Annotated in this window: 53 protein-coding genes and 1 riboswitch (1 of these 54 running past the window's edge); of the genes, 29 read left to right on the forward strand and 24 right to left on the reverse strand. The window is 54.4% G+C overall.

What is annotated here, in order from left to right:
• The first annotated feature begins 454 nt into the window (after window positions 1–454).
• Together glmS and rbr are read left to right on the forward strand one after the other, a co-directional pair.
• Window positions 455–2,302 carry a glutamine--fructose-6-phosphate transaminase (isomerizing) gene (gene glmS, locus C5O23_RS09760; protein WP_107032758.1) on the forward strand — a complete coding sequence of 616 codons (1,848 nt, stop codon included), beginning with the start codon at window positions 455–457 and terminating at the stop codon, window positions 2,300–2,302.
• A 175-nt stretch (window positions 2,303–2,477) separates the two neighbouring features.
• Window positions 2,478–3,062 (forward strand): rubrerythrin, encoded by a 585-nt coding sequence (gene rbr / locus C5O23_RS09765; protein WP_107032759.1) that lies wholly within the window; start codon window positions 2,478–2,480, stop codon window positions 3,060–3,062.
• Between the two features lie 100 nt (window positions 3,063–3,162).
• Here rbr and C5O23_RS09770 read toward each other — a convergent pair whose 3' ends face one another.
• The 8 genes from C5O23_RS09770 to C5O23_RS09805 form a co-directional block, all read right to left on the reverse strand.
• Entirely contained in the window at window positions 3,163–3,975 is an 813-nt protein-coding gene (locus tag C5O23_RS09770) for an SDR family oxidoreductase (RefSeq protein ID WP_107032760.1), read from the reverse strand.
• 22 nt (window positions 3,976–3,997) lie between these two features.
• Window positions 3,998–5,161, reverse strand: a complete 1,164-nt coding sequence (uxuA, locus tag C5O23_RS09775; protein ID WP_107032761.1) for a mannonate dehydratase — start codon at window positions 5,159–5,161, stop codon at window positions 3,998–4,000.
• A 122-nt stretch (window positions 5,162–5,283) separates the two neighbouring features.
• The gene (locus C5O23_RS09780; protein WP_107032762.1) at window positions 5,284–5,952 is read right to left on the reverse strand and encodes a bifunctional 4-hydroxy-2-oxoglutarate aldolase/2-dehydro-3-deoxy-phosphogluconate aldolase; all 669 of its coding nucleotides are present in this window, start codon (window positions 5,950–5,952) and stop codon (window positions 5,284–5,286) included.
• Between the two features lie 108 nt (window positions 5,953–6,060).
• Window positions 6,061–7,599, reverse strand: a complete 1,539-nt coding sequence (locus C5O23_RS09785) for an alpha-N-arabinofuranosidase (protein WP_107032763.1) — start codon at window positions 7,597–7,599, stop codon at window positions 6,061–6,063.
• A gap of 64 nt (window positions 7,600–7,663) precedes the next feature.
• Entirely contained in the window at window positions 7,664–9,145 is a 1,482-nt protein-coding gene (xylE, locus tag C5O23_RS09790; RefSeq protein ID WP_107032764.1) for a D-xylose transporter XylE, read from the reverse strand.
• A gap of 97 nt (window positions 9,146–9,242) precedes the next feature.
• On the reverse strand, window positions 9,243–10,559 hold the full coding sequence (xylA, locus tag C5O23_RS09795; RefSeq protein WP_107032765.1) for a xylose isomerase: 1,317 nt from the start codon (window positions 10,557–10,559) through the stop codon (window positions 9,243–9,245).
• A 76-nt stretch (window positions 10,560–10,635) separates the two neighbouring features.
• Window positions 10,636–12,120, reverse strand: a complete 1,485-nt coding sequence (locus tag C5O23_RS09800) for a xylulokinase (protein ID WP_107032766.1) — start codon at window positions 12,118–12,120, stop codon at window positions 10,636–10,638.
• A gap of 80 nt (window positions 12,121–12,200) precedes the next feature.
• Window positions 12,201–12,923 carry an NUDIX hydrolase gene (locus C5O23_RS09805; protein WP_107032767.1) on the reverse strand — a complete coding sequence of 241 codons (723 nt, stop codon included), beginning with the start codon at window positions 12,921–12,923 and terminating at the stop codon, window positions 12,201–12,203.
• Between the two features lie 468 nt (window positions 12,924–13,391).
• Between C5O23_RS09805 and C5O23_RS09810 the strand changes: the two genes are divergently transcribed.
• The 3 genes from C5O23_RS09810 to C5O23_RS09820 all read left to right on the forward strand — a co-directional run bounded on the left by C5O23_RS09810 (window position 13,392) and on the right by C5O23_RS09820 (window position 16,241).
• Window positions 13,392–14,516, forward strand: a complete 1,125-nt coding sequence (locus tag C5O23_RS09810) for an OmpA family protein (protein ID WP_107032768.1) — start codon at window positions 13,392–13,394, stop codon at window positions 14,514–14,516.
• A gap of 245 nt (window positions 14,517–14,761) precedes the next feature.
• Window positions 14,762–15,010 (forward strand): hypothetical protein, encoded by a 249-nt coding sequence (locus C5O23_RS09815; RefSeq protein WP_107032769.1) that lies wholly within the window; start codon window positions 14,762–14,764, stop codon window positions 15,008–15,010.
• Between the two features lie 34 nt (window positions 15,011–15,044).
• Window positions 15,045–16,241, forward strand: a complete 1,197-nt coding sequence (locus C5O23_RS09820) for an SU10 major capsid protein (protein WP_107032770.1) — start codon at window positions 15,045–15,047, stop codon at window positions 16,239–16,241.
• 75 nt (window positions 16,242–16,316) lie between these two features.
• Here C5O23_RS09820 and C5O23_RS09825 read toward each other — a convergent pair whose 3' ends face one another.
• The 5 genes from C5O23_RS09825 to C5O23_RS09845 form a co-directional block, all read right to left on the reverse strand.
• Window positions 16,317–17,228 (reverse strand): FKBP-type peptidyl-prolyl cis-trans isomerase, encoded by a 912-nt coding sequence (locus C5O23_RS09825; protein WP_107032771.1) that lies wholly within the window; start codon window positions 17,226–17,228, stop codon window positions 16,317–16,319.
• Between the two features lie 52 nt (window positions 17,229–17,280).
• The gene (locus C5O23_RS09830) at window positions 17,281–18,090 is read right to left on the reverse strand and encodes an FKBP-type peptidyl-prolyl cis-trans isomerase (protein WP_205743442.1); all 810 of its coding nucleotides are present in this window, start codon (window positions 18,088–18,090) and stop codon (window positions 17,281–17,283) included.
• Between the two features lie 58 nt (window positions 18,091–18,148).
• Entirely contained in the window at window positions 18,149–18,775 is a 627-nt protein-coding gene (locus tag C5O23_RS09835) for an FKBP-type peptidyl-prolyl cis-trans isomerase (protein ID WP_107032773.1), read from the reverse strand.
• 203 nt (window positions 18,776–18,978) lie between these two features.
• Window positions 18,979–19,581 carry a riboflavin synthase gene (locus C5O23_RS09840; protein WP_107032774.1) on the reverse strand — a complete coding sequence of 201 codons (603 nt, stop codon included), beginning with the start codon at window positions 19,579–19,581 and terminating at the stop codon, window positions 18,979–18,981.
• A 61-nt stretch (window positions 19,582–19,642) separates the two neighbouring features.
• A complete protein-coding gene (locus C5O23_RS09845) occupies window positions 19,643–19,891 on the reverse strand; it encodes a hypothetical protein (protein ID WP_107032775.1) in 249 nt (82 codons plus the stop codon).
• Between the two features lie 203 nt (window positions 19,892–20,094).
• Between C5O23_RS09845 and C5O23_RS09850 the strand changes: the two genes are divergently transcribed.
• From C5O23_RS09850 to C5O23_RS09860, 4 genes are all read left to right on the forward strand, one after another.
• Entirely contained in the window at window positions 20,095–20,676 is a 582-nt protein-coding gene (locus C5O23_RS09850; protein ID WP_107032776.1) for a cob(I)yrinic acid a,c-diamide adenosyltransferase, read from the forward strand.
• Window positions 20,677–20,738: 62 nt separating this feature from the next.
• Window positions 20,739–20,980: riboswitch (cobalamin riboswitch) on the forward strand.
• Window positions 20,981–21,207: 227 nt separating this feature from the next.
• Window positions 21,208–24,219, forward strand: coding sequence for a T9SS type A sorting domain-containing protein (locus C5O23_RS09855; protein ID WP_107032777.1), 3,012 nt, complete (start codon window positions 21,208–21,210; stop codon window positions 24,217–24,219).
• Window positions 24,220–24,396: 177 nt separating this feature from the next.
• The gene (locus tag C5O23_RS14590; RefSeq protein ID WP_262497265.1) at window positions 24,397–24,531 is read left to right on the forward strand and encodes a hypothetical protein; all 135 of its coding nucleotides are present in this window, start codon (window positions 24,397–24,399) and stop codon (window positions 24,529–24,531) included.
• Window positions 24,510–25,859: an ATP-binding protein gene (locus tag C5O23_RS09860; protein ID WP_107032810.1), complete on the forward strand. Its 1,350-nt coding sequence runs from the start codon at window positions 24,510–24,512 to the stop codon at window positions 25,857–25,859. Before C5O23_RS14590 ends, C5O23_RS09860 begins: the two co-directional genes overlap by 22 nt.
• 98 nt (window positions 25,860–25,957) lie before the next feature.
• On the opposite strand, the gene C5O23_RS09865 is transcribed toward C5O23_RS09860, so the two are convergent.
• Window positions 25,958–26,992: a hypothetical protein gene (locus C5O23_RS09865; RefSeq protein ID WP_107032778.1), complete on the reverse strand. Its 1,035-nt coding sequence runs from the start codon at window positions 26,990–26,992 to the stop codon at window positions 25,958–25,960.
• Window positions 26,993–27,398: 406 nt separating this feature from the next.
• Here C5O23_RS09865 and trpS point away from each other — a divergent pair, with 406 nt between their 5' ends.
• The 4 genes from trpS (at window position 27,399) to queG (ending at window position 33,666) form a co-directional block, all read left to right on the forward strand.
• Window positions 27,399–28,460, forward strand: a complete 1,062-nt coding sequence (trpS, locus tag C5O23_RS09870) for a tryptophan--tRNA ligase (RefSeq protein WP_107032779.1) — start codon at window positions 27,399–27,401, stop codon at window positions 28,458–28,460.
• Between the two features lie 75 nt (window positions 28,461–28,535).
• Window positions 28,536–31,991, forward strand: a complete 3,456-nt coding sequence (locus C5O23_RS09875) for a glycosyltransferase family 117 protein (RefSeq protein WP_107032780.1) — start codon at window positions 28,536–28,538, stop codon at window positions 31,989–31,991.
• Between the two features lie 43 nt (window positions 31,992–32,034).
• Window positions 32,035–32,652 carry a polysaccharide deacetylase family protein gene (locus C5O23_RS09880; protein WP_107032781.1) on the forward strand — a complete coding sequence of 206 codons (618 nt, stop codon included), beginning with the start codon at window positions 32,035–32,037 and terminating at the stop codon, window positions 32,650–32,652.
• Between the two features lie 9 nt (window positions 32,653–32,661).
• Window positions 32,662–33,666 carry a tRNA epoxyqueuosine(34) reductase QueG gene (gene queG / locus C5O23_RS09885; RefSeq protein ID WP_107032782.1) on the forward strand — a complete coding sequence of 335 codons (1,005 nt, stop codon included), beginning with the start codon at window positions 32,662–32,664 and terminating at the stop codon, window positions 33,664–33,666.
• On the opposite strand, the gene C5O23_RS09890 is transcribed toward queG, so the two are convergent.
• The 10 genes from C5O23_RS09890 to C5O23_RS09935 form a co-directional block, all read right to left on the reverse strand.
• Window positions 33,611–34,222 (reverse strand): TatD family hydrolase, encoded by a 612-nt coding sequence (locus C5O23_RS09890; protein ID WP_107032783.1) that lies wholly within the window; start codon window positions 34,220–34,222, stop codon window positions 33,611–33,613. The two genes, queG and C5O23_RS09890, sit on opposite strands and share 56 nt — an antisense overlap.
• Window positions 34,223–34,228: 6 nt before the next feature.
• On the reverse strand, window positions 34,229–34,450 hold the full coding sequence (gene yidD / locus C5O23_RS09895; RefSeq protein WP_205743443.1) for a membrane protein insertion efficiency factor YidD: 222 nt from the start codon (window positions 34,448–34,450) through the stop codon (window positions 34,229–34,231).
• 1 nt (window position 34,451) lies between these two features.
• On the reverse strand, window positions 34,452–34,868 hold the full coding sequence (locus C5O23_RS09900) for a ribonuclease P protein component (RefSeq protein WP_107032785.1): 417 nt from the start codon (window positions 34,866–34,868) through the stop codon (window positions 34,452–34,454).
• A 32-nt stretch (window positions 34,869–34,900) separates the two neighbouring features.
• Entirely contained in the window at window positions 34,901–35,650 is a 750-nt protein-coding gene (locus C5O23_RS09905; protein WP_107032786.1) for a uroporphyrinogen-III synthase, read from the reverse strand.
• A gap of 90 nt (window positions 35,651–35,740) precedes the next feature.
• On the reverse strand, window positions 35,741–36,547 hold the full coding sequence (locus C5O23_RS09910; RefSeq protein WP_107032787.1) for a DUF4271 domain-containing protein: 807 nt from the start codon (window positions 36,545–36,547) through the stop codon (window positions 35,741–35,743).
• On the reverse strand, window positions 36,544–37,116 hold the full coding sequence (locus tag C5O23_RS09915; RefSeq protein ID WP_107032788.1) for an LOG family protein: 573 nt from the start codon (window positions 37,114–37,116) through the stop codon (window positions 36,544–36,546). The genes C5O23_RS09910 and C5O23_RS09915 overlap by 4 nt, the downstream gene beginning before the upstream one ends.
• 72 nt (window positions 37,117–37,188) lie before the next feature.
• Complete coding sequence (locus C5O23_RS09920) at window positions 37,189–37,710, reverse strand: hypothetical protein (RefSeq protein WP_107032789.1); 522 nt, start codon at window positions 37,708–37,710, stop codon at window positions 37,189–37,191.
• Between the two features lie 15 nt (window positions 37,711–37,725).
• A complete protein-coding gene (locus C5O23_RS09925; protein ID WP_107032790.1) occupies window positions 37,726–38,133 on the reverse strand; it encodes a hypothetical protein in 408 nt (135 codons plus the stop codon).
• Window positions 38,134–38,255: 122 nt separating this feature from the next.
• On the reverse strand, window positions 38,256–39,533 hold the full coding sequence (locus C5O23_RS09930) for a portal protein (protein WP_107032791.1): 1,278 nt from the start codon (window positions 39,531–39,533) through the stop codon (window positions 38,256–38,258).
• Window positions 39,530–40,069 carry a hypothetical protein gene (locus C5O23_RS09935; protein ID WP_133166543.1) on the reverse strand — a complete coding sequence of 180 codons (540 nt, stop codon included), beginning with the start codon at window positions 40,067–40,069 and terminating at the stop codon, window positions 39,530–39,532. Before C5O23_RS09935 ends, C5O23_RS09930 begins: the two co-directional genes overlap by 4 nt.
• Window positions 40,070–40,257: 188 nt before the next feature.
• On the opposite strand from C5O23_RS09935, the gene bioB reads away from it, so the two are divergent.
• The 16 genes from bioB to C5O23_RS10015 form a co-directional block, all read left to right on the forward strand.
• The gene (bioB, locus tag C5O23_RS09940; protein WP_161553590.1) at window positions 40,258–41,247 is read left to right on the forward strand and encodes a biotin synthase BioB; all 990 of its coding nucleotides are present in this window, start codon (window positions 40,258–40,260) and stop codon (window positions 41,245–41,247) included.
• The gene (locus C5O23_RS09945) at window positions 41,244–42,020 is read left to right on the forward strand and encodes a HesA/MoeB/ThiF family protein (RefSeq protein WP_107032794.1); all 777 of its coding nucleotides are present in this window, start codon (window positions 41,244–41,246) and stop codon (window positions 42,018–42,020) included. Before bioB ends, C5O23_RS09945 begins: the two co-directional genes overlap by 4 nt.
• A 118-nt stretch (window positions 42,021–42,138) precedes the next feature.
• Window positions 42,139–43,257 carry a uroporphyrinogen decarboxylase/cobalamine-independent methonine synthase family protein gene (locus C5O23_RS09950; protein WP_107032795.1) on the forward strand — a complete coding sequence of 373 codons (1,119 nt, stop codon included), beginning with the start codon at window positions 42,139–42,141 and terminating at the stop codon, window positions 43,255–43,257.
• A 260-nt stretch (window positions 43,258–43,517) separates the two neighbouring features.
• Entirely contained in the window at window positions 43,518–44,306 is a 789-nt protein-coding gene (locus tag C5O23_RS09955; protein ID WP_107032796.1) for a polysaccharide biosynthesis/export family protein, read from the forward strand.
• 43 nt (window positions 44,307–44,349) lie between these two features.
• Complete coding sequence (locus C5O23_RS09960; protein ID WP_107032797.1) at window positions 44,350–46,794, forward strand: GumC family protein; 2,445 nt, start codon at window positions 44,350–44,352, stop codon at window positions 46,792–46,794.
• A gap of 6 nt (window positions 46,795–46,800) precedes the next feature.
• Entirely contained in the window at window positions 46,801–47,973 is a 1,173-nt protein-coding gene (locus tag C5O23_RS09965; protein ID WP_107032798.1) for a glycosyltransferase, read from the forward strand.
• Between the two features lie 45 nt (window positions 47,974–48,018).
• The gene (locus C5O23_RS09970) at window positions 48,019–49,212 is read left to right on the forward strand and encodes a glycosyltransferase (RefSeq protein ID WP_107032799.1); all 1,194 of its coding nucleotides are present in this window, start codon (window positions 48,019–48,021) and stop codon (window positions 49,210–49,212) included.
• Between the two features lie 12 nt (window positions 49,213–49,224).
• Complete coding sequence (locus C5O23_RS09975; protein WP_107032800.1) at window positions 49,225–49,962, forward strand: glycosyltransferase family 32 protein; 738 nt, start codon at window positions 49,225–49,227, stop codon at window positions 49,960–49,962.
• A 2-nt stretch (window positions 49,963–49,964) separates the two neighbouring features.
• The gene (locus C5O23_RS09980) at window positions 49,965–51,071 is read left to right on the forward strand and encodes an EpsG family protein (RefSeq protein ID WP_107032801.1); all 1,107 of its coding nucleotides are present in this window, start codon (window positions 49,965–49,967) and stop codon (window positions 51,069–51,071) included.
• Window positions 51,065–51,970: a glycosyltransferase family 2 protein gene (locus C5O23_RS09985; RefSeq protein ID WP_107032802.1), complete on the forward strand. Its 906-nt coding sequence runs from the start codon at window positions 51,065–51,067 to the stop codon at window positions 51,968–51,970. Before C5O23_RS09980 ends, C5O23_RS09985 begins: the two co-directional genes overlap by 7 nt.
• A 19-nt stretch (window positions 51,971–51,989) precedes the next feature.
• Complete coding sequence (locus C5O23_RS09990) at window positions 51,990–53,078, forward strand: glycosyltransferase (protein WP_107032803.1); 1,089 nt, start codon at window positions 51,990–51,992, stop codon at window positions 53,076–53,078.
• A gap of 203 nt (window positions 53,079–53,281) precedes the next feature.
• Window positions 53,282–54,208, forward strand: coding sequence for a DUF5683 domain-containing protein (locus tag C5O23_RS09995; RefSeq protein ID WP_133166544.1), 927 nt, complete (start codon window positions 53,282–53,284; stop codon window positions 54,206–54,208).
• 15 nt (window positions 54,209–54,223) lie between these two features.
• Entirely contained in the window at window positions 54,224–55,354 is a 1,131-nt protein-coding gene (locus C5O23_RS10000) for a glycosyltransferase family 4 protein (RefSeq protein ID WP_133166545.1), read from the forward strand.
• Entirely contained in the window at window positions 55,351–55,950 is a 600-nt protein-coding gene (locus tag C5O23_RS10005; protein WP_107032806.1) for a GNAT family N-acetyltransferase, read from the forward strand. The genes C5O23_RS10000 and C5O23_RS10005 overlap by 4 nt, the downstream gene beginning before the upstream one ends.
• A gap of 228 nt (window positions 55,951–56,178) precedes the next feature.
• Entirely contained in the window at window positions 56,179–56,859 is a 681-nt protein-coding gene (locus tag C5O23_RS10010; RefSeq protein WP_107032807.1) for a sugar transferase, read from the forward strand.
• A protein-coding gene (locus tag C5O23_RS10015) for a DegT/DnrJ/EryC1/StrS family aminotransferase (protein WP_107032808.1) crosses the window boundary here: on the forward strand, window positions 56,849–57,671 show its 5' portion. 338 nt of this gene lie beyond the right edge of the window; 823 of the gene's 1,161 nt are visible here — the first part of the coding sequence; it begins with the start codon at window positions 56,849–56,851; its stop codon lies off the right edge, out of view. Before C5O23_RS10010 ends, C5O23_RS10015 begins: the two co-directional genes overlap by 11 nt.

Raw genomic sequence — 57,671 nt, forward strand, 5'->3', positions numbered from 1 at the left:
AGATTTGACCGGCGAACCGATCTACCATTTCCAGCGTTATATCTTCTATCAGTCTGCCGCTGCAGGCCTTGCTTCTCAAAAGCGAGTGCAAAGGTAGACATTTCCCTAATTCCCTCCAAATTTTTCACGGCATTTTAACAGAATTTTAACACTTCAGTCAATCTTACATTATATAATAATAAATCAGTTGGAAAATCGGCTTAAATATCCTACCTTTGCAAAATATTTGAGTTAAGTTCGGGTTCAGCATCCTTAGGTATGATTTCTCGATCCGCTGGCATCAGCATTTTTTAACCGTTATGCTCCGGAATACGCTGATTTCATCCCGTTCAGACTTTGGCTTCAATATTAATCATGTTTATAATTTAATTTCTTAATCAGTCAGATTATCACTGTCTCAAAAAGGGGAATTTGTGAAAGACGACACTAAAACACAACTTTTTTTATACAACTTATGTGCGGAATTGTTGGCTATATCGGTTCAAACCGAGCTTATGACATCCTGATTCAAGGTCTCAAGCGTCTTGAGTACCGTGGTTATGACAGCGCCGGCGTGGCTCTGGTGGATTGCGACGGAAAACTGAAGATACATAAATCACAGGGCAAGGTGTCAAATCTTGAGAGCATTGCTTCCGGCGCTAACGTCGAAGGCCATCTCGGCATCGCCCATACCCGCTGGGCCACACACGGCGAACCCAATGACATCAATGCTCACCCCCACATGTCGCAGAGCGGCATGATCGCACTGGTACACAACGGTACGATCGAAAACTACGCCGTGCTGAAGAAGGTGCTCATGGAGCATGGCTATGAATTCAAAAGCGAAACCGACACCGAAGTGCTGGTGCAGCTTATAGAATATATCAAACTCACCTCATCATGCACTCTGCTTGAAGCTGTGCGCGAAGCCCTCCTTCAGGTTGACGGCGCGTATGCGATCGCTGTAGTAGAACAGAACGAGCCCGACACCCTGATAGTGGCCCGCAAAAGTTCTCCCCTGGTAATCGGTGTGGGCGAGGATGAAACATTCATCGCATCTGACGCCACACCCATAGTGGGCTATACAGACCAGGTGATCTATCTCAAGGACAACGAAATCGGCGTGATCCGTCGCGGCGAACCCGTGCAGGTGCTCTCACTGTTCAACAACGAGCCCTCCACAATCAATATCCAGAAGTTAAAACTGTCACTTGCCCAGCTTGAAAAGGGAGGCTATGACACGTTCATGCTTAAAGAAATTTTCGAGCAGCCCTCTACACTGCGCGACTGTCTGCGCGGACGTATCGTGGACAATTGCCGCCGGGTGACCCTCTCAGGAGTCGATCTCAACCAGGAGCGCTTCAAATCAGCCGAACGCATCACTCTCGTGGCCTGCGGAACATCATGGCATGCCGCACTGATCGGCAAGCGTCTGATCCAGGACTTCTGCAAAATGCCTGTCGAAGTGGAATATGCTTCTGAATTCCGCTACGGCAATCCGGTGCTTAACGAAAAAGACATCGTCATCTCCATCAGCCAGTCAGGCGAAACCGCCGACACTCTGGCTGCCATCGAGCTTGCCAAAGCCAAGGGTGCGTTTGTCTATGGCATCTGCAACGTGGTCGGAGCATCCATTCCCCGCACCACCGATTCAGGAACCTACATTCACGTAGGTCCGGAGATCGGCGTCGCATCAACCAAGGCATTCACCGGTCAGGTGACAGTGCTGACGCTGCTCGCTCTTTCCGTGGGCCATCTCCGCGGGGCCATTGATGACGCCACACTCCATGAAGTACTCTCGGCTCTCGACAAAATCCCCGAAACCATCGAGGAGGCTCTTAAGGTGGATACGGAAGTTAAGAAACTCTCACGCATCTTCTCCTATGCCCACAATTTCCTCTATCTCGGCCGCGGCTACAACTACCCCACTGCGCTCGAAGGCGCTCTGAAACTGAAAGAGATTTCCTACATCCACGCCGAGGGCTATCCCGCAGCCGAGATGAAGCACGGCCCGATCGCACTGATCGACCATGACATGCCGAGTGTGATCATCGCTCCGAGCGACTCGCTCTATGACAAGATCATTTCGAATGTGCAGCAGGTGAAATCACGCGGAGGTGCTGTTGTGGCCATCGTTTCGAAGGGCAACAAGGCCATGAATGATATTGCCGACTTCTGCATCGAGATACCCGAAGTTCCCGAATGTCTCACTCCGCTCGTGGCTTCGATACCCTTGCAGCTGCTCGCCTACTACATTGCCGTCAACAAGGGCAAAGATGTAGACCAGCCCCGCAACCTTGCAAAATCAGTAACCGTGGAATAAATCCGGTCTACCACCTAATTATATAAAGAGCAACTGCCGCCGAGCCACCGGGCCGACGGCAGCTGCTCTTTTTTGATCTCCCGACTCAACCTTTCTGTTACCGCGGAGGTTTATATAGGACAAGGAAATTTACAAACAAAACAACACACAACACTCAAAAACATATTATAATACTATGGCTAAAAAAAGTATCAAAGGCACAGAAACCGAAAAAAATCTGGTGATAGCCTATATGGCTGAATCAAGCGCTTACACCCGCTACAACTTCTACGCATCACAGGCCGACAAGGAAAACTATTTTCCGATCGGCGAGATTTTCCGCAATACAGCCGACAATGAGATGCGCCACGGCAAAGTTTTCTTCAAATTTCTTGAGGGCGGAGTTGTCGGCGCGAATATGGATGTGGATGCCGGTGTCATAGGAAGCACCGCTGAAAATCTGGAGATCGCCATCAAGGAAGAACAGAACGAGGGCATCAAGATGTACACCAATGCAGCCAAGGTGGCCGACAAGGAAGGATTTCCGGAAATCGCGGAACATTTCCGTGCTATCGCAGAAATCGAAACCCGCCACAAAGCCCGCTTCGAGGCCTATCTGAAACAGGTCAAGGACGGCACAGTCTGGAAACGCGACCATAAGATCAAATGGCAGTGTCTGGTCTGCGGCTATGTGTTTGAAGGCAAGGAACCGCCCAAAGTATGTCCTGCCTGCGATCATCCCTATCAGCACTACATCGCACTTGACATGGACGAACTCTAAGACCAGAGGCTTCCGGCTATAAATATACCGGCTATAATATAAAAGTCATGGCTATGCCCTATGCGGCACGGCCATGACTTTATAAGATGAAATATGTCCGTTACATGGCAAAGGCGTTGAAGCCGCCGTCGACCACTGCTACAGTTCCAGTGACAAAACTTGCGGCGTCAGAGATGAGATACTGGATGGTTCCACACAATTCTTCCGGCTTGCCGAAGCGCTTGAAGGGAGTCTGGCGAATTACATCGGCACCTCTCTGGGTCAGAGATCCGTCAGGGTTGGTCAGAAGCGCACGGTTCTGGTTGGTGAGGAAGAAGCCGGGAGCGATAGCATTGACGCGGATCGAGGGAGTGAACTTCGTGGCTACCTCATTTGCAAGGAAAGCAGTGAAGTTAGAGATTCCGGCCTTGGCTGCGGCATAGCCGAGTACACGGGTCATCGGGCGGAATGCCGCCATCGACGAGAAGTTGACTATAGAGCCCTTACCGGCCTCTACCATCGGGCGCAGGAAAATCTGGGTGGGAAGCACCGTGCCTGTCAAGTTGAGATTGAGCACAGTCTTGAAGGCCTCGATCTCTACATCGAAGAAATTGCCGGTCGGAGCTATAGTGGCACCCGGCATATTCCCGCCGGCAGCGTTGAGAAGAGCATCGACACGACCATATTTCGCCATGATTTCGTCGCAGTTGGCCTGCAGGACTTCAGCGTTCATGACATCTGTCACAAGAAACATGGCTTCTCCGCCTTTGGCAGCGATTTCAGCTACGATCTCATCGCCCTCTTCCTTACGGCGACCGAGAATCACGACTTTGGCTCCTTCTGTGGCAAGATATTCGGCAATGCAGCGGCCGAGCACACCGGTGCCGCCGGTGATGACCACCACCTGGTCTTTTACTGAAAACAATTCGTTCATTATCTTTTTCTTTATTTCTATGTTAGGTATTCTCTGTGTGGACTGTGGCCATTATGCCTGAAACCATTCCGAGAGCGAGCATACGTCCGTGGAAAGAGTAGCCGGCATTGTAGCCCATCTTTTCATCACCGAGCATAAGCGGAGCGTGGTCAACACGCATCGGGACACCGGGACGCTCACGCTCGAAAGTGCGCACTACGTCGATCAGGCGCTGATCGAGATGGGTCGACTCTTTGAAATCGCCGTTGGGGAGCACGTTGCAGATCCGAGCATGGACAAAATGAGTGCGGGAGGCATATTTGCGGGCCAGAGCGGGGATATCGTTGTGGACACCGGCGCTGAGCGAGCCTGCGCAGAAAGTCAGACCGTTGTGCGAATCAGGCACGGCGTCAAGAAACGCCCGGATGTCTGCATCGCAGGTTACGATTCGCGGCAGGCCGAGAATCGGCCGTGGGGGATCATCGGGATGCACGCACATGTTTATGTCATATTCACAGCAGACCGGCATGATGGCATTCAGGAAGTAGGCCATATTCTCACGGAGTTTGCCGGCGTCGATGCCGTCATAGAGGGCAAGAAGGTCACGGAATTTTTGCACGGGATCAAGATCGTTTTCAGAAATGTTTCCGTTGACAAAGCCCTGGGTTTTGACAATGATGTTGTCAACCAGGCGCTTCTTCCCTTCCGGTGTCATGACTTTGCGGAGTTCGTCGACACGGGCAAGAGTTACTTCATCATAATCGCGGGCAGCATCTTTGCGATGCAGAATATGGATATCGAAATAAGCGAATTCGCCGAGGTTGAAATAGAGATTGGAGGTTCCGTCGGGATTCGGATATTCAAGATCTGTACGCGCCCAGTCGAGGACAGGCATAAAGTTGTAGCAGACGGTCCTGATTCCCGATTTGCCGAGATTGCGCAGCGATTCCTTGTAGTTTTCAATCAGCTGATCGCGGTCTTCACCGCCATATTTTATCGACTCTGAAACCGGAAGACTCTCGACCACGCTCCAGCGTAGACCTGCGGCCTCGATAAAGTCTTTCATCCGATTCACTTCGTCAAGTGACCACACCTCTCCGTTGGGAATATGATGGAGAGCGGTCACGATGCCCTCTACTCCGATCTGACGGAGCATTTCAAGAGTGATCTTGTCATTAGGGCCAAACCAACGCCATGTCTTTTCCATTAAATTACTTGTAAAAATTGTATTTCTATGAAACTCTTAAAAAACCCTGACGGCGTGTTCCGGATCGAAAATCCAACCAGAAACACGCCGTCAGCGATATTGATGTCAGGAGATCATCTGAATTATTTACGGGCTTCAGCCACATAAGAGAGGGCTTCGCGACATTTTTCGGTCACATATGCCCAGTCCTGAGCGGCTACGCGATCTTTCGGGAAGAGCTTGGATCCCATTCCGACACACCATACGCCGGCCTTGATCCAACCTTCGATATTTTCCTTGGTCGGTTCAACGCCACCGGTGACCATGAGCTTGGTCCAGGGCATCGGAGCGAGAAGACCTTTGACAAACTTGGTGCCGAGAACGTCGCCGGGGAAGCACTTGCAGAGGTCACAGCCGGTTTCCTGAGCTGCACCGACTTCACTTACTGTGCCACAGCCGGGGGTGTAGGGAACGAGACGGCGGTTGCAGACGCGCGACACTTCGGGGTTGAAGAGCGGGCCGACAATGAAGCAGGCGCCAAGCTGGATATAGAGAGCGGCAGTGGCGGGATCAACGATAGAGCCTACACCCATTGCCATGTCAGGGCATTCCTTGGCAGCGAATTTAACAACTTCTGCAAAGACCTCGTGAGCAAAGTCGCCTCGGTTAGTGAATTCGAAAGCGCGCACGCCTCCGTCATAGCAGGCTTTCACTACTTGTTTTGCCACTTCAGCATCCTTGTGATAGAACACCGGGACAACACCGGTCTCGCCCATCTTGGCGAGAACTGCGATTTTATCAAATTTAGCCATTTTTGTGATTGAAGGTAATAATTGATTGTACGATTTGGTATAAATTCTTCCAAAGAATAAAACGTAGGCAGGGAGCCTCTTATTGTAGCCTCCCTGCCAAATGATCTGTCAGTTCAGACTCAGAGTGACTATCGAGTGGGCCGGCATTGTCAGAGTGACCTTGCCGTTCTTGATTTTCGCACCAGAGAAAGGCTTCAGAGCCACCTTTTCAGCCTGCCCGAAATCGTTATAGTCATGCACGTCGGCCGCTGTCAGTACTTCGCCGCTGACCTTCGAGGCCTTGATGCCACCGAGATCAATGACTACTTCCTGCGGTTTGTCAAGCAGGACATTGACAAGAGACACAGTGGTCACACCGTCTTTGACCGAAGCCGAAGCCGTCAGCACGGGCACCGTACGGCCTTTTCTTACGGTCATCAGCCCGGCGTCAGTGGTGAGCGGCACCAGACGGGCTCCCTGATGGGCGGCATAGCTCTTGAACACATAGAATGTGGGGGTCTTTACCATGAATTCATCCTTGGTCAGGAGCATGGCCTGAAGCACGTTGGCAAACTGGGCTATGTTGGCCATGCGCACACGGTCAGCGTGAGAGTTGAAGACGTTGAGCGACAGAGCTGCCACGAGCGCGTCGCGCATGGTGTTCTGCTGATAGAGGTGTCCGGGATTTGTTCCGGGTTCCACTTCCCACCATGTGCCCCATTCGTCAACGAGGAGGCCTACACGCTTTTCCGGATCATACTTGTCCATGATCTGCGAGTGGGCTCTGATAAGGGTATCGATATCAAATGCTTTGCCCATGAGCCAATAGTATCCATCCTGATCAAATTCGCGTGCCGCGCCTTTATTGGACCAGTCGTCGACACAATAGTAGTGAAGCGAGATACCGTCCATCATGCGCCCGGCATTCTTCATGCAGACATCTGTCCAGTTGTAGTTATAGGCATCCGCACCACAGCCGATCTTATAGAGCTGGTTGCCGTTGAAATTGCGGCAGTAGGTAGCGTAACGGCGATAGATATCCGAATAATATTCGGGAGTCATGTTGCCGCCGCAGCCCCAGGTTTCGTTGCCGATACCGAGATATTTGAGTTTCCAGGGCTTTTCGCGACCGTTTTCCTTGCGAAGTTTTGCCATAGGGCCGTCATTGGCTGTCATATATTCCACCCATTTGGCAAGTTCCTCGACCGAACCGCTTCCGACATTACCGCTGATATACGGCTCCACGCCGGTGAGTTCACAGAGATCAAGGAACTCATGGGTGCCGAATGAATTGTCCTCCACGGTGCCGCCCCAGTTGGTGTTGACCATTCTCGGACGCTGCTCGCGCGGACCGATTCCGTCCATCCAGTGATATTCATCGGCGAAACATCCGCCGGGCCAGCGCATCACGGGCACCTTGAGCTCACGGATGGCTTCCAGCACATCGTTGCGATAGCCTCTGGTATTGGGAATTTCAGAATCCTCCCCTACCCATATGCCGCCATAGATGCAACGGCCGAGATGTTCGGTGAACTGACCGTAGATTTCTGGTTCGATCACAGGAGCCGAGTCTGTGGGATTCAGGCTGACATTAACTTTTCCGGCCGCAGCGGCAGTCAGCGATAATGCGGCTGTGGCAAATGCTAATGATAATGATTTAATATTCATAATCTTATTTAACTTTAGAAATTGTAACCCGTCAGAAAATTTAGAGGTTGTAAAAAAACTGTTCTTATTTGCCGTCGCGCTTGCGCCAGAGGTTTGTCATATCCTCAAGAGTCTTGCCCTTGGTCTCAGGCACAAGAGAGGCAACAAACCATGCGGCTACGATACAGATCACACCGTAGAGCGCATAGGCGAACATATGGCCGAACTTGTCGCCCATGTCGCCGAGAGTCATGTTGTACATCGGAACGAATGTTGACGACACTATGAAGTTGAAGATCCACTGGAAGGCAACGGCGATAGCCACCGCAGCTGAGCGGATGGTGTTGGGAAAAATTTCGGCGATGAGCACCCAGCAGATCGGGCCCCATGAGAACATAAACGAAGCCGAGTAGACCATGATAGAAACCACGGGCACGAGCGGATTGACTTCCACAAGGTTGGAGGCAGCTACGCCGAACGCACCGACAGCCATGCCGATTGAGCCCCATATGAGCAGAGGCTTGCGGCCGAGTTTCTCGACGGAGAATACAGCGACAAGAGTGAAGGTGATGTTGACAATGCCCATGATGACGGTCTGAACCATCGGGTTACCCATGTTCATCGATTCGAAAATACGCGGAGCATAGTAAAGCACAGCGTTGATACCTACGGCCTGCTGGAACACAGAAAGCATCACGCCGACAAAGATAACCATCACGCCGAAAGAGAAAAGCTTCTCGCTCTTGACCTCGACGGTCTGCTTGATCTGACTGAGAACCTCTTTGGCCTTTTCATAACCGTTGATATGCGAAAGCACCATAAGGGCCTTTTCGTCTTTGCCTACGAGCGCGAGATAGCGGGGCGACTCAGGGACCAGACACACAAGTATGGTGAAGATGCCGGCTACAAAAGCCTCGCTGCCGAACATGTAGCGCCATCCGGTCTGAATGGTCCAGAGGTCTGATTTGTCAGAAACCTGATAGATTGTCTCGCTGATTTTCTCAATGATGGGCTGAGTGTGTTCGCCGAGGATGAGGAAGTTGACAAAATATACTACAAGCTGACCGAAGATGATGGCAAACTGGTTCCACGACACGAGTGTGCCTCGGATATTCGAAGGAGCGACTTCGGCTATATACATCGGGCAGATGGCCGAGGCCAAACCCACGCCGATACCGCCGAGAATACGATAAAAATTAAAAGCGACCAGCAGACTTGCCGAAGGAACGCCATGATCAAAAAGCATGAATTCCGGGTAATAGCTGCCGAGCGCCGAAAGGAAAAAGAACACTCCGGCTATTGCAAGCGAGCGCTTGCGGCCGAAATAAGATGCGAAGAAGCCGGAAATGGCACTGCCTATGATACAGCCCAACAACGCGCTTGACGAAGTGATGCCGTGAATTGTGTCTGTATAAACAAAATCTTTTGCTCCGAGGAAAAATGCCTGAAGACCTTTTTCAGCTCCTGAAATAACGGCTGTGTCATAGCCGAAAAGCAGGCCTCCGAGCACTGCGACAAGTACTATCGAAAAAAGATAAGTCTTGCTTCCATTCTGGGGATAATTCATGGTGTGGTAAGAAGTTTTGGATGAAGAGAATAAGGGAAATGCCCGTGTGGCGTCCTAAAAGCCACACGAACATTCCCTGAAAATCTGGTCGGGCCTATCAGCAGTACATTGCCACGATAGCCTCGTAGAGTTCCTGCTTGCCGGAAGTGCGCTTGGGTTCGCCTACTTCCTTGCCGTAAGCATATACGTCTTCGAGAGTCAGCTTGCCTTCTTCGAAGTCCTTGCCCTTGCCGGCATCGAATGATGCGTAGCGTTCGCGGAGCATATCCTTGTAGGGTGATTCTTCGAGAAGAGCGGCTGCGCTTTCAAGTGCGCGGGCCATAGCATCCATGCCTGCGATGTGGGCGATGAAGATGTCTTCGAGATCGGTAGAGTTGCGACGGGTCTTTGCGTCGAAGTTTGTACCGCCGTTGCCGAGACCGCCGTTGCGGATGATCTGCATCATGGCCTGGATGAGTTCGAAGTTGTCGATGGGGAACTGGTCGGTATCCCAGCCGTTCTGATAGTCGCCGCGGTTTGCGTCGATCGAGCCGAGCATACCGTTGTCCACAGCCACTGCGAGTTCGTGTTCAAATGTGTGGCCGGCGAGAGTTGCGTGGTTAACTTCGATGTTGAGCTTGAAGTCCTTGTCAAGACCGTGCTGCTTGAGGAAGCCGATAACAGTTTCGCTGTCAACGTCATACTGGTGCTTGCTGGGTTCCATAGGCTTGGGCTCGATGAGGAATGTGCCGGTGAAGCCTTTTGAACGGGCATAGTCGCGGGCCAGACGGAGCATGGTTGCGAGGTGTTCCTTTTCACGCTTCTGATCGGTGTTGAGGAGGCTCATGTAACCTTCGCGGCCACCCCAGAACACGTAGTTTGTACCGCCGAGTTCGATAGTGGCATCGATAGCGTTCTTGATCTGGACAGCTGCGCGGGCCACAACGTCGAAGTCAGGGTTGGTAGCTGCACCGTTCATGTAACGGCCGTTGCTGAACACATTTGCAGTACCCCAGAGGTTCTTGATGCCGGTTTCGGCCATCTTGCCCTTGAGATAAGCTACGATTTCCTTCATGTTGTGCTCATATTCCTCTACAGAGCAGCCTTCATCTACGAGGTCTACGTCATGGAAGCAGAAATATTCGATGCCCATCTTCTGCATGAACTCGAAACCTGCGTCAGCCTTCTGCTTTGCGATTGTCAAAGCGTCAGCACCTTCGTTCCAGGGGAATTTCTTTGAAGATCCGCCGAACTGGTCGCCTCCTTCAGCACAGAGAGTGTGCCACCAGGCCATCGCAAACTTGAGCCATTCTTTCATGGGCTTGCCGAGGATCACTTTTTCAGCGTCATAATAACGGTAGGCCATAGGATTCTTTGATTCCTTGCCTTCGAACTTGATTTTTCCGATACCGGGAAAATATTCTTTTACTGCCATAATAATAAGGTAATTGGATGATTTTTATTTATTGATTTCTGTTTTTTGATTTTCAGTCTGAAAGAAGGACGTTTTTTTAAAGCTCACGCATCAGGCGTTCTTTCCAGAGGGCATAAGCCTCGACGTAGGCCTGGCGGTCAGCGGCCACCGGTTCGATGACCTCGATTTTTTCCAGCGAAGCGAAAGCCTCGTTGTTGTCCTTATAGATTCTGGCACCCATTCCGGCGCCCTTTGCGGCGCCTACAGAGCCGTCTGTGTCATAAAGCTCGATTGTGGCTCCGCTGACTCCGGCAAGAGTGTTGCGGAAAAGCGGGCTGAGGAACATGTTGGCGTGTCCGGCGTGGATCTTGTTGATCGGCATGCCCATCTGCTCCATGATCTCCATGCCATACATGAATGAGAACACGATGCCCTCCTGAGCGGCGCGAAGCAGATGCGATTTGTTGTGGGTAAGGAAGTTCACGCCGTGGATCGAGCAGTTGACTTCCTTGTTCTGCAGCACTCGCTCGGCTCCGTTGCCGAAAGGAATCACCGACACACCGGCGGCACCGATAGGAGCCTGGGCGGCTACATCGTTCATCTCGGCATAGCCGATGCCTTCAGGGGCCACAGTGCGCTTGCTCCATGAGTTGAGGATGCCGGTTCCGTTGATGCAGAGCAGCACTCCGAGGCGGGTCCGGTCATTGGTATGGTTGACATGGGCAAAGGTGTTGACGCGGCTCTTCAGGTCGTAGTTAACCTCGCCGAGCACGCCGTAGACTACTCCGGATGTTCCTGCTGTAGAAGCAATTTCACCGGGGTTGAACACGTTGAGCGACAGAGCGTTGTTGGGCTGGTCGCCGGCACGGTAGCTGACGGGGATTCCCTCGGCCAGACCGAGCTCGGCTGCGGCTTCCGCGCTCACAAGGCCCTGGACAGAGAATGTCGGCACTATCTCAGGTATTATGTCGGCGTCATATCCGAAATATTCCAGCAGGAAGTCTGCCACCTTGCCTTCTTTGAAGTCCCAGAGCATCATTTCCGAAAGGCCTGACACAGTGGTGCAGATGCGGTCGGTCAGACGCATGGCCACGTAGTCGCCGGGAAGCATTATCTTATAGATCTTCTCGAAGAGTTCAGGCTCGTTTTCTTTCACCCAGGCCAGTTTTGTGGCTGTGAAGTTGCCCGGAGAGTTGAGTATGTGGCTCAGACATTTTTCTTCGCCGAGTGCTCCGAAGGCCTTTTCGCCATAGGGCACACCGCGCGAGTCACACCAGATGATGGCCGGACGCAGGGGCTGCTTGTCTTTGTCTACGAGCACAAGGCCGTGCATCTGATAGGAAATGCCGATGGCTTTGATTTCTTTGGGGTCGATTCCTGAACTTGCCATGATGCTTGCGGTGGCGTGTTTCAGGCAATCCCACCACTGCTGGGGGCGCTGTTCGGCCCATCCGGCCTTGACGGCTATTATCTCGGCTTCTGTCTTGGGATAGAAATCAGAAGCTACGGTCTTGCCGGTCTCGGCATTGACGAGGCTCGCTTTCACTGACGAGCTGCCTATGTCATATCCTAATAGATACATAATCGTTTCCTGTCTGTGTTTTTTATTAATTGGTGATTTACGTTAAATTTTTCTGTGTCTGAGAAGGCTGCGGCTGGGTTCTATCTCATCACGGTGTAAGCCTTCCGGTCGAAGCGGTAGAAGCGGGCTGCGCGGTGCGAGACTCCCTGCTGCTTTTCGTCAAGAGGCACTATGTAAGGCATCTGGGCTATCTTTTTGTGAAAATTTCTAACATCAAGAGTCTTTCCGTTGATGATCTCCGAGAGTTTGCGCAGCTGCGAGGCCGTGAATTTCTTAGGCAGCAGATCGAAAAGCAGAGCCCTGTTGTTGTCAGCTTCACGGCGTATGGCTTTCCGGGCCTCCTCTATAATAAGGTTATGGTCAAAAGCCAGAGGTCCTATGTCATCGATCCGGCACCACTGTGCCTGGGCGGGGTCCACTGTTTTCTCCAAAGCTTTGTCGAGTTTCACAAGCGCGAAATAGGCTATGGTGACAATCAGCTCCACATGCTCTTTCTGCGCTCTCTCAAGCCAGAGCACATCGCGGGGATTGCTGGTGCGGTCTTTCGAGCCGAAGGCCTTGAACTGCGTCAGGCTCAGATCTTTGATTCCTGTCAGCTCTTCGAGCACACGGCCTGCGGCTTCATCAAGGTCTTCATCACGATAAATAAGACTGCCGGGGAGTTTCATATCATTGTAGTCTCCGCCATCGTCACTTCCACTGCGCTTCACAAGGAGCACACGCAGATCAGTGCCGTCGAATCCGAAAACCACGCAGTCAACAGAGATATGATTGTTTGCCAGAGGAGTTGACATGTTTTCTATAGGCTTTTGATTAGGTTTTTAGCTTACACTGACAAAAGTACAAATTTTCCAACAATAAAATTTCCCGGAAAAATATGTTTTAAAACATTAAAATCTATCCTTTTAGTTTTCTTAACCATGACAATATCCCCGTTCTTCGTGTGCCCGTTACAATAAGACCTGCCGGCCAACACGGCCGCTGCCTCAAAATCACTGTCTGCCGTGCGCTTAGATAGCTTACGCCGCCCGCAGGCTTAGGGTATATTTGACAATAAGCCTCCCGCGGCCTCTGCCCCGCAAGCCGACTGTTAAACTTTGCTAATCCCCGGCCGGATTCAGCCACGTCTATATTTATAGATATAACGAAGTCCATCAAATCAGCCGTCCCTGTCACAACCGGAATTTTCAAACCATCTCACCCCATAGGTTGTTTATAAGATAAAACGACCAAAAAACTCTACTCAACATCAACTAAAAACAGCAAAGGATATGAAAAAATTCTTAGTTGCAACAGCCCTTGCCGGCTGTGTAATGGGAGCCTCGGCACAAAACATTATCGAGCGCCCTACATTCGGTGATAACTGGAATATCGGCATTGACGTCGGTGCGACAACTCCACTGAAGGGTCACTCCTTCTTCCAGAACATGCGTCCTACAGTAGGTCTCCACTTCGGCAAACAGCTCACTCCCCTCTTCGGGGTAGGCGTTGAAGGTATATTCGGGATCAACACCTCATCGGTCAACGGACACCGCCACAGCCACACCGCATTTGACAACTCCTATGTAGGCGGCTACGGAACCTTCAATCTCACAAACGCATTCCTGGGATTCAGCTGTGACCCGCGCCCCTTCGGACTTGAAGCCGTGGCCGGCATCGGATGGAGCCGCGACTACATCGCAAACCACCACGACCCCAACGACATCTCGACCAAGTTCGGCCTCAACTTCAACTTCAATGTTTCCGAAAACGTCTCCATCGCCCTCAAGCCGAGCGTGCTATTCAACCTGACGGGCAACAATTCGGAATACAAAAACATGGGATTCAACGCCCGACGCGCCAACTTCAACATCGCAGTGGGATTCAACTACAACTTCGGCCCCGGCTTCGAATGTGTGGTTCCGGTCGACAACTCTGCTGAAATCGCCGCCCTCAACGACCGAGTCAACACCCTCCGCGCCGATATCGACGGACGTGACGCAGCCCTCGCCGCAGCCAACGCCAAGAACGCCGAACTCACTGCAGCCCTCGCGGCAGCCAATGCAAAACCCGCAAAGGTTGTAAAGGAAAACACCCTTTCGTCCGTGCGCTACGTCTTCTTCAAGATCGGTTCAAGCAAGATCACTGCCGACCAGATGCCTAACGTCGAAATGATCGCCGCTTACCTCAAGAACCACCCGAAAGCAAAAGTCCAGATCCGCGGCTACGCTTCTCCCGACGGTTCACTCGAATTCAACGAACGCCTCGCTGCAGCCCGCGCCGAATCAGTGAAGAATTCTCTTATCAAGAAATACAACATTCCCTCTGACCGCATCGACGCCAAGGGCGAAGGTATCGGCAACATGTTTGCCGAAGAGTCCTGGAACCGTGTATCCATCTGTACTCTCGAAGAATAATCTCTCTGAAATATAGCGAAACACAATCACTGCCCCTCGCACCCGCCAGCCGGATGCGAGGGGATTTTTTTGAAAAAATTTCATCCCTCCCCGCATTATCGCACCAAAACCGCCTCCACCCGGCCTTAACTTTGCATTGTCAACCACACACAGCCCCTCTGACACAACTCCCGACTCCCGCACCCTCCCCCCCAAAAAAAATTCACCCGCATCTCAACTCCACCAAAAAAACCGATCATCAGCTCATGGAAACAACTCAGACACCCCCACCGAACCCCGACACCGCCTCACCTGCTGCAGCCGCCATCTCCGTTCAGCCCGAACCGGCTCCTGCGCCTTTGCCTGACACCGCTCCCTCATCCCCGCCACCCACGCGGCGCCACTACACCCTCTGGGAACTCGTGCGCCACGAGGACCACGACCGTCCCGCCCCACAGTCCGACCCCACAGACTCCGTCCTCGCATCAATGCGTCCGAGCGCATGGCCCGACTGAACCATCCACTTTTTTTCACCTTTAACCCATCTCTATGGAACCCAACATTCTCACCACCACCCTCTCAAATGAGATCTCACCCGAACTCCTGCGCAACGAAATCGACAGCCGCATTGTAAAAATCCGCCCCTCCTCCACCCCTCTTGACCAGATCTCACGCCTCGGCACCGCCCGCCACGCCGGCTCGATGCGAGTGGAATACTATTCGGTCGACACCAAGGAAGGCAGCACCAACATCACCGAAGGCAACCGCTCGCTGTCAGTCGAAACCGGCAAACAGTTCTCGATCAGAGTTGCCAACAGCGCCATCTTCTCCGAAACCGAAACAGTGCTGCTCCCCACCCTCTCCGTGACTACCGGCAGCTACAAAGGCCAGGCCCTCGTGGGCTACATCACCGAAATCAGCGCCGACACCCTGACCGTCATTCCCGTCAACGCCGACAGCACTCCCGCCACATTCGACCTGAAAGTAGGAGATCCCGTGGTCCGCATGGGCCGTGCCGCCCGCGAGCTCGACGTGCAGACCACCCAGTTCATCGCCCTCCCGCGCAAAGACTACAACTTCTGCCAGATCTTCAAAAGCCAGGTTGAAGAAAGTCTCTATCAGCGACTTGCCGACAAGGAAGTGGGCTGGGAATTCACCGACCAGGAAGAAGTGGCTATAATGGACATGCGTCTCGGCATGGAAAAATCATTCCTCTTCGGCGCCCGCTCCCGCATCGAACTCGCAGCCACGGGTGACGAAGTCTTTCTCACCGGAGGCATCTGGAACCAGACCGACAACACCTTCACCTACTCCCCTGCCGATTTCGACGAGACCGCCATTGTCAGGCTCGCCCGAAAAGCCTTCACCGGACACTCCGGATCGGCCCGCAAAGTACTGATAGCCGGCTCAGGACTAATCGAAGCCCTCAACACCTTCAAAGCCGTCCGCACCGTAAGCGCCACCGAGAAGAAAACCATCTGGGGCATAGACTTCCACCTCATAGTCACCAAATTCGGCACCCTCTACGTGCACCACTCCGAAGTCTTCGACCTATGCGGAATGCCTGACAACGGCATGGTCATCGACCCCGAATATCTCACCAAATACAGCCATGTCCCCTTCTCGGCCGAGCGCATCAGCTTCCGCAAACAGGGGTTGCGCAACACCGAAGGAGTAGTCCTCACCGAAGCCTCCTGCCTTGTGCTCCGCCATCCCAACGCCCACATGCGCATCACCGCCCGCTGATCCCGCCGCCCAAAAAAATCCGGAGAGCCCCCGCATCGGGAGCCCTCCGGCATTTTTTCTTTTTATAAAGCCTTGTTATTTGGCAGGTGTCACGTCAGAAGTCTCAACCTCAAACACAAGCATCGCATTGGGAGCGATACCGGCCTGCGGATTGCCATCCACACCGTAAGCAAGCTTGCCGGGGATATAAAGCACATACTTCGAACCGTTCTTCATCATTGAAAGACCTTCGCCGAAACCGGGCACAACACGGTTGGGGTTCATAACCACACCCTCGGAATTGCTGTCGAACTCCTTACCGTCGATGAGTTTGCCCACGTATTTAACCTTTGCGCTGCCGTTGGCACCTACAGCCTCACCTTCGCCGGCCTTGATCACCTTATAGGCGAGACCCGACTCAGTAACCTTGATTTCAGGATCTTTAGCCATCTGATCCTTCAGATAAGCCTCACCCTTGGCCACGTTTTCCTTGGCCTCAGGGCTGTTCTCCTTAGCCTCGCGGGCAGCAGCTTCCTGCTTCTGATAGTATTCCATCATCTTCTGCTGGGCCTGCTGGGCAAGAGCCTGGAACTCGGTCTGGAGCTCGCGCATCTGATCTGAATCAACAGAATCGGCAGAGAACGCCTTGGCATAAGCCTCATAGAGCTTGTTGCGGTCAATGGGCACACCGGCCTCCTCATAGCGGAGAATCTGGCCGAACAGCTGCATACCGAACTGGAAACCGGTCAGATATCCCTGCTGGGTAGTGTCGGTCATAAGAGCCTGCTTGAGACCGCGGAGAATATCGTCTTTCTTGTAGTTGGCCTGCTGCTCTTCGGGAAGTGTCATATATTCCGAAAGAAGACGGCTGCCCTGGGCAGAACCCATCGCAACAGAGAGAGAGTCGCCAAAACCTTGGTTGGCATTGTCAGAAGAAGATGTCTTGTTGCATGAAGTAGCACCAAACATCATAGCGGCGACGCCGCATACCATGAGAAGTTTTTTCATAAACTTTGTAATTGTTATTTTAATATGGTGTTGTTTCTATTCCAAATACGCATCACAGCTGAGAGCGGTCGACCGAAAGCAGCCTGACGGTAAACTCGATAGCCGCACCCGGAGGAATCACATCGCCCACACCGCGCTCGCCATAGCCCAGAGAGGCCGGAAGCACAATCCGGTATTCACCGCCGGGACGCATCATCTGCAGCCCCTCGCGGAAACCCGGAACAAGGCGCACCAGATCGAAGCTCACAGGCTCCTCGGTCTTGTCGAAGACACTCCCGTTGCTCAGACGGCCGGTGTACTCAATATTGACCTTGTCGGCAGCGCCCGGAAAATCGCCCTCGCCCTCGGTGATCACCTCGAACACGAGCCCTGAAGGAGTTGTCACCGCCCCCTTCTTTCCGGCGGCCTCCGCAAGGAAAGCAGCCTGGCTCTCAGGAGTGAAAGCCGAAGAATCGTAGCCGCCCACGAGCGGAACGATCTGACGGTCAATGAACTCACCCGCGCTACCGGCCGTGAAACCGACACTGCCTCCATTGAGCACAGTGACTACAGCCTTGGCAAACGCCTCGCGGTCAACCTTCATGCCCAGCGACTCCATTTCACGCAGACCGGACAGGAAATTCATTCCCACTCCGATCCCGTTGCGGTAGGCGCTGCTTGCCGAAGTAGTATCGGTCAGAGCCGCCTCCACACCCTCAAGAAAACGGAGATTCTCGGCAGGACTAAGCCTCTCGGTCTTCACCGAAGTGCCCCAGAACGTAGCCAGCGCCCGCGTAAGCGAATCGGAAGCCGCAGTCTGAGCCTCAGCCGTAAAAGCAAGCGTCAGCACGGCCGCCAGAACCAGCCCCCGAACTGCTCGCATTGCAATACCTTTTATCTGCATATCGCATTGTCAGTCATCTCAGGCAGAGACGGCCGTCTTACTTTTTGATGACCTTCAGAAGTTCGACATCGAAAATCAAGGTCGAGTTCGGACCGATCATGCCGCCTGCACCCTGAGGGCCGTAAGCCAGCTGAGAGGGAATGAACAGACGCCACTTCGAACCGGCCTTCATCAGCTGAAGAGCCTCGACCCAGCCGGGAATCACCTGAGTGACACCGAAAGTAGCCGGAACACCACGCTCAACAGAACTGTCAAACACAGTGCCGTCGATCAGCTTGCCGGTATAGTGCACCTCAACCTGATCCTGAGCGGTAGGCATCTCGCCGTCACCATCCTCGATCACCTCATACTGCAGACCCGAAGCAGTGGTCTTGACCTCCACACGCTTGCCGTTCTCTTCAAGGAACTGCTTGCCCGCAGCGGCATTAACATCGGCCATCTTCGCAGCCTCGGCGCGCTGCTTCTCTTCAAGAGCAGTGAAATATTTCTGAATCTCAGCCTTAGCCTCGTCATAAGTCATCTTGGGCTCACTTCCGTAGAACACAGCGGCAACGCCATCGGCAAAATCCTCAACGTTGATTTCCTGAATTCCGCTCGCACGGAAATTATTGCCCATGCTCAGTCCGAGAGCATAGCTGATACGGTCTAATTCTTTATTTTCCATAATTATATAAGTTCGTTTGTTGTCATCAAGTCTGCAAAGATAGGCTATTTTACGGCTACCCCTTTAATATTTTTAATTTAAAAAAGTTAAATCAGCAGCCATAAGCCTTCATCAAGAGAAACATCAGCCTGCCGAAAGGCCCGGCCGGCACATCCTTCAGACTTATAACGCCCTACAGCACCAATAGTTGGACTGACAGCGGCTTAAAACTCGTTAAGACGCGCAAGATACTTGCCTATGATATCGAACTCGATGTTCACACGGCTGCCCGGACGGATATCCTTGAAATTGGTATGCTCGAATGTATAGGGAATGATCGCCACACGGAAAGAGAACTGCTCCGAATCGCAAACAGTCAGACTCACGCCGTTGACCGTCACAGAACCCTTCTCCACAGTCACATAACCCTTTGCGGCCATGCGCGGATCAACCTCATAGCTGAACTTATAGTAGCGGCTTCCCTCCACCTCTTCAATCTCCTCGCAGACAGCCGTGCAGTCCACATGGCCCTGCACTATATGCCCGTCAAGACGGCCGTTCATAAGCATAGAACGTTCGAGGTTCACACGGCTCCCGGCCTCAAGCAGACCGAGATTACTGCGGTCAAGCGTCTCCTGGATCGCAGTCACGGTATAAGTCCCGTCGCCGGGCAGAGCAACCACAGTCAGACACACACCATTGTGGGCCACACTCTGGTCAATCTTCAGCTCATCAGTGAAACTGCATCTGACGCGCAGATCCACATTGCCCTCACGGCGCACAACTTCAACCACTTCGGCTGCTTCTTCAACGATTCCTGAAAACATATCCAATATTTGTTTTTATGATTCTGATAATTCTGAACTATTGATGCATCCGGACCCCGGATCATCCACACAGGCCACCGCCCGCGTCACCCGCAAGCAGTCGAAACCCGCGCAAATGTACAAATTTTACCCCGTATTTCAAATCATCCTGCACCATGTTCTGGATCATCTTCAGCGACGGACCTGAGGCACTCGAATAATTTTTCACATCGACAAGCCCGCGCGAAAGCCCGGCCTCGGCAATGCCGCCGGCCAGAAACGTCAGAATCAGCAACAGAAATACGCCTAAAAAGTCAGGACGTCTGGACATGGGATCAGGATGATGTATATATATTATATATAGGTGGGATTTAAGGTATGCCTGTGACGGGTGTAGCTCAAAATTACAACCTTTTTCAGAACTTTAATACTTTTATGACAATTTTTATAAACCATTTTTGCGACATTTGCATTTAAGAGGTTGTTATTTAAACAGCATCTTAAATCCGGAATCTTCACTGTCAACAGCATAAAATGAAAAAAAGTCTTCTATATACGCGCACCGGCGATGCCGGAATGACCTCGCTGGTCGGTGGCAAGCGAGTGGCCAAAAACTCGCCCCGCGTAAATGCCTACGGCACTCTTGACGAGCTGAACGCCCACATCGGTCTTGTCCAGGCCCACTGCGCGCAGCTCGACAACTTCGTCACCGCCACTCTTCTGAGCATCAACAACACGCTCTTCAATCTGGGAGCCTATCTGGCCACACCTCCGGCACCCGCCCCTGCCGATGACAGCGAGCTGCCGCAGTCGCTTAGGGTGATCCCCGACCGCATTGCCGAACTCGAACAGCAGATCGACACTCTCGATGGCTCAGTGCCCGAACAGCGCACTTTCATTCTGCCGGGCGGAAGCATCGGGGCTGCCCATGCCCATGTGGCCCGCACTGTGTGTCGCCGCGCCGAACGCGAGATACTCAATCTTGCCGACACAGGCGAGGCTGTGGCGCCGATTGTGCTCACCTACATAAACCGCCTGAGCGACTATCTCTTCATCCTCGCCCGCTACATCAACCACTTCACCGGCACCCCTGACATCCCCTGGCAGCAGTCATGATCAGCGCCGGGGATAGCTTTTTTCTTTGCAGAATTTGATCTCGTTCCAACTATTCTTCTTAACTTTGCACCATAAATTTCGGTGATCCTTATGCCGGACAGAGGTCCGGACAGGATTGAAAAGGGAACCGGGTGAGAATCCCGGACAGACCCGCTACTGTAAGTCCGCCACAAGGCCATGAGCCTGTGGCAGTAGCTTCACGGCAACTTTTTTTACGGTCACTGCAAAAGCCCACTCAGGGCTGCGGGAAGGCCGCCGCGAAAGCCGGATAAGTCAGGAAACCTGCCGAAATAGACATCCTGATTGCAGCTTTCGTGGACTAAAGCCGGCATCACTGATTCTGATCTCATCCGCACCTCCCCCTGGCCGGGCCTATCCGGCCGGATGCGCATTTTCCTCGTTTCCATAGCCCTCCGGGCCGGAAATGCGGTCCGGGCGCATTGCGGACGGTTTATGAATAGCCGTCACCCCGACTGTCTGACATTCAGGCGTCTGAGTGACTTCTTTTTATTTTAACCAATCATAAACCGAATGAAGATCAAATCTTTACTTCCTCTGACCACACTCTTAGGACTGATGTGGACAGCCGGAGTTTCGGCCACAGAAGTGACCGTAACGCTCAACACCATCAGCAAATCAATGACCGTGGTCCCTGCAGCCGGAGGCGAGACCGTAAACATCGGCGAGCCTTCAGCGGATTCAAACCCTGTCTACACCTTCAACTGCGATCCGGGCGACTACGTAATGAACCTCTTCGATGCCAAAGGTACTCCGACAGGCTCTATCTCCGTCTCCGTCTCAGGCGAAACCGACAATGTAAGGCTCTACAACATTTCGCTTTACGCTACAAACAAGACCGACGGCATCGAATGGCAGCTCGGCAAAGACTATGACGTTCCCTTTGACCGGATCAACGTATCCTCCCAGAAAGGCGAAAACCATCCGGTGACTCCTGTGGTCTATGCCAACAGCACCCGCAAGGTGATTACCTTTCCGGTTATAATCGGCGATTCATTTACCGCCACCCTCTTCCCTTCAGGAGACTATGCCGAAGACTATGCCGAGGTCACAATAACACGGACCGTAACATTCGATGTCTCCGCGTCATGCACTTTCGAGCCCTATGTCACTTTCTCTCTGACCGCGCCAAAGGATGCCGAAGTCAAAGTGGCTCAGAAGATCGGATCGCGCCACTACGTGCCTTTCACCTACTACGATCCGGCAACGGCTGTCGAATCAGGCAACGACATGGTCTATACCTATCGTCTGCCCAAGAGCTCCAACTACAACTACCGCGTGTCACGTCCGGGCAGCATCACCAATGCCGGTATCTTTGACCCGTCAAAAGGCGACATCACTATCACAGACGCCCAACTCAACGCCTATCCGTCAGACTATTATAATCATGACGTGGCAGCCAACAGCGGCTACAACTATGCCGACATATATCTCAACATCAATCCGCAGGGGCATCTCCACATGCAGCCTGACAGCAAGTTCCACATCGTCAACCTGCGCACCTGGCAGCTGACCAACACCGTTACAGCCAACTATTTTATCGAACCCGACTATCACTACACCGTGCTCGGCACTGACTTCAAGCCCGACAATTCGGTGATCGACATCACGACTGAAGGCCTCATCACCGCAAAGAAGCAAGGCACCGCAATTGTGCAGGTACGCTATGACGCCATGTCGGTCGATGTAGCCGGAGGCAATCTCTGGAGCTCGATCTGGGCTGAGAATGTCGGCACCTTCGTGGTCACTGTCGGCGACAAGGCCGAAGGAATCAGAAGCAACATGAAGCTTCCCTACACTCATGAAAACCGCACCGGCGAGATTGATGCCGAACATGATGTCTTCTACTACATGAAGGGTGAAGACGGTTTCGACTACACCTTCACCCCTGAAGGCGTGGCTTCCGTGAGCGTGGCCACTCCGCTTGTCGACCTTGAGAAAAACACCCTGTCGTATCCCAGTGGGTTCTCGACCGAAAAAGTCAGCAAAAACGCCGACGGCTCATATACCGTCCGGCTGGCATTCGGACGCAACATCGTCTGTCTGACTGACGCCGCAGGCAACAGCGTCTACCAGGTAATGTCGGCAAAACCGGCCTCCTACAGTGTGTCCAAGGCCAAAGATGTCCGTAATGACAGCTACAACCTGCCCGGCGACGTCCTTGAGGTAAACTTCAGCGGCCTCTACCACAATGCAGGAAAGCTGGCCGCAATCTACAACCAGGGATGCTCTCCTCTCTATTCATCCATCCCTGAAGGCTATGACAGCAACAGCGTCAAAGGCTCAGGCGGCCAATACAATTTCCCCGTTCAGCAGAAAGTGACCGTAACACTCAAAAACGACCAGCAGCCCATCGATTTCGACCTCAGCGGCGGATGCCTGACCTTCGGCGGTTTCGGCGACAAGCTCGGCGGTCACCGCGACATAGACTATTTCACAGGCCGCAATCCCAACTTCACGGCTGCGTCTCAGTATCAGCTTTCCGGCGTTATTCCTGACGTATCGTTCAGAACCGATGCCTTTGCTGACGGCATGGAACTCTCCATGAGCCTCGAATTCGGCAAAAGTGCCACTCCCGTCTCACTCGCCGCCTGCAAACTGTTCCTCGGCGAAGAAATGACCGTCACAAGCTCTGACAAATCAATCGCCACCGTCGACAAGAACGGCAAAGTGACAGCCGTAGCTGACGGAAACGCCGTAATCACCTATGCCAATGCCGACGGCACAAAGAGATTCACCTGCTCTGTCGAGGTGTGGAGCATAAAAGTGGAAGGCATTGCCTTCAAAGACGAGGTTGTAGAAGCCATTGCATCCACAAAGGGAACCCGCATCATCTCGACAGCCCTGATATGGACCCCGGCCAAACCCTCAAACCAGAATGTGACCTATGAACTCTCCAATCCTGATGTGGTCAGTCTTAAGAACAACCGCTTATACACAATAGCCGGCAAGGCAGGAGAAACAGATGTCACAGTAACCACTGCTGACGGCGGCTATAAAGCCACATGCCATGTCATAGTCCGTATGGCTCTCGAAAAACTTGCCTTTGAAGAATCAGCCGAAGAACTGACCGAGGGTGAAAGCCTTTCTCTTAAACCGGTCTACACTCCTGAAAACACTGATTTCAAGGAACTCATCTGGGTTTCCACCAACCCTGAGATTGCAAGCGTTGATGAAAACGGCCTCGTCACTGCGCTTAAGGAAGGAACCGCGTCCATAAAAGCTACCTCAACCAAATATTCCTACATCAGCGCCACCTGCAATGTGACCGTCAAAGCGAAAGACCAGTCCGGAATCGAAACCGTCGGCATAGCCGGAGTGAAGGCCTATCCCAATCCGTTCACCGACTATATCATGGTGCAGACACCGGTTGCCACAAGCACGTCAGTCTATAGCCTGCAGGGATCGCTGCTGATCAGCGCATCTCTGGAAGCCGGTCAGAACCGCATTGACACCTCGGCCCTCCCCTCCGGACTCTATCTTGTCCGCATCGGCTCTGAAACCGTCAAGATGATCCGCAAGTAACAAGTGAGAGGTCGTTAAAAGCACGACCCTCTAAGCACACTCGGCCATACCGAGTATTACGCCAAAGGGCGCTGCCATGAGCGAAAAATCTCGCCATGACAGCGCCCTTATCAACACCTCCCCCGGATCTGCCAGCCCCCGAAATCCTGGAAAACGGCAAAAATCGCCCGAAAAATCTTGGAAAAACGGCAAAAACAAGCAAAATCACCTTGGAAAAACGGCAAAAATCGCCCAAAAAGCCTTGGAAAAACGGCAAAAACAAATTATTTTTGCAAAAAAGCAGATTCAGCATGGCACTATTCCGACACCTAAACAGTTATTTAAAAGATTTTTATGCATCGCAAAAGACTGCATTGCTACTCACCGGAGCCAGACAGACAGGAAAAACATATGCAATCCGTCAGTTAGGCAAGCAGTTCAAGTCTTTTGTCGAGATAAATTTCATCGAAAAACCGGAAGCTATACAGCTTTTCAAAGATGCAAGTTCTGTAGATGATATATTGCTCAGAATTTCAGCCATCAGCCAACAGCCTCTTTATAAAGGGGAGACTCTGATTTTTTTTGACGAGGTACAGTGCTGCGAGAACATTGTGACCGCCATAAAGTTTCTTGTTGATGAAGGGAGCTACAGATACGCTCTTAGCGGATCACTGCTCGGAGTGGAACTATCAGAAATACGTTCAGTTCCGGTAGGATATTTAAGTATCAAGGAGACATATCCGCTGGATTTTGAAGAATTCATACTGAACTTAGGCGTCGCACAGCGCATAATTGACAGCGTAAGAGAATGCTGGACCGATTGCAGGCCTGTCGACCCGGTGATTCATGAGAAACTGCTCGAATTATACCGCCTTTATACTATAATCGGAGGTATGCCGGCAGCTGTGGAACAATACGTGACCACAAACAATCTCAACATTGTCAGCCGGACTCAATCAGACATTGTTGCCCTTTACCGCAAAGATATCTCGCAATATGCAGAGAAAGACAAGCTCAAGATTAAGGAAATTTTTGATCTCATCCCGTCTGAACTTGACGCTAAAAACAAGCGCTTCATTTTTAAACGGCTTAACGAACACGCAAAGTTTGACAGATTTCAGAACGACTTTCTATGGCTTAAAAATGCAGGCGTAGCGATTCCGGTCTACAATGTCGAGGAACCTAAGATGCCGCTGAAACTGGCTGCCACACGCAATCTGTTCAAACTGTTTTCAAATGATGTGGGTCTGCTGACGGCCCAGTATGCCGATGGCATTCAAGCCAAAATTCTGTCGGGAGATCTGACAATCAATTTCGGTGCGATATACGAGAATGTTGTGGCCCAGGAATTATTGAGCCATGACTATCAACCGTATTACTATAACAATAAGCGGATGGGCGAGCTGGATTTTGTGATCTCAGACCTCAACGGAGTTGTACCGATTGAAGTGAAATCAGGCAAAGACTACGAAAGACACAATGCTCTCAGCAATGTGTTGGCTTGCAAGGACTACGATATTGAGAAAGCCTATGTACTGTGCAACGGAAATATCCGGCGCAGCGGACCTGTGATCTATGCGCCTGTATATATGACCATGTTTATCCGTCGGCAGACTGACTGCGGAGGTGTTTTCCAGGTGGATCTGAGCGGACTGGTTTAGGAGGTCGGAAATTGGGGAGGGACACCCGGTTTCCTTTTTCTCTTTCACTGCATATCAGGGCTCTTTCATTTAAGCACAGAATAACGACAAAAATCACTTTAAAAAGAGAGAATGAAGATTTTGGGGTAGTGCTGTCCGTTAAGGCCGTTCATTTCTGTATCTACATTATGGTTAAGGAGAGCAAAAAACAGGTCCTTGTCATCGGGAAAGATCATATCGGCAAACGATGATTTTTCCGGCCAATAACGACGTTCGATTTTTTGGGATTCTACGCGCAGAATTTCGGCTTTCTGTTTAAGGATCTCCTTTTCCGGTTCTCCATCGGCAGGAATGTTTTCAAATCTCTTGAAAGCCTCTATATTGCCGGTCCTTTTCACTGCTTCGGCTATGATGGATTCACGAATCTGGCTGATATATCCGCTATAAAGCTGCTGATTGGAGACGTTTGCCTTAATAAACGAGATCCTGTCGAGACAACCGGCCAGGAAAGGATATTTCGAAAGGAAGCCATATCTTTCCTTTGAGACATCCTCACAAAGATTCCTGATACAATCGAGAAAAGATCGGCATAAAAGATCCGGCTTGAATATCAATGTATTCAGATCTCGTTCTTTAGCATAAGGCTCCACAGACCGAGAACACAAATGTTTTTCGGCCACATCGACCTCTATATTGTAGTTCCTCAATAGAAGAAGGAGCTTATGGATTTGATTGTATTTCTCCTTACTATGAAAAAAGGCTTCCGGGTGAAGCACTTCAAGATCAATTGTGAGTTTTCGAAAATGCTCCTCGGAAGGATAGTGGGAAGAGAATCGTCCTTTAAGTTTTTCAGTCACGGAAATGATGACCACAAGATTTGTATAGAAATGACGGATATAATCGACCAGCAGGCCAATCTGTCCCTCCTTTGTAATTTTCATCGTGTTCCGTTCCGTGCGTTTTTGCCATACAGCCATAAGCCATGCTATTACCAAAGAGATAAAGGCAATCACGATAGCCAGCCAGTCCCAAAGATCTAAACCTCCGTCACGTGCGAGACGTTCCACATACGAACGAATCACACTGATTGAAGCTGAATCAGAGGCTGAGTGATTCTGAACTTGTAATAAAAGATGAATATAGAGATTCGTCATACTTTATGAGATGTTTGAATAAATGGGAAGAAGTCACCGCAAGGGACGCCAATACTTCGATAAGTGCAAAATTACGTTTTTTCGTAAGAATCCCAATAAAATAAGCTACTTAGTTTTATCCTAAATAGCTAATTGCGTTATTATTGAATAGCAATTTTCTTATATCGAACTCACGTTATGTAGCTACTGATGCACATTATATCGGTTAATTTTGAAGAGCTGCCAATGATGCGGGGGGTGGAAAGGGTGATGGGGGAGTGAAGTGTTATAATTGCTTTATTAAGAGATTGTTCAGAGAGTTTGACTTGTTTTTATTCGGCAGTTACGGAGCTTTTTTGTAAATTTGTAGCCAAATTGCCCGCCTTAGGGCCAACAGCATTACTAACAATCTAACCATCACCATATTATGAACGATAAAGAAGTGGTTCTCTCCGGCATACGCGCCACCGGAAACCTTCATCTCGGAAACTATTACGGAGCTTTGAGCAAGTTCGTCAAAATGCAGAACGACTATGATTGCCTGTTCTTCATCGCCGACCTCCACGCCCTGACCACCAATCCGGACCCCGACGCGCTGCATGAGAACGTAAAGAATATCCTTGCCGAATATCTCGCCGCCGGCATCGACCCCGAAAAGGCGACTATCTTCGTGCAGAGCGACGTGCCCGAAATCTCGGAAATGTATCTCCTGCTCAACATGCACGTGGGCATCGGCGAACTCCTGCGCACAGCCTCTTTCAAAGACAAGGCCCGCAAGCAGCTCGGACTCGGAGCCGCCGGCGCTGACGACGATATCGAGAAGCAGATCATCGGCTCGGACACCAACAAGCGCGTCAACGCCGGCCTGCTCACCTACCCCACCCTCATGGCCGTCGACATTCTGATACAGAAGGCCCACAAGGTGCCCGTAGGCAAAGACCAGGAACAGCACCTGGAGCTCACACGCCGTTTCGCCCGCAGATTCAACTCGTTCTACGGCGTAGACCTCTTCCCCGAACCCGAAAATTTCAACTTCGGTGACCACGCCGTAAAAGTGCCCGGCCTCGACGGCTCAGGCAAGATGGGCAAGAGCGAAGGCAACTGCGTCTATCTTATCGACGAGGAAAAGGTGCTCCGCAAGAAAGTGATGCGCTCCGTGACCGACGAAGGTCCCAAGGAACCCAACCAGCCCATCTCACAGCCGGTTGAAAATCTGCTCACCCTCATGGAGCTGACCTCCGCTCCGGAAATCGTGCAGAGCTACCGCGACGCATATGCCGACTGCTCGATCCGCTACGGCGATATGAAAAAGCAGCTCGCCGAAGACATACTCAAAGTCACAACCCCCATCCGCGAACGCTATCATGACATCCGCAACGACGAGGCCTACATCTCGCGCGTAGTGCGCCAGGGAGCGGAACGTGCCCGCGAACGCGCAGCCAAGACTCTCGAAGAAGTGCGTCAGGTAATGGGTATCCGCAAATTCTAATCCCCTCCAGACTATCTCCCCACCGGAAATCCTCTTTAGCTCTCCCCTCCTCCACATCATTTCACAAACTCAAAAATGAAGAGATACAACCTCATCAACAACTCGCTCGGCTGGCTCTGCTTTGTGATCGCAGCGGTGACCTACCTGCTCACCATCGAGCCTACAGCAAGTTTCTGGGACTGCCCGGAATTTATCTCGCAAGGCTACAAACTTGAGGTCGGACACCCGCCGGGCAACCCGATCTTCATGCTTGCCGCCCGCTTCTTTGTCAACTTCGCCTTCGGCGATGTCAGCAAGGTAGCCGTAATGGTCAACTCCATGTCGGCTCTGCTCTCGGCAGGCACCATACTGCTGCTGTTCTGGACCATCACCCATCTTGTCAAGCGGCTGACAGTCAAGGATGACGCCACTGAAATCAGCCTCGTGCAAATGATGGTGATCTTTGGATCGGGCATCTGTGGCGCATTAGCCTACACCTGGAGTGACACCTTCTGGTTTTCGGCAGTCGAGGGTGAGGTCTACGCCTTCTCCTCGTTCTGCACCGCCCTGGTGTTCTGGCTCATTCTGAAATGGGAAAACCGCGCCGAACAGCCTCATAGCGACAAATATCTGATACTCATAGCCTACGTGATAGGCATCTCGATAGCTGTCCACCTGCTGAACCTTCTGTGTATCCCCGCCATCGGCCTGGTGATCTACTACCGTCTGTGGAAGAACACCACCGCCAAGGGCTCGCTGATCACTCTGGCCTTCTCGGCCATCGTGGTGGGCCTGATCCTCTACGGCCTCGTGCCGGGCTTCATCGAAGTGTCGCAGTATTTCGAACTCTTCTTCGTCAATGTGATCGGATGCAGCTACAATGTCGGTGTACTGATCTACGCTATCCTCGCCGTCAGCTGTTTCATCTGGGCCATCAGCGAGCTCTACAAGCAGAAGAGCGTGGGCAAGATACGCCTGAGCGTCATTCTCAGTATCTTCTTCTCAGGCATCCCCTTCATCGGCGACAACATGCTGATACCGGTGATCATCATGGCCGGAGTCATAGCATATCTCTTCCTCGCGAAGAAACTTCCGGTGCGCATTCTGAACCTTGTGGTGATGAGCATCTTCGTGATCTTCATAGGCTACTCGTCATATGCCCTGCTGCTCATACGCGCCAGCGCCAACCCGCCTATGAACCAGAACGCACCTGACAACGTCTTCGCCCTCGCCTCCTACCTCAACCGCGAGCAGTATGGCGAACGCCCGCTCTTCTATGGCCAGACCCACCAGTCGCGCGTGGTCTATGACGTTAAAGACAACGGCGAGGTCACACCTATGTATAAAGAAGGCCGTCCGATCTACGCCAAGACTGTCAAGACATCCGAAGACCAGCCGGACCACTATGAGATCACCGGCTACAAGAAAGACTATGTGATGGCTCCTGAGCTGAACATGCTCTTCCCGCGCATCTACAGCGGAGCGCATGCCGCAGCTTACAGCGACTGGATCGGCGGGCTGCACGGCAAACCGGTAGAAGCAACCAAATATATGCGCAACGGACAGCCGCTGCAGACAGAGATGCTCGTGAAACCGACTATGGGCGAAAGCCTCCGCTTCTTCCTGGTCTACCAGCTCAACCATATGTACTGGCGCTACTTCATGTGGAACTTCGCAGGACGCCAGAACGACATCCAGGGCAACGGCGAGGTCAACCACGGCAACTGGATCTCAGGCATCCCCTTCATTGACAATCCGCGCCTCGGCGACCAGAGCCTGCTGCCTTACAGCGACGGCGAGGGCAACAAGGGCCACAACGTCTTCTTCATGCTTCCGCTCATCATGGGCATCATAGGCCTCGGCTGGCAGGCATTCACATCGAAGCGAGGCATAGAGCAGTTCTGGGTGATCTTCTTCCTCTTCTTCATGACGGGTATCGCTATTGTGCTCTATCTGAACCAGACTCCGACCCAGCCGCGCGAACGCGACTACGCATTCGCCGGATCATTCTACGCCTTCGCCATCTGGGTAGGCATGGGTGTGGCCGGCCTGTGGGCGCTTCTCAACGAACTGCTCAAAGACAAGAAAACGGCAGGAACCGGAGCCCAAAAGCAGTTGGGCACCGCGATTTTCGCCTGCTTCGTAGGCCTTGCAGTGCCCTTGCAGATGGTTTCGCAGACCTGGGATGACCATGACCGCTCAGGCCGCTACGTGACACGCGACTTCGGCATGAACTACCTTGACTCCGTTGACGAGAACGGCATCATATTCACCAACGGCGACAACGACACCTTCCCCCTCTGGTATGCCCAGGAAGTAGAAGGCCACCGCACGGACGTGAAAGTGGTCAACCTCTCGTATCTGACCACCGACTGGTATGCCAACCAGGTCAAGCACCCCTCCTACGAGGCTGCCGGAATCGAGACCCTGGCCAAGCCTGAAGACTACGGCTATGACCGCATGAACTTCAACTACTTCTCGGCCGAATGTGACACCACACCGGTCCACATCTTCACCGCCTTGCGCCAGCTCTATGACAAGAAGTCGAGCGAGAATCCTTGGGGCGCCCCGATGATGGACTACAACAACTTCATCATCCCCGTCGACATCCCCGCCGCAGTCAAGGCCGGCCGCATCTCCGAGCATGAGGCAGACATGGCAGACACTGCCATCCAGGCCAACATGACCAATGACCGTGAGGCAATGCGCCACGGCGGTCTGACCCTCAGCCAGGTACTTTCGCTCGACATGCTCGCCACTTCGGTGAAAAACGGATGGAAAAACCCGATCTACTTCGCATCGACCGTGCCTTCGGACTATTATCTGGCCCTCCAGCCCTATATGCGCTCGACAGGTATGGCCTATGAGGTGACACCGGTGCGCAACGACGAGAACAGCGACTATGAGATCTCGGCTGTCAACACCGACAAGGCCTACCGCAACATCACCGAAAAATTCCGCTGGGGAGGTCTGGACAAGGTGACAGATCCGAGCCAGATCTATCTCGACGAGACCGTGCGCAAGATGGTGACCACAACCCGCTCCTACATCATCTCTGCAGCCACCGGCATGATCAACGAGGCCGCAATGGCAGAGAGAGCCGACACTGTGGCCGAGCTTGATGACAAAGCGCGCCAGGGACTCGCCGAGTTCAAGGCCGACCGCTACGCCAAGGCGCTCAATCTGCTGAAGCTCATGGAAGAGAAGCTGCCCGAAGCAGCATCGCCCTACGCCATACAGGTGCCACAGAGAATGGCCCAGATCTATGCCCGCATCGGCATAGCCACCGGCAACAAGGAGGCATCGGCCCGTGCGGTAGAGCTGCTTGAGAACGAGCTCATGCGCTATGGCAAGAACGTGAAGTATTACCAAAGCCTCAACCCCTGGCAATACTCCACACTGCCGCAGACCGACAAGTTCATAGAGACCTATTATATGGTATATCTGCTTCAGGACCTGAGCGATGCCGGCGGTGACACCGAGAAAATGGTAGACCGTCTGACCGATCTTGGTATCAACTTCGACCGCATCGTCTCGATACTTCAGAAGTAACAGAGGCTTATCGGATAAGCTACAAGAAGCTGACAGAGCGCATATGTGGATCGAACAACCGCCATTTTTCTACCGCCTGCTGTTCACAGAGGCCATATGGCGTATATTGCAACGCGGGAAGAAGGTCGTCTATCTGACTTTTGACGACGGCCCGATTCCCGAAGAGACCCCTTGGGTGCTTGATGTGCTTGACCGCTACGGAGTCAAGGCGACGTTTTTCATGGTTGGCGACAACGTACGCCGATATCCAGAACTTTTCGAGGAAGTGAAACGCCGCGGCCACTCCTACGGCAATCACACCATGCACCACCTGCAGGGGCTTAAGGTCGATGCCAAGACTTTTTTCCGTGACATAACGGAAGCTGACAGGCTTATCGGCTCGATACTCTTCCGGCCGCCCCACGGCATCATATCGCCGCTGCAGACGAGCCTGATCAAGCGCCACTACAATATAATAATGTATGATCTTGTGACGCGCGACTATTCGAAACGTGTAAGCGGCGAGGAGGTGCTCGACAATGTCAAGCGCTATGCCCGCAACGGGTCGATAATCGTGTTTCACGATTCAAAGAAAGCGCATGTCAACATGCGCTATGCGCTTCCGCGAGCTATCGAATGGCTCAAGGAACAGGGCTATGAGTTCCTGCCGCTGCCTATGTAAGAACATCATATGACCAAGGCCGAGATCAAAGAGCTTCTTGCCGGAGCCGGGGTGTTTCGCTCGGCTGTGGCTCAGGTGTGTCAGGTAGACGAGGCCTCTGCCGATGATTATCGCGCGTGGATTTCCGAAGGGAAGCACGGTGAGATGGCTTATCTTGAAAAATATGACGATCTGCGCTCCGATCCCCGCCGTCTGCTCGACGGGGCCCGGAGCGTGATTTCATGTGCTTTCAATTATCATTGGGGTAATGGCGGCGCTACCGCTGACAGCTCCGGCGGAGACCTCGACGGCTCCAGAGTGATGCGCCCGCTGCTGTGGGCGGAATATGCCTTGGGCGATGACTACCATGATGTGGTCAGGAAGCGGCTGTCAGAGGTGGCGGAGAAGATCAGTAGTGCTACGGGTGCGGAATGCCGCGTGTGTGTCGACACGGCTCCTCTCAGAGAGCGCTACTGGGCGGTGAAGACCGGACTCGGTTTCATCGGGCTTAACAATCAGCTGATTCTTCCGGGAGCCGGATCGCGCTTCTTTCTCGGCGAGATTCTTACCACTCTGCCTCTGGAGCCTGACGAGCCTGCGGCTCCGGGAAGCTGCGAAGGCTGCGGACGCTGTCTGAAATCCTGTCCGGGCAAGGCTCTGAGCGCGGGGGCCGACGGGAGGGTGACGCTTGATGCCCGCAGGTGTCTGTCGTATCTTACAATAGAATATCGCGGCGAACTGCCGGAGGATGTGCGTCTGGGGCGTCATGTGTATGGCTGCGACGAGTGCCAGCGTGTATGCCCGCACAATCGTGTCTCGCCGCTGAGCGAAATCGTGGAGTTCAGGCCCCGCGAGGCTGTGGTCGCTCTGAGCGCGGAGCGGATCGCAGAGATGACGCAGGAGGAGTTTTCAGCGATTTTCCGCCGTTCGGCCATCAAGCGGACCAAGCTTTCAGGGCTGCAGCGCAATGCGTTGAGGATTATTGAAGAGGAGACAAGGCGTCGGTCTCGCGAAGACGACGGTCAGGAGGGGTGAGGGCGAAAGATTCGGGATTGTATTTCGCTCCGAACGAGAGGTAGAATCCGTCAGCAAGGAGCTGACGCGCGAGTTGCGGTCTGCCACGGAAGCCGTGTATGATCCAAGGCTGTGCGGGTTTCCATTTACGGCGGAGTCCGATGATTTCAGGGTAGGTTCTGACGATATGGAGCAGGAGGGGTTTGCACCAGAGTTCACTCAATTCAAAATGCAGGTGAAGCAGGTCGGTCTGGAGACTGATCAGGCTTACTCTGTTTGCAATGTTGAGGTCCGCGTTGTCAGGATTCTGCCGCAGAGGGTCAAGGCCGCATTCGCCAATGGCTTTGACCTGCGGCTGGGCTACAAGGGCGCGGAGGAGGCGCAGGTCGGCAGGGGCAACGCGAGTGGCGTTCCAGGGGTGGATGCCGACCGAATAGCTGTAGCCGGGGCGCAGAAGAGGTATGGCTTGAAGATCCAGCTGACGCGCAAACGCGCTGCAGGGAGTCCGATGATCTACGGGATCAAGATCGACGAGGGCGTTGCGGCGCAGGATGTGGGTGTGGACATCGAAATTCATAGCCTTTCAGGGTACAGGATCATAGCCTGAGCCTCCCCAGGGATGACAACGGCCAATGCGCTTTATGGCGAGCCAGAGGCCGCGGACGGGGCCATGTCGGGTTATCGCCTCGACAGCATATTGGCTGCATGTGGGCGTGAACCGACAGGCTGCAGGAAACATGGGGGAGATACACAGCTGATAGAAGCGGATCGGCAATATGAGGAGGCGACGGATCAAGGGTCTGATTTCAGGAGTTTGCTGATTCGCCTTGGCCGGCTGAGGCGGCGAGGGCCTGGGAGATACGTGAGAGGATGCGGACCACTGATTTTTCGACTGTGGCATAGGTCTGAAGGTCAGAGGCTACGTAGACAAAGGCAATGTCAAGCGGGAGGTCGCGCGGAATGAGGTGGCGGTTCAGCCGGTAGGCTTCGCGGATGCGGCGGCGCATGTAGACTCGTTCCACGGCATGGCGCAGCTTTTTCTTTGGCACTGCGATCAGAAATTGAGGGCATGAGGCCGAGCTGCGGGCTTTGTTGACTGTCCAGACAGCCCTCAGGGGGTAGGCCATAACAGACAATGCAGCGGGATTGCTGCGGTCAAAGAGCTGACCGATTGCAATCTCGCTGCGGAGTTTTTCTATCTTATAAAGCCTGAGGCCGAGCATAAGTGCGAATTGAATTGGAGAGGAGGGGGTTGTTATCCGTTCTTGGCATCCTCTTTCAGGAAGTTGTCAAGCGCTGCGGTCATCGAGGGTGCTTTCACCGAGGGAGCTTCGAGGTCGAGGCGCAGACCAGCGTCGCGCACAGCCTGTGCGGTTGTTCCGCCGAAGCATCCGATGCGGATGTCGTTCTGCTCGAATCCGGGGAAGTTTTTAAGCAGGGAGTTGATTCCCGAAGGGCTGAAGAAGAGGAGCATGTCATAGTCGAATTTCTCGTCAGGGCCGAAGTCGTTCGAGACTGTACGGTACATGACTGCTTTTGTGTAGTTGATACCGTTGCTGTCGAGGATGCTTGTGTCTTCCTTGTGTACATCCGAGACGATGTAGAGGAAGCGTTCTTTCTTGTGCTTGATCAGCAATGACATGAGACCGTCGAGCTTGCCGGTCTCGCCGTGGAAGATCTTGCGTTTGCGGTAGACGATGTATTTCTGCAGATATAGAGCTATCGACTCTGTGGTGCAGAAATATTTCATGGTGTCAGGGATGGTGACTCTCATTTCCTCACAGAGGCGGAAGAAATGGTCAATCGCAGTGCGGGCTGTAAAGATAATTGCCGAAAAATCGGTAATTGCTATCTTAGACTGACGAAATTCCTTAGCTGTAAGCCCTTCTACTTTGATAAAAGGCCGGAATACAATTTCAACCCCATACTTTTCTGCTATATCATAGTAGGGAGATTTGTCGGAAGCAGGCTTCGGCTGGGAAACTAATACTTTTTTTACTTTCACTGTCGGATAGTGCTTGTTTAACGTAGGTTAGGACTGCATAGTAGTATTTTGCAGCGAATTGTCTCCATCGGAAGCTTAAACCTCTCAATTTCAAGCTTCCAACTGGCTGAAACGGCCGATACAGCGGAAAATCAGTACCACGGGCACGATTTCGAGCGTGCAAAGATACAAAATAAAATAAAGCAATGAGCCAAAATTATCGTAAAAAAGCCTAAAGCCCTTGAAAATAAATATCAGTCGGGCTATCAGATAGCAGACAATTCCGATTGAGGCCACGGCTGCTGCGCCGCCGGGGTTGAAGAGCACTATGAGGGCCGGGATGGTGAGCAGCAGGCCGAGCAGGGCCTGGGAGGCATTGAAGCCCTTGATCCACTGCCGGGCCGAGAGTTTGTCGGTAAACACATAGCCCACAATGCGGTAGGCACACAGCTGCCAGAGATAGTAGACTCCGGCCACCACAAAAAAAGCGGCTATCTCAGGGAAAGTAGCCAGTGGGGTCGACAGTCCGTGGGAGGTCAGGGCGGCGTTTATTATTATTCCCTCGCAGAGGCAGGTGAGCAACACGATGGAGATCTGGATTCCGGTCTCGCTGAAGGTGCGGACGGTGAATGTGCTGTCTGTGCGGCGCACCGACCAGAGGTCGTAGGAAAAGTTTTTGATGTAGGTGGAGCAGTGGCGCAGATTGAAGGCGAGAATCAGAAACACGGCTATCAGCAGGCAGAGCACTCCGGAGTCATAGCCCGGCAGAAGGGTGCGCGACGCCGGGCGCATGCCGAGTGTGTAGGGGACGGTGCCTATGGTCATTCCGGAAGTCTCCGAGACCGGTGCTTCCCACCGGTGGCAGAGCTTCGGGGCAAAGGGCGCTACAGAATCCTGGCTGAATGAAAGCGGGTTCATTTTTCCGACTCTTCTACGTGGTTTCCGATGAGTGAAAGAGCCTCCTCCGGAGTGGTGGCAACCAGCGCGGGAATAAGTCCGTCGCGCATGAAACCGAGTTCGGTCATGCGGCGGAACATATCGAGTAAGGGATCATAATATCCGTCGGTGTTCACTATTATGACCGGCCCTGTGAACAGTCCGAGCTGATGCCAGGTCATGATCTCGGCGAGTTCGTCGAGGGTGCCAATGCCGCCGGGAAGGGCTATTGCCGCACATGACATGGAGGCCATTGTCATCTTGCGCGAGTGCATCGAGTCGGTCACGATGCAGTGCGAGAGCCGCGGATGGTTCCAGCGCTTCCGCATCATGAATTCCGGGAGAACGCCAACGGCCTCTCCCCCGGCTTCAACGGCACCTTCAATAGCTGCCGCCATCATGCCGCCGGCACCTCCGCCGCAAACCAGCGGCCGGCCCGACGAGGCTATCAGGCTACCCGTCTGACGGGCCACCTGCAGATATTTCTGATCAATTTCGGATGAGGAGGCGCAGTAGACAACCACGCCATTGCGTTCTGACTTGGAATTCATGAGTGCAAAATTAGCAAGATTCTTCAAGAGAAACAAATGATGCACCCATGATGGTCATGCAAAAAAATAGTATTACATAAACCGTTGCCTTACGAAGGGGGCTGCGGGGGCGCGCAGGAGTGCTGTCAGGGAGTCAAGGGCCGTGCGGAGCTTCGAGGCGTAGGCGCCGGCAAGTTCACAGGCCGATGCTCCGCCTGCGGCGAGCAGGGCGGTGTGGATGACGCGGCTGACTACCGTCATTTCCAGCTGACGCCTTATCAGCCCGTGGATTCCGGCCGGACGCTCCCCGCCCGGAGTCGCAGGCACCCGCAGAACGATCTGCATCAGATGGTCGGCAGAATCGTCGGCCGGGTGCTCTCCGGGAGAGACTGCGGGCTTCTCGCCGTCGAGATCGGCATCGTCGACATATGGCATCAGATCAAGCACTGTCTCGGCAAAGGCGTTCTTGATCATCAGAGTCAGCATCCCCCGCCGCTCCGGATCGAGGAGCGGCGAGAGAGCGGTGCGGGTTGGTTCAGAAGCCGAAAGAAGTTCCAGGGCCACAAGCGCATGGACCGTGTCGGCTATAACCTGTGTTGAAAGTGAGTAGAGCATAGCGGGTGGTGACTGTTAGGGAATTACAATACGGCGTGATTTTTGGTCGAAAGAGTTGCGCAGCAGGTCCATAGCCCTTGCGGGAGAGATGAAAAACTGCGAGGCTCGGCCGGAGGCAAGCACGTCGGCGAGAGCATCGCCCAGACGGCAGCCACGGCGCTCCATCAGGCGCGAGGCCCGCGAGTTGAGTTCTTCCCAGAGGGCCAGACGGCGGTCATTGCGCAGCTTCAGCCGTCCGTGGCGCAACACGCGCAGCATGCGCAGGGCATATTCAAACGTGCAGTAGTAGCAGGGAGCGGGCTCAAGAGCTGTGAGCGAGGCAAGATGTTCGAGGCTCACCGGGCGACCGGCGGGAAGAGTGGAGAGAACTCGGCGTGCGGCTTCGAGAAAATGGCGGTTGCGGAGGGTTACTAATGAATACATAAGGTCAGGAGCGGGGGAAAAGGTGTGTGTGCGTGTGTGTGAATGATTAGTAAATGTGCTTCGGAAACGTGAGGTTTTCCATAGGCAAAATTAAGTCCGGAGCCAGGCAGAAAGCGGGCACATCAGTGTGAAATTGTGTTAATCATCTCAGCAGCGATACTGTCACGGACACAGCGGAAAGAGTTGAACGACTCATAGATGTCGAGCAGGGCTATGGCCGAGTTATTTATCTGGCTTTCATAGAGCGAGGCCGAGACATTTGAAGCCTGCAACTGCCCCTGGAGCGCTCCGGAGACTCCTGAAATCTGCTGGAATAGCTTCATTTCGGCATCAAGAAGCTGCGAGGCGTCGCGTGAGGCTCCTGAGGAAACGCTTACCTCCTGAGGCATCATCCGCGCGGCGGGGTTGACAGGAATGACACCGCCCGGACGACTCCAGACGCGGCTGACGTCACGGATGTCGGATTCAGGCATGATGGCATCCATAGGCATCAGCAGCACACCCTTGGCACTGTTGGCCAAAATGTGATCTATCATGGTGATGAGGATGTTGATGTGTTTCTGCTGCCCTATCAGATCCTCGATGAAGGGATGGACCTTGCCGTCGGTCAGAGGATAGAACTTGAAGGCATAGGGATGTCCGCCTGAGGGAAGAGTGGAGCGGGTCTCGTCAAGCACGGTGCCGTTGGGAGCCATGAAGCGGCAGTGCCAGTGGGGATCATCAGCCGGAGCGGCGGGGTCGATGTCAAAGTTCCAGACTTCAGCCACGTGGCAGACCGCGGCGTGGTCCGTGGCGTTGAATCCCGAAGAATTGGCATAGCAGCGTTCGAGCATGGCACAGCGCGAGGCCGATCCGTGACCGAAGCGAAGTTTCAGCTCGGCGAGGCTGACGCGGAAAAAGTGTCCGATGATGCGCACATCGGCCCCGCGCGGATCGGAGAAGCGGTTGACGAAGAAATCGTCAGGGCAAATATTGTCGGCCCATACGGCAAGCGGCGAACCGGGGCGGCGTTCGCAGACGAGTTTCTGGATGACGCAACCTGAGATAAGAAACTCCTCCAGGCAGCGGCTGTCGAGCTCGTCGAGCTGATTGGCCTTGCGGAAAGCCGTCAGTTCCTCGCTTCCGTCCGGCTTCTCAGCGGCGGAGAGATTGTAGCGGAAACGGCCCACGATGCTCTTGACAAGCGAGCGCAGAAGATTGTTTGTCAGCGGACGCATACCCGATTCCAGAGCGTGGTCATACTCGGAAAGTATGCGGCCGTCATCGGTTGTAATAAGGTCGGACCACTGACGGCCATAGGTGTGTTCCATCAGCCTCAGGCGCAAGGCACGCAGACGCGAAAGCCCGCGATGGGCATCGACCGCACGGCGGTAGAGACCCGGATTGTATTTCAGCTTCATGACTCGCAGGTGTAGTTGTGAAGGCAGGCAAGTGCCGAATCATCGAATTCATAGAGGCCGTCCTCGCAGACAGCGCAGTCAAGCGAGAGAAGACGGTCAGCGGCCGTGACGGCCGGATAGAGCCTGAGTTCACCGCCGCTGAAGAAGGCCACAGGCGATGCGGCGGTGGCGCGGGTGAAGCGATGGAGCTGGAGCGGCAGCTGCGGAGACGAAGGGTCGGTGATCACCTCGGCAGGACGCAGCCAGGAGGCAAGACGCACCTCCAGAACGCGGACGGTCCCGGCGGGAAGGGACAAGACTGTGGAAGCGTCGGCCGACGGCGGGGGCAAGGGCAGATCGAGCCTGCTGGGCGCAAGCATGGAGGCGGGGGCTTCGCGAAGCAGTCGGCTGTACCAGCGGTTGATGGCGGCGATGTAGACGGCGGTACTGTCGATTCCGTCGTTACGGCGGAACACAGCATCGGCCAGCGGAGGAGATCCGGCGTAATGCAGGCGCCAGAGATCAAGCATTTCGGATAAATCGAGTGTCAGTTTCATAGTGCGGGAGAATGGAGGGGTGATGTGTGGAGGGTAAATGGTTACGGTGCGGAGGGGGTGTGGAGGGGGGGTGGTGTGGATTCACTGCAAAGTTAAGACCGCAGGCAAGCGATTTTGGTGCGATAATACGGAGAGGCATGAAATTTTTTTTATTAATTTTGTCAATACATTATCAAGACTCCAATCCTATGACACCGGATGCAATAAACAATCTGAAGGAAAAAATACTTGCCGGGGGCAGCCTGAGCACCGTGGAAGCCATGAGTCTCATAGACCTCAGCCCGCAGGAAGAAGATGCCCTGATCGAAGCCGCCGCCGAGGTCACAGAGCGCTTCGGAAGCCGCGATTTCGACTCGTGTTCAATCATCAACGCCCGTTCGGGCCGTTGCAGCGAAGACTGCAAATGGTGTGCACAGTCAGCTCATTACAAGACCGGAACGATGTCCTATCCGCTCGTAGACCATGACACCTGCATGGCTCTTGCCGCCTACAACCGCTCGCGCGGCATAGGGCGCTTCTCGCTCGTGACAAGCGGACGCGCTCTCAGCGGCGAAGCCCTCGAAACTCTCTGCGGCTACTACCGCGAGCTGCGCCTGGCAGGCGGCATGGGGCTATGCGCCTCGATGGGCCTGCTCGACGCCGAAGCCCTCGCCAGGCTCAGAGACGCCGGGGTAGAGCGCTACCACTGCAACCTCGAATCGGCACCCTCTCACTTCTCCACCCTCTGCTCCACCCACTCCATCGAAGACAAGATCAAGACCATAGAAGCCGCCCGCGCCACAGGCATGGAGATATGCAGCGGAGGCATCATAGGCATGGGCGAAAGCCGCGCCCAGAGAGTGGAATTCGCCCTGACGCTCAGAAGAGTAAATCCGGTGTCGATACCAATCAACATACTCGTGCCCATTCCCGGCACTCCGCTTGAAAACACCGAGCCACTGAGCGGACGCGAGATTCTGCTGACGGTGGCCATCTTCCGCATGATCCACCCCCACGCCGTGTTGCGCTTCGCCGGGGGACGGGCCTCGATCGCCAAGGAAATACAGCGCGAATCGCTCCGCATAGGCATCAACGGCAGCATCATGGGCGACCTGCTGACAACCATCGGCTCGCAGATCGACGAAGACATAGAGCTGATACGCTCTTGCGGCTATAACTTCAAAACTCCACAGCAATGAGCAATTCACTGCCTGATCTGGACCGCGGACAGCAGACCCGCTACCGCGGCCACCTGTCGCTCTGCGAGATTGACTTCGCCGGCCAGAAAGCACTGGCCGCCTCACGGGTACTCGTGGTAGGCGCCGGAGGGCTCGGAAGCCCCGTGAGCCTTTATCTGGCGGCTGCCGGCGTAGGCACCATAGCCCTGATGGACGCCGACACCGTGAGCCTCAGCAACCTCCAGCGCCAGATAATCCACTCCACCCCTGATCTCGGAAGGCTGAAAACAGACTCCGCGGCCGAAAAACTGCGGGCGCTTAATCCGGAGGTCAGCATCATCACCATCAACAGTCGCCTCAGCGAAGAAAACGCCGAAAGCATAATGGCAGGCTATGACCTTATAATGGACTGTACCGACAATCTGCCCACACGACTGCTGATCAACGACTGCTGCGTCAGACTGGGCAAAAAAATGGTGTTCGGCGCCGTGTCGCGTTTCTCCGGCCAGGTGTTCAGCCATGTGCCCGGAAGCGCCTGCTACCGCTGCATCTTCGACCCCTCGTCGATCAGCGGCGACGGCGAGGAACTGCCATGTGCAATCAACGGAATCCTCAACACCGTGGTTGGCGTCATCGGCTCCCTCCAGGCTACCGAGGCCATCAAACTGCTCGTAGGCACAGGCGATCCGCTCGTCAACCGCATGCTGACGTTCGATGCCATCACAATGGACTTCAACATCTTTGCAATCAGCCCGATGGAGGGCTGCGGGTGCGCCTCTGTTAGCAAATTTTAACTTCCAATCTTAAAAAATCGAAAAATTTATAGCTACCTTTGCACCGCGGAAACACTGTCACTCACCTCTTCTCTGACAACCAATCAAGTGACACAGTATCAAAAACCACAGATTTATCATGACTCAAGCGATCAACATGCCCCGCGTTGAAATAGTGGGCAGCTTCCTCCCTCCCGAAGAACTTGAAAATGCTTTGAACGAAAAAATCCGCGGCAATCTCAGCGAGGCTGACTATCATGCCGTTGAAGACCGCGTAATCGACCGCCTGATCGACCGCGAGATCGAAGCCGGACTCCAGATTGTGACCGACGGCGAAATGCGCCGCAAAAGCTGGGACCGCGACTTCTGGGAAGGATTCGAAGGTATGAGCCGCGAACGCATTGACACCGGCAACATCTATCAGGACGACATCCTGCGCCATGACCTGCTCCGTTTCAGCGGAAAGATCGAATTCAATCCCGCCCACCCCTTCTTTGACAAGTTTGTCCACATGCAGGAACTGACTGCAGGCCGCGCCGAAGTCCGCCAGACCATCCCCTCGCCCGGCCAGCTCTACATGCGCATGTTCCTCTCGTCAAACGGAGATCCCGGCAAATTCTATGCCACTCCTGACACCCTAATCGATGATATAGTGGAGGCCTACAGCCGCACAATTGCCGAATTCTACCGCCTCGGATGCCGCCACATACAGCTCGACACCGAAGTCTGGGGCCGACTGAGCAGTCCTGAATTCGACCGAATGCTCCTGCTCGGAGGCGCTGACGTCAACGAGATCACCCGCCTGCTTCTCGACCTGATCAACCGATCCATAGCAACCCGCCCGGCCGACCTGGAAATCACCTTCAACATCGCAGCCAACGAACAGGCCGTGCCCCGCTGGTATGACGAAAAGGAACTCGCCAACCTGCGCCTGATGCTTGAGACCATTGACGCCGACGCCTTCCTGCTCCCATTCGAGATCAGTTCTCCGGAGGCCATCAATGCTCTGCGCTGGCTCCCGGCCGGAAAGCGCGTGATCCTCGGACTGGTTGACGGCAGCCTGCCCAACCTCGAAAGCGTGAATGACATCGTCACAGCTGTCAGAATGGCCCGCCGCTACGTGCCGATGGAAAAACTTTCAATCAGCCCGACCTGCGGCTTCAAGGTCCGCGACCGCGAGCGCCAGGGTCTGAACTACGAGACCCAGTGGACCAAGATAGCCCTCCTGCGCCAGGCAGCCGAACTCGCAGCCGAATAAGAGGGTGTCAGACTGAACAGCCTCTAAGAGCCGACAGGACAACAGACACATCCGGTCTGCACCGGAAACCCGCACAATATATACACACAATGCCACCCCTCGATCTGCCATGACAGGGAATGTGAGCATTGTGTGTTATATTTTAACACAGCTTTACAACCTCAGTTTCCTGATTTTTATTAACTTTGTAGCTCATTCAAAATAGTAGCTTACAACCCTAATAAAGCCGGATTTCCACAAACCCCGGCACTTCTCCGATCATGAAACACTTCTCATCACAAACTAAAAACGCACTTCTCTCACTGATCGTTGCCACCGGCGCGCTTCTGGCGTCATGCGGTCCGGCGAAAGATATCGCCTACATGCAGGACCTCCCTGACAACGCCGTGCTCACCCTCCAGGAAAACGGCGAACTCCGTCTGCAGCCCGGCGACAAGCTCCGCATCAAGGTCCACAGCCGCGACGAGGAGATGGTCAAGATGTTCAATCTCTCGCAGACAAGCAACTCAGGCTCCGTGGAGCATGACATGTACACCGTCGACAAGAACGGAAAGATCGACGTCCCGGTGCTCGGACAGCTCTCGGTCGAAGGCATGACACGCCTCGATGTGGCCCAGATGATAAAATACCGTCTGCTTGCCGGAAGCCTGCTCCGCGACCCGATAGTCACCGTGGAGTTTCCGCAGATGGCCTATTACGTGATCGGCGAATCAGGCGTGGGGCGCCATGAGTTCCCGGCCGACAAGCTCAACATCATGGAGGCCCTCTCGATCTCCGGCGACCTCGCTATCAGCGGAAAGCGCACCAACATTCTGGTGCTCCGCACCGAAAACGGCAAGCAGGTGCCCTATCGCGTGGACCTCACAAGAGCCGACGGCGTATATGCCTCGCCGGCCTACTACCTCAAGCAGAACGACATGATCTACATCGAGCCAACCCAGGTCAAGGCCAACCAGTCGACAGCCAACGGCAACAGCTACATGACCCCTTCGTTCTGGATCTCGATGTTCTCCTTCGCCACCACAATAGCGGTGCTTCTCACAAAGTAACAGATACCACACCTAACCTCCTAACGCCAATTCTTCTCGACTGATGCAACGAAATCTCAACCAATCACCCGCCACAGGGACCGAAACTGCCGCACAGGCCGCATCGTTCCGGCAGAATGCTGAAGGCTTCGCCAAGATAAAAGACATAATCTTTCTGATGCTCGGCCACTGGAAATGGTTTGTCCTCTCCCTGGCCGTGGCCTTCGGAGCGGCATACTATTACCTGCAGATCACCCCCAAAGTCTACACAGCCTCTGCCGCCATACTCGTCAAAAGCGATGAAAAGAACTCCGGATCGGAAGATATGCTGCTCGACCTCGGAATCAAAGCCCAGAAAGTAAATATCACAAACGAGATAATGTCGATGCTCACCGGCTCGGTGGCCGATGAGATAACCCGCCGCCTGCAGCTCAACACCGAGTACTACCATCCCGGAACTTTCCACAAGGCCGTGGCCTACGGTGTGGAACTGCCAGTTACCGTCGAACTGCCCGACCTCGGACAGGCCGAAAGCGCAAGCTTCAGCCTCCAGCTGCGCAAAGACAGCACCATAAGGATCTCTTCTATGGTGCTCAATGACAAAGCTCTTGACGGCTCTCTGACCTTCAGCATGGGCAAGCCGGTGAAGACTCCGCTCGGCATCATGACCGTCAAGCCTTCGCCCTACTACCGCGAGGGATTTCAGGACGAACTGACAATAAGCCGCATCCCGTTCAGCACCGCATCGGCCCAGATCAGATCATCGATCGACGCACGTCAGCGCAACAACCGCGCGTCAATAATCGACATCACCTACAGCGACCAGTCGCGCACACGCGCCGAGGACATCCTCTCGACCCTCGTGGCCGTCTACAATGAAAACTGGATCAAAGACCGCAACCAGGTGACGGCAAGCACCACGGAGTTCATCAAGGAACGCCTGTCGATCATCGAAAGCGAACTCGGCAACGTGGACAGCGACATCTCAGACTACAAATCGCGCAACCTCGTCACCGATGTCAGTGCGATGGGCGGCATAGCGCTCTCGCAGATGAACTCATCGCAGGAAGCCGGACGCGAACTTGACAACCGCGTCTACATGACCAAATATCTCCGCAACTACCTGACCGACGGAATGCACGAGAAAGAACAGCTTCCGGCCAACTCCGGCATAGACAATCCCAGCATCGAGGCCCAGATCCAGGCCTACAACCAGCTCCTGCTCCAGCGCAACAACCACCTGTCAATCTCCTCCGAACAGAATCCGCTCGTCATGGACATAGACCAGAAGCTGTCGACAATGAAGGGCAGCATCCTCGGATCGCTCGACAATGAGCTGACCATGCTCTCCACCCAGAAAAGAGCCATTTCATCGGCCCAGTCGCAGGCGGTGTCGAAAATCGCAGCCAATCCGCAGCAGGCCAAGTATCTTCTCTCGGTCGAGCGCCAGCAGAAGGTCAAGGAGTCGCTCTACCTCTTCCTGCTCCAGAAGCGCGAGGAAAATGAACTTTCGCAGGCCTTCACCGCCTACAATACCCGCCTGATCGAACATCCTACGGCATCACCGGTGCCCGTCACCCCGATACCCTCCCGGATCATGACCTTCGCTCTGATAGCAGGTCTGTTTGTTCCGGCCGGCATCATAATGCTCATCGAGTCGTTCAACACCGCCGTGCGTGGCCGCAAAGACCTCCAGGACCTCCATGCGCCCTTCGTCGGTGAAATTCCGCTGGCCACCCAGCGCAAAGGCAAGCGCCGTGTGGCCCGTGAGGTCTCAGACAACCGTGTGGTGGTCAAATCAGGCAGCCGGAGCATCATGAACGAAGCCTTCCGCGTGGTGCGCACCAATCTGGAATTCATCCTCGGCTTTGACGGCGGCCACCATGTGGTGATGCTCTCGTCAATGAATCCCGGCAGCGGCAAGACCTTCACCTGCGCCAACCTGTCGACAGCTCTTGCCATCAAAGGCAAGAAAGTAATAGCCGTTGACCTCGACCTGCGCCGCGCTTCGCTCTCGGCCTATGTCGACAATCCCGCCCAGGGTGTGTCAAACTACCTCAGCGGGCAGGTAGCCGACTATCATGACGTGATAGTGCGCCTTGGAGAGCTCGATGTGCTCCCCGTAGGCACAATTCCGCCCAACCCTACGGAACTTTTCTTCCATCCGCGCTTTGCCCGCATGATGGAGGAGCTGAAAGAAAACTATGACTATGTGATCCTCGACTGCCCGCCTGTGGAGATCGTGGCCGACGCCGCCATCATCTCCCGCTATGCCGAGATGACTCTCTTCATAATCCGCGCCCACCTCATGGACCGCTCTTTCCTCGCCGACATCGAAAACTGGTATCAGGAGCGCCGCTACCCGAACATCTCCGTGATCCTCAACGGCACCCGCAGCGAGTTCTCGCACTACGGAGGCAGCCGCTACGGCTATCAGCGCTACGGCTACCACTACGGCCACTACGGCGAGTACACAGATTCAGCCGAGGAATCCGAAAAAAGATCCTGATCACCAATGAACGGCTCCGGACGCAGAAAAATACTGTTTGTGATCGACTCCTTCAATATCGGAGGGGCCGAACGCAGTCTCTGCACCCTTCTCGGCCTCCTTCCGGCTGAGAAGTTTGACATCAGCGTGATGCTCGCCTCCGGCGGTGGCCCGCTTGAAAAATATCTTCCGCCGGATGTCAGGCTCAGCGAGATTCCGCTCTGCGCCGATGACCTGAAATCGCGGCTCCGCTTCCGCTTCCATCATCTGCGCCACGCCCTCATCTCCCGCATGGCCCGGCAAAGGAACCTCAGGAGCAATCCCGTGGAGCTTTACTGGACAGAGATGGGATGTCTGGCTCCCGCGCCGGCCGAATCATATGATGTGGCCATAGCCTACCATCAGGGCTTCCCTACTTACTTTGTGGCTGAAAAGGTGAAAGCCGCGCGGAAAATTGCCTGGATCAACGCCGACATCGTACGCGACAACTACAGCGAGGCTTTCAACCTCCGCTTCTACCACCTATATAACAAGGTAGTGACAGCCTCCGCACGCTTGCGCGATCTGCTGCTCGATGCCTGGCACTTCCGGCCGGAGCAACTGCTCCCCATACGCGACATTGTCTCCTCCGCACTGCTGCGCCGTCTTGCCGGCGGTGATGACAGCGCGCCCGGACAGCACTCCGGCCCACTGCGCCTGCTCACAGTGGGGCGGCTCGCCCCCGTCAAAGGCTATGACCTGCTCATAGCCACCGCCGCACTGCTGCGTGACCGTGGATTTTCATTCCGCTGGGACATCATAGGCGACGGCCCCATGCGCGAGGAGATCCGCCGGCTCATCTCCCGACACTCTCTGGAAGAACATGTCACACTGCTCGGCCCGATCGACAACCCATATCCCTGGATGCGCTCTTGCGACATCTATATACAGCCCTCACGCTCCGAAGGCTACGGAATAGCCGTCTGCGAAGCCAAAGCCTTCTGCCGCCCGGTCATAGTCACTGACTTCAAGGTAGCGCCGGAGCTCATTGACCACGGCCGCGACGGACTTATTGCATCAATGACCGCCGAGTCGCTTGCCGATGCCGTCACCCGGCTGGCATCGCCTCAGCTCAGAGAAAAAATATCGTCCCGGATAGCCGCCTCTGACTCCGATGACACCTCCGAAAGCCTCCGCCTCGTGCTTGAACTTCTTGACTGACACAAAAACTGCCTGCTGACCGCATCTCCCCGCCCGACATAACCCATGAAACGAATCTTCATCGCAATGCACTATCTCGAAATCGGGGGCGCCGAAAACGCTCTCATCGGCCTGCTGCATGCCCTTGACTATTCCGAAGTGTCGGTCGACCTCTTCCTCTACGCACGCCGGGGCGAAATGCTCCCCTTGGTGCCGCCGGAAGTCTGCATACTGCCCGAAATCCCGGCCTACGCCCACATCGAATCACCGCTGAAAGACGCCTTTCTCCACGGCCACATCCGCGTGGGACTCGGACGCCTGCACGCGAAAGCCCTCGCCGTCATGCGCCGCGGCAAAACCACAGCCGGAAGCGACCACACGGCCATTTTCTCCTACATAGGCCGCTGCGTCACCCCAGCCCTTCCCCCGGTCACCGACCGTGTCTATGATCTGGCTGTCTCCTTCCTCACCCCGCATGACATTGTGCTCTCAAAAGTCAGGGCACACAAAAAAGTCTGCTGGATCCACACCGACTACTCCCGCATCTCCCTCGACCCTGCTTTCGAGCTTCCGGTCTGGCAGGCCTATGACCATATCGTCTCCATCTCGCCTGACGTAAGCCGTGGCTTCATAAAAGTCTTCCCCTCTCTCGCCCCGAAAATCACCGAGATAGCCAACATACTCCCCGAAACCCTCATCCGCGGGAGAGCCGGGTCAGGCTCGGCACCCGAACTGCAGCCCGGCCGCCTCAATCTGCTCTCCGTGGGGCGCTTCACCCATGCCAAGAACTTCGACAACATCCCCGACATAGCCCGCCGCCTGCGCGACGACCACCATGCAGCCCCTTTCCACTGGTATCTGATAGGCTACGGCAGCGACGAGGCTCTGATTCGACGCCGCATCGCAGAGTCCGGCACGAATGACTGCGTCACCATACTCGGCAAGCGCGCCAACCCCTACCCCTACATCAGCGGCTGCGACATCTACGTGCAGCCCTCGCGCTATGAAGGCCGCTGCGTCACCGTCCGTGAAGCCCAGCTCCTCGGCAAGCCGGTGGTCATCGCCGCCTATCCCACCGCCTCATCCCAGGTCAGCGACGGCAAAGACGGCTTCATTCTCCCCTCTGACAACAGCGGCTTCGCTGCCGGACTCGCCAGCCTCGCCGCCTCTCCTGACTGCCTCGAAGAAATTGCCCGCAACCTGCTCTCCGCCGATTACTCCGACCGCACCGAAGCCCGCAAACTCGTCTCTCTCATCTGATCAACCCGCCCGATGTCAATACCCCGCATAATCCACTACTGCTGGTTCGGAAGCAAGCCATTGCCGCCGAGCGCTCTCCGTTGCATCGACTCCTGGCGCCGCAACTTCCCCGGATGGGAAATCCGCCGCTGGGACGAAAGCAATTTCGACATCAACGCCATCACCTATACCCGCCAGGCGGCATCCACCGGCAAGTGGGCCTTTGTCAGCGACTATGCCCGCTTCCTGATTCTCTACCGCCACGGAGGAATCTATTTCGACACCGATGTGGAGGTAATCCGCCCGATGGACCACATCACAGCCGCCGGCGCCTTCATGGGCTTTGAAAAAAGCCACACCGGCATCGGAGTGGCCTCCGGACTCGGCATAGGCGCACCCGCCGGACATCCGTTCTATAAAAAAATCATAGACCTCTACTCCACTCTCACCTATCTCGACAGCGAGGGCCGACCCCTGCCGGGCACAGTCGTGGCCCACGTCACCCGCCTCTTCCTTGAAGCAGGACTCCGGGAAGAAGACCGCCTCCAGACCGTAGAAGGCATAACGGTCTACCCCAACGAATTCTTCAACCCCCTCGACGATGCCACCGGACGCCTGCGCGTGACACCATGCACATGCTCCATACACCACTACGACAAGACCTGGTGCGACAACTACGGCCCGTTGCGCACCCGACTGACGCGCCTCCTCCACCGCCTGTTCGGAGTCACCACCTTCACCCGCCTCCGCAAACTCATAACCCGCAACTGACATTGGAAGCATCTCTATACGAACCGATCTATCTGACCCTGATCAGCCTGCTCTCGCTCGTCACAGGCATGAGGCTGATAATCTCCGGAGGCAACACTCTTGCCATCGGCGAGCACAACCGCGGCAATTCCCTCGGTCCGCTGATCCTCTGCCTCATCCTGGCCATATGGATCGGCCTGCGTCCGGTTTCATTCCTCTTCGGCGATACGGTCAACTACGCGATGGTCTACAACGCCATCGAGCCCGGCAACCTGCATGACTACCGCATATCATCAGAATGGCTCTGGGACATCTTCACCTACCTCTGCCGCACGGCCGGACTCTCGGTCAACGTCTACTTCATGCTGATTGACCTGGTCTACATACTCGTATCTTTCGCCGCGGTCAAAAAATTCGTACCCACCTCCCCCTGGCTCGGCACCCTCTTCCTCATCGGAGCCCTCTTCTTCTTCTCATTCGGCACCAACGGCCTGCGCAACGGTGTGGCCTGCAGCATAGTGCTTCTCATCATGGCCTACATGCTCGAAGAGCGTTATGTCTCAGCGGTTATCCTCTCACTCATAGCCCTGAGCATCCACCGCAGCTCCGCCCTTCCGCTCGGAGGCGCCATCCTCGCCCTGACAGTGCTCAAGAATCCGCGCTACGCCCTCTATGGCTGGATCACCTGCATCCTCCTGTCACTCATAGCCGGAAACTACTGGACCGAACTGATAGCCGACATCGGTTTTGACGACCGTCTGGCCCAATACACCGACACCTCCGATGAAAACCTCAGCACCTGGGGCTCCACAAGCTCCTTCCGTTGGGACTTCCTCGCCTACAGCGCCATTCCTGTCATATATTTCTTCTATATCTGCAGCCGGGGGCTGCGCGACGGATGGTTCAACACTCTGGCCACAACCTATCTCGTGGCCAACTCTTTCTGGGTACTGATGATCCGCGCGGCTTTCTCAAACCGTTTCGCCTACCTCTCCTGGTTTCTCATTCCGGTGATATTCGTCTACCCACTCTGCAACATGAAGGTATGGAAAGACCAGAACTTCGTGGCCGGAATGCTGCTGATAGCCTATGTATCCATCACTGTAATCTTCCTTTCACTGATATGGTAACCCGACTCACTGTCTTCACACCTACATATAACCGCGCCCACACTCTGCGCCGCGTCTACGAAAGCCTCTGCACACAGACCGTGCGCGAGGGCTTCGAATGGCTCGTGATCGATGACGGCTCCACTGACTTCACCCGTCAGCTCGTTGAGGGCTTCATCAGCGAAAAGCGCATCCCCATACGCTATATATATAAGGAAAACGGAGGTCTCCACACCGGCTACAATACAGCCTATGCAAACATCGACTCCGAACTCTGCGTCTGCATCGACTCAGACGACTTCATGCCCGACGATGCCGTGGAGCTGATCCTGAAAAAATGGGATTCGGAAGGCTCCTCCAAATATGCCGGGCTCGTAGGCCTCGACTACTACCTCGACTCCGACACTCCCATAGGCGGCAAACTCCCCGACGATATGGCCAGTTGCTGGCTCAACGAACTGGAAACACGCGGCATACACCGCGGCGACATGAAGCAGGTGATGCGTACCGAACTGATGAAGGAAGTGGCCCCGCAGATCGGTTACCCCGGCGAAAAAAACTTCAATCCGGTCTATATGCTCCTCCAGGTCTGCGACCGCCTGCCACTGCTTGTCATCAACCGCAACCTCTGCTACGTAGACTATCAGACCGGAATCGACAGCATGTCTGAACGCATCTTCCTCCAATATCTCGACTCGCCCCGCAGCTTCGCCAAACTCCGCCGCCTCGAAATGACGCTCCGCCACACCTCAGCGGTCCGGCGTTTTCGCGTAGCCATCCACTACGTGTCGAGCTGCATCATTGCCCGTGACAGCCGCTGGCTCGCCGACTCTCCTAAAAAACTGCTGACGCTTCTGGCTGCTCCGGCCGGTTATCTCCTCTCCCGCTACATACGCCACAAGGCAAAACAATTCACATGACACAATAAAATGTGACACTATGAAAATCCTACACGTAATAACCTCCATGCGCACCGGCGGGGCCGAAAAGCTGGTATGCGACATGCTGCCTCTGATGCGCGATCAGGGTCATCAGGTCGAACTCGCTGTCTTTGACGGCACTCCGGGCCATCTGCTGGAGTCTGTCAGGCAGCACGGAATCACTGTCCACATTTTCGGACACGGGCTGAAATCCATCTACAACCCACAACATATCTATAAGTTAAAATCAACAATAGGGAGAGTCAACATTGTCCATTCCCACAACACATCGGCCCAGCTGTTCACCGCACTCGCAGCTCCGGCCGGAACCACACTCGTAACCACCGAGCACAACACCGACAACCGCCGACGCCACCTACGACTGCTGCGGCCTCTGGATATCCGGCTCTATCGCCGCTACAAAGCCATAGCCTGCTGCAGCGAAGCTGTGGCATCATCTCTGCTCAACTATCTCGGGCCGGAATTCGCAGACCGCACAAGCGTGATTGAAAACGGGATTGACCTTTCGACATATTCTGCCGCAGCTTCCGGCACACCAGCCGCCTCCAATGAGACCGACATCCTGATGGTGGCCGCTTTCCGCCCGCAGAAAGACCACCTGACCGCACTCCGCGCCCTCCCGCTCCTGCCCTCGGAAACAACTCTCTCATTTGCCGGAGAAGGCTCCACACGCCCGCAGATCGAAGCCGAGGTCCGCAGACTCGGTCTTGAAAAGCGGGTCAGATTTCTCGGTCCGGTCAGCAATGTGGCCGAAAGACTGCAAGCCGCCGGAATAGCCCTGCTGTCGACCCACTACGAAGGCCTGTCACTGTCAAGCATCGAGGCAATGGCTTCAGGCACACCGCTTGTGGCCTCTGACGTGAGCGGAGTCCGTGAAGTCTGCGGAGGCGCCGCACTTCTCTTCCCCGAAGGCGATGCCGAAGCTCTCGCCGCAATCCTCGCCGACCTGCTTAAAGACCCCGCCTTGCGCCGCCAGACAGCCGACCGCTGCCGCAAACGCGCCGCCCGCTTCGACATCCGCACAACCACCCAAGCCTATCTCGACCTCTACACCCGCCTCCTCCAGGCCCCCGAAATAGTGCGATAATTCGAAGACACCACATCCGGAGCGGTAAAACGGTGTCCTGACGGACATCACCAAACGCCCTGTAGGAAACGCCCCGCTGTCATTTTCAATTTTATTGACATTTTTGACTTTGTATCCGAATTTTTCTGTACTTTTGTGCTTTGCATACATTGCTGATTCATTCGACTATTCTTCTCATACAACACTCTAACCGATCAATCTTTATGAAAACCTTTGCACGTTTGCTGGCTTTGTTTGTGCTCCTTTCCGCCACATGCGCCTCAGTCTCGGCGCAGGACAAACCACGCTGGATCACCAAAGGAGTGGCCTCGCTTGAAAAAGAGCGCAGCAACGACTCATATACCTTCCGCGAATTCGAAATTTTCGGCGGTGACATCGACCTCTTGCGCAAAGAGCGCTTCAATCCGCTCGTAGGCTATCTCGCAAACACCTTCGGGGCCGATTCCGCATCAGCGCAGGTAACGCTGCTTTCCGCATCATCACCGAGGCCCGCCACTCTCAATGATGCCGAAGGCGACCGCTCGGTGCAGGCCGAATATCGGGTGACATTCTCCGCCCCGACGCCAATGACCTTCTATGCCAAGCTCGTCGACGAATATGTGAGCTTCGATGAAAACGTTGACATGAGCTTCGACTATACACTATATCAGCTCTTCGCCATCTCGTCAACAGCTGACGGAGCCGTGCCGCAGTTCGATGACTATTCATACTCCCGCAAATACAATACCCGCGCGCTTGCCCTCTCGATCGTCCCCGGCCTCGGCCAGATGTACAAGGGCCACAACGCAAAAGGCTGGGTTATCATTGGCGGCGAAGTCGTGTTCGTAGGCGCGGCTATCTATTCGCAGATCCGCCAGCACAACTATAGCGACGATGCCAAAAACGCCTCCGATGCGGTAGCCCCAAGCTACCGCAGCAAGTCGAAAAGCTGGCGTCAGGTGCGCGATGTGGCAATAGTGGGAGCATGCGGACTCTACGTCTACAACCTTCTTGACGCAGCCCTCTCGAAAGGCGCCCGCCAGGTGGTCGTGAACAAGGCTTCCGGCACCCGTCTGGCCTTATCGCCCTCCGTGATGGCTGACCCTATGGCCTCGCCCGCACCGGCCGTAACCATGTCACTTTCATTCTGAAACCCGGCAACGAAAGTGGCGGTCAAGATCATACGCATGGCCACTATCGGGCTTTCGCTCGACACCTTCTGTCGCGGACTGCTGCAGGAACTTTCGGCTGACTATGAGGTGGTGGCGCTTTCATCGCCTGACAGCCACCTCGACAGCCTCGGAAAGCGCGAAGGAGTGCGCACCATAGGCGTGGAGATGAAGCGCGAGATAGCCCCTCTGGCAGATCTCCGCTCCCTGATCAGGCTGGTCAGAGAGTTCAGGCGCGAACGTCCGCAGATGGTCCACACAATGACACCCAAGGCCGGCCTGCTCGGCATGATGGCCGCACGGATTGCCGGAGTGCCCCTGCGGGTCCACACATTCACCGGACTGCTATTTCCCACAGCCACCGGACTGAAAAAACAGATACTGCGCCTGACCGACCGCCTGACATGCGCCTGCGCCACTCACATCATCCCTGAAGGCGAGGGAGTCAGAAACGATCTTATTGCCGGAGGCATCACCCGAAAGCCCCTGCGCGTTCTCGGCCACGGCAATGTCCGCGGAGTGGACCTTGACCATTACAGGCCATCGGAATCCATTGACGCTCAAGCCGCAGAGCTCAGACGTAGGTTCGGAATCCGGCCCGGCGACAAAGTGCTGCTCTATGCCGGACGTGCCGACCGCGACAAAGGCATAGCCGAGCTGACCAAAGCATTCCGCACCCTCGGCCGCAAGGACACCCACCTGCTTTTGGCAGGCGACTTCAAAGACTCTCCACTACTGCCCGCCGACATGAGCAACATCCACCTTTCCGACGGATGGACAGCCGACATACTCCCCTGGATGCGTGCCGCCGACATCTTCATTCTCCCAAGCTACCGCGAGGGCTTCCCCAACACCGTGCTTGAAGCCGGAGCGATGTGCCGCCCATCGGTTGTCACTGACATCAACGGCTCGCGGGAGATAATAACCGACGGTGTTAACGGACTGATTGTGGAACCACGGACCGTGGCTCCTCTGCGCGAGGCAATTCTGAAACTCATATCCGACCCGGCGCTCTGCCACGAAATGGGGCTGCGGGCACGTGAAAACGTAGAGCGTAAATTTTCGCAGCCATATGTCAGATCCTGCCTGAAAGAATTTTACCGGACCATTATCCCGACAGCACAATGACAGGCTTCCTTATCAGCATAAAACACCGCTTCCCGGCCATCTGGCGCGCCGTAGAGTGGGCCAACGGCAAAGCCATGCGCCTGCGCTACCCCCGTCTCGGCATGATAGCCACTGAGAAAGCCTCGTCCGTCTCACTCGCCGGATTCCGCTTCTCGCCCCTGCAGGAAACAGATCTGACTGATCTTCACCGCTTTCTGATGACACTCCCGGAGGACAGCGTGGCCTACTTCAACCCCCATGCCTTCACGCTGCCCGCCCTGCGCAGACTTCACCGCAGCGGATCGTTCGTCATGCTCGGAGTCAGACAGGGAGACACACTTGTAGGCTACCACTTTCTGCGCTGTTTCGCCAGCGGACGCTGCTTCCACGGGCTCGTGGTCAGCCCCTCGGCGCAGGGCCGTGGCATCGGCACCGCCATGTGGGATCTCGGAGCCCGCATAGCCACAGCCGCAGGCCTCGCCATGTTTGCCACCATATCCGAACACAACCACCCCTCACTGACATCCTGCACCCGCGGCTGCCACACCACCATCGCCGACCGCCTCCCCGGCTCCTACCTCCTCATCCGCTGCCAACCGAAAAAACACAAAGCATAAACACGGCATCAAAGGCACAATTTTATCCATTTTTTTCACATGAGCCATTTTTATGTTAAATCTCTTTGTGAGATTTTTGGAATTTAGTATTTTTGCGAACTTGGATGAATTATCTTCTACTGCTTTAACAATCCGGCATTCAACTGATTCTTATATAACGCCTTGATTCATCCTTGTCTTATTGATAGTAAACGCGATTCTTCTTTAAAAAACACAGTTAATTTAACCTTGCTGACAAAAGAAATCTTTGACCGCTTTGCAGGCTTTATCGGCCTTGCTGTAGCCATCCCTGTCATTTTGCTGACATGGATAGCGATAGCGATCGTCATGCCCGGCGCTCCGGCCATCTTCCGGCAGAAGCGCGTAGGCAAGGACGGCAGACTGTTCACGCTGGTCAAATTCCGCACCATGCGTCCGGCTCACGGAGGCTCTTCGGTCAGCGTGGCCGGCGAAAGCCGCATCACTCCTCTCGGAGCCGTGCTGCGCCGGTGGAAGATCGACGAACTGCCGGAACTGTGGAATGTAATCAAGGGCGACATGAGTTTCGTGGGCCCAAGACCCGACGTGCCCGGCTATGCCGACTGCCTCGAAGGAGACTGCAGACGCATACTCAGTCTCAAACCCGGCATCACCGGAGCCGCGACTCTACGCTACCGATATGAAGAAGAAATACTCGCCTCTCAGGAAGATCCGCAGACATACAACGACAGCGTGATCTACCCTGACAAGGTGCGTCTGAACCTGCTCTATCTTGATAGCCGCTCGTTCGGACTTGACCTGCGGATGATACTCTCCACCGCTCTCCCCTCGCTCCAAAGCCGCCTTCTCCCCTCTGAATTCCATGCAATCATGCCCGGAAGCGAACTGAACACCCCGACCACACAATCAGTCAACATATATGCAAACTAAGAAAATACATCTTTGCCTCGCCCATATGAGCGGAGCCGAACAGCGCTTTATCGATGAAGCTTTCGCCGACAGTTGGGTTGTACCCCTCGGCCCGAATGTGGACGGTTTTGAAGAAGATCTCAAAAAGTTCCTTACTGACGGAGATCCCCGGTCAGAAGGAAAAGAAATAGCCGCCCTCTCGGCAGGCACAGCCGCCATCCATCTTGCCCTTGTGCTTCTCGGTGTGGGCCAGGATGATGAAGTGATCTGCCAGAGCTTCACGTTTGCTGCCTCGGCCAATCCCGTGGTCTACCAGGGAGCCAAACCGGTGTTTGTCGACAGCGAGGCCGGATCATGGAACATGGATCCCGACCTGCTCGACGCTGCCATTGCCGACCGCATCGAAAAAACCGGACGCAAGCCGAAAGCCATCATTGCCGTGCATCTCTACGGAATGCCCGCGCAGATGGACCGCATCTGCGCCGTGGCCGACAAATGGGGCATACCCGTTGTGGAAGATGCCGCCGAAGCCCTCGGATCGAAATATCAGGGCCGCATGTGCGGAACTTTTGGCCACTTCGGCATACTGAGTTTCAACGGCAACAAGATGATCACCACCTCAGGTGGCGGAGCACTTGTGTGCCCCAATGCCGAGAGCAAGAAACGCGCACTCTTTTTCGCCACCCAGGCCCGCGAGCCATTCCCCTACTACCAGCATGAGCATATAGGCTACAACTACCGGCTGAGCAACATTTCAGCCGGAATAGGTCGCGGACAGATGACGATTCTCGACGAGCACATAGCCCATCACCGCCGTCTGGCAGCACTCTATC

The organism is Duncaniella muris, from assembly GCF_003024805.1.
GTDB classification, from domain to species: domain Bacteria; phylum Bacteroidota; class Bacteroidia; order Bacteroidales; family Muribaculaceae; genus Duncaniella; species Duncaniella muris.

Excerpts from the sequence above, each read along its gene's own strand:
- C5O23_RS09800 (WP_107032766.1), bottom strand. The coding sequence starts at position 12,120 with ATGTATCTATTAGGATATGACATAGGCAGCTCGTCAGTGAAAGCGAGC.
- C5O23_RS09990 (WP_107032803.1), top strand. The coding sequence starts at position 51,990 with ATGAAAATCCTACACGTAATAACCTCCATGCGCACCGGCGGGGCCGAA.
- C5O23_RS09900 (WP_107032785.1), bottom strand. The coding sequence starts at position 34,868 with ATGCTCGGCCTCAGGCTTTATAAGATAGAAAAACTCCGCAGCGAGATT.
- C5O23_RS09930 (WP_107032791.1), bottom strand. The coding sequence starts at position 39,533 with ATGAAGCTGAAATACAATCCGGGTCTCTACCGCCGTGCGGTCGATGCC.
- C5O23_RS09835 (WP_107032773.1), bottom strand. The coding sequence starts at position 18,775 with ATGGAAAATAAAGAATTAGACCGTATCAGCTATGCTCTCGGACTGAGC.
- queG (WP_107032782.1), top strand. The coding sequence starts at position 32,662 with ATGACCAAGGCCGAGATCAAAGAGCTTCTTGCCGGAGCCGGGGTGTTT.
- C5O23_RS09965 (WP_107032798.1), top strand. The coding sequence starts at position 46,801 with ATGAACGGCTCCGGACGCAGAAAAATACTGTTTGTGATCGACTCCTTC.
- C5O23_RS09915 (WP_107032788.1), bottom strand. The coding sequence starts at position 37,116 with ATGAATTCCAAGTCAGAACGCAATGGCGTGGTTGTCTACTGCGCCTCC.
- C5O23_RS09925 (WP_107032790.1), bottom strand. The coding sequence starts at position 38,133 with ATGTATTCATTAGTAACCCTCCGCAACCGCCATTTTCTCGAAGCCGCA.
- C5O23_RS09890 (WP_107032783.1), bottom strand. The coding sequence starts at position 34,222 with ATGAATTTCGATGTCCACACCCACATCCTGCGCCGCAACGCCCTCGTC.
- C5O23_RS09780 (WP_107032762.1), bottom strand. The coding sequence starts at position 5,952 with ATGGCTAAATTTGATAAAATCGCAGTTCTCGCCAAGATGGGCGAGACC.
- C5O23_RS09860 (WP_107032810.1), top strand. The coding sequence starts at position 24,510 with ATGGCACTATTCCGACACCTAAACAGTTATTTAAAAGATTTTTATGCA.
- C5O23_RS09865 (WP_107032778.1), bottom strand. The coding sequence starts at position 26,992 with ATGACGAATCTCTATATTCATCTTTTATTACAAGTTCAGAATCACTCA.
- C5O23_RS09995 (WP_133166544.1), top strand. The coding sequence starts at position 53,282 with ATGAAAACCTTTGCACGTTTGCTGGCTTTGTTTGTGCTCCTTTCCGCC.
- C5O23_RS10005 (WP_107032806.1), top strand. The coding sequence starts at position 55,351 with ATGACAGGCTTCCTTATCAGCATAAAACACCGCTTCCCGGCCATCTGG.
- C5O23_RS09950 (WP_107032795.1), top strand. The coding sequence starts at position 42,139 with ATGACTCAAGCGATCAACATGCCCCGCGTTGAAATAGTGGGCAGCTTC.
- C5O23_RS09910 (WP_107032787.1), bottom strand. The coding sequence starts at position 36,547 with ATGAACCCGCTTTCATTCAGCCAGGATTCTGTAGCGCCCTTTGCCCCG.
- C5O23_RS09880 (WP_107032781.1), top strand. The coding sequence starts at position 32,035 with ATGTGGATCGAACAACCGCCATTTTTCTACCGCCTGCTGTTCACAGAG.
- C5O23_RS09975 (WP_107032800.1), top strand. The coding sequence starts at position 49,225 with ATGTCAATACCCCGCATAATCCACTACTGCTGGTTCGGAAGCAAGCCA.
- trpS (WP_107032779.1), top strand. The coding sequence starts at position 27,399 with ATGAACGATAAAGAAGTGGTTCTCTCCGGCATACGCGCCACCGGAAAC.
- C5O23_RS09785 (WP_107032763.1), bottom strand. The coding sequence starts at position 7,599 with ATGAATATTAAATCATTATCATTAGCATTTGCCACAGCCGCATTATCG.
- glmS (WP_107032758.1), top strand. The coding sequence starts at position 455 with ATGTGCGGAATTGTTGGCTATATCGGTTCAAACCGAGCTTATGACATC.
- C5O23_RS09960 (WP_107032797.1), top strand. The coding sequence starts at position 44,350 with ATGCAACGAAATCTCAACCAATCACCCGCCACAGGGACCGAAACTGCC.
- C5O23_RS09955 (WP_107032796.1), top strand. The coding sequence starts at position 43,518 with ATGAAACACTTCTCATCACAAACTAAAAACGCACTTCTCTCACTGATC.
- C5O23_RS09855 (WP_107032777.1), top strand. The coding sequence starts at position 21,208 with ATGAAGATCAAATCTTTACTTCCTCTGACCACACTCTTAGGACTGATG.
- C5O23_RS09985 (WP_107032802.1), top strand. The coding sequence starts at position 51,065 with ATGGTAACCCGACTCACTGTCTTCACACCTACATATAACCGCGCCCAC.
- C5O23_RS09840 (WP_107032774.1), bottom strand. The coding sequence starts at position 19,581 with ATGTTTTCAGGAATCGTTGAAGAAGCAGCCGAAGTGGTTGAAGTTGTG.
- C5O23_RS09970 (WP_107032799.1), top strand. The coding sequence starts at position 48,019 with ATGAAACGAATCTTCATCGCAATGCACTATCTCGAAATCGGGGGCGCC.
- C5O23_RS09830 (WP_205743442.1), bottom strand. The coding sequence starts at position 18,090 with ATGCGAGCAGTTCGGGGGCTGGTTCTGGCGGCCGTGCTGACGCTTGCT.
- C5O23_RS09875 (WP_107032780.1), top strand. The coding sequence starts at position 28,536 with ATGAAGAGATACAACCTCATCAACAACTCGCTCGGCTGGCTCTGCTTT.
- C5O23_RS09770 (WP_107032760.1), bottom strand. The coding sequence starts at position 3,975 with ATGAACGAATTGTTTTCAGTAAAAGACCAGGTGGTGGTCATCACCGGC.
- C5O23_RS09850 (WP_107032776.1), top strand. The coding sequence starts at position 20,095 with ATGAAAAAAAGTCTTCTATATACGCGCACCGGCGATGCCGGAATGACC.
- C5O23_RS09810 (WP_107032768.1), top strand. The coding sequence starts at position 13,392 with ATGAAAAAATTCTTAGTTGCAACAGCCCTTGCCGGCTGTGTAATGGGA.
- uxuA (WP_107032761.1), bottom strand. The coding sequence starts at position 5,161 with ATGGAAAAGACATGGCGTTGGTTTGGCCCTAATGACAAGATCACTCTT.
- xylA (WP_107032765.1), bottom strand. The coding sequence starts at position 10,559 with ATGGCAGTAAAAGAATATTTTCCCGGTATCGGAAAAATCAAGTTCGAA.
- C5O23_RS09920 (WP_107032789.1), bottom strand. The coding sequence starts at position 37,710 with ATGCTCTACTCACTTTCAACACAGGTTATAGCCGACACGGTCCATGCG.
- xylE (WP_107032764.1), bottom strand. The coding sequence starts at position 9,145 with ATGAATTATCCCCAGAATGGAAGCAAGACTTATCTTTTTTCGATAGTA.
- C5O23_RS09845 (WP_107032775.1), bottom strand. The coding sequence starts at position 19,891 with ATGTCCAGACGTCCTGACTTTTTAGGCGTATTTCTGTTGCTGATTCTG.
- C5O23_RS09820 (WP_107032770.1), top strand. The coding sequence starts at position 15,045 with ATGGAACCCAACATTCTCACCACCACCCTCTCAAATGAGATCTCACCC.
- rbr (WP_107032759.1), top strand. The coding sequence starts at position 2,478 with ATGGCTAAAAAAAGTATCAAAGGCACAGAAACCGAAAAAAATCTGGTG.
- C5O23_RS09825 (WP_107032771.1), bottom strand. The coding sequence starts at position 17,228 with ATGAAAAAACTTCTCATGGTATGCGGCGTCGCCGCTATGATGTTTGGT.
- C5O23_RS09945 (WP_107032794.1), top strand. The coding sequence starts at position 41,244 with ATGAGCAATTCACTGCCTGATCTGGACCGCGGACAGCAGACCCGCTAC.
- bioB (WP_161553590.1), top strand. The coding sequence starts at position 40,258 with ATGACACCGGATGCAATAAACAATCTGAAGGAAAAAATACTTGCCGGG.
- C5O23_RS09935 (WP_133166543.1), bottom strand. The coding sequence starts at position 40,069 with ATGAAACTGACACTCGATTTATCCGAAATGCTTGATCTCTGGCGCCTG.
- C5O23_RS09815 (WP_107032769.1), top strand. The coding sequence starts at position 14,762 with ATGGAAACAACTCAGACACCCCCACCGAACCCCGACACCGCCTCACCT.